This window comes from Streptomyces fuscichromogenes (assembly GCF_014645815.1).
Classification (GTDB): domain Bacteria; phylum Actinomycetota; class Actinomycetes; order Streptomycetales; family Streptomycetaceae; genus Streptomyces; species Streptomyces fuscichromogenes.
Window position 1 is genome coordinate 1 of the sequence record NZ_BMML01000046.1, and the last position, 45,239, is coordinate 45,239.

The 45,239-nt window shown below is 69.2% G+C and carries 46 protein-coding genes and 3 pseudogenes; 18 read left to right on the plus strand and 31 right to left on the minus strand.

The window, feature by feature from the left end:
- Positions 1-197 (minus strand): annotated as a pseudogene (locus IEZ11_RS47740) (pyridoxal-phosphate dependent enzyme); the annotation flags it as partial.
- Positions 198-280: 83 nt separating this feature from the next.
- On the opposite strand from IEZ11_RS47740, the gene IEZ11_RS47745 reads away from it, so the two are divergent.
- Positions 281-610 (plus strand): WhiB family transcriptional regulator, encoded by a 330-nt coding sequence (locus IEZ11_RS47745; protein WP_189269377.1) that lies wholly within the window; start codon positions 281-283, stop codon positions 608-610.
- A 118-nt stretch (positions 611-728) separates the two neighbouring features.
- Here the strand turns inward: IEZ11_RS47745 and IEZ11_RS47750 are convergent, their stop codons facing one another.
- From IEZ11_RS47750 to IEZ11_RS52130, 4 genes and pseudogenes are all read right to left on the minus strand, one after another.
- Entirely contained in the window at positions 729-1,061 is a 333-nt protein-coding gene (locus IEZ11_RS47750) for a hypothetical protein (RefSeq protein ID WP_189269378.1), read from the minus strand.
- 179 nt (positions 1,062-1,240) lie between these two features.
- Complete coding sequence (locus tag IEZ11_RS51645) at positions 1,241-1,441, minus strand: hypothetical protein (protein ID WP_229713890.1); 201 nt, start codon at positions 1,439-1,441, stop codon at positions 1,241-1,243.
- 431 nt (positions 1,442-1,872) lie between these two features.
- Positions 1,873-2,460: pseudogene (locus tag IEZ11_RS51650) on the minus strand (NB-ARC domain-containing protein); the annotation flags it as partial.
- A 392-nt stretch (positions 2,461-2,852) separates the two neighbouring features.
- Positions 2,853-2,987 carry a hypothetical protein gene (locus tag IEZ11_RS52130; RefSeq protein ID WP_268239971.1) on the minus strand — a complete coding sequence of 45 codons (135 nt, stop codon included), beginning with the start codon at positions 2,985-2,987 and terminating at the stop codon, positions 2,853-2,855.
- 886 nt (positions 2,988-3,873) lie between these two features.
- Between IEZ11_RS52130 and IEZ11_RS47760 the strand changes: the two genes are divergently transcribed.
- Positions 3,874-5,556 carry a coiled-coil domain-containing protein gene (locus IEZ11_RS47760; RefSeq protein WP_189269380.1) on the plus strand — a complete coding sequence of 561 codons (1,683 nt, stop codon included), beginning with the start codon at positions 3,874-3,876 and terminating at the stop codon, positions 5,554-5,556.
- Between the two features lie 23 nt (positions 5,557-5,579).
- Here IEZ11_RS47760 and IEZ11_RS52870 read toward each other — a convergent pair whose 3' ends face one another.
- The 7 genes from IEZ11_RS52870 to IEZ11_RS47795 all read right to left on the minus strand — a co-directional run bounded on the left by IEZ11_RS52870 (position 5,580) and on the right by IEZ11_RS47795 (position 12,257).
- Entirely contained in the window at positions 5,580-5,702 is a 123-nt protein-coding gene (locus IEZ11_RS52870; RefSeq protein ID WP_505997485.1) for a DUF8636 domain-containing protein, read from the minus strand.
- A gap of 219 nt (positions 5,703-5,921) precedes the next feature.
- Positions 5,922-8,012: a M56 family metallopeptidase gene (locus IEZ11_RS47765; RefSeq protein WP_189269381.1), complete on the minus strand. Its 2,091-nt coding sequence runs from the start codon at positions 8,010-8,012 to the stop codon at positions 5,922-5,924.
- Positions 8,009-8,479: a hypothetical protein gene (locus tag IEZ11_RS47770; RefSeq protein WP_189269382.1), complete on the minus strand. Its 471-nt coding sequence runs from the start codon at positions 8,477-8,479 to the stop codon at positions 8,009-8,011. Before IEZ11_RS47770 ends, IEZ11_RS47765 begins: the two co-directional genes overlap by 4 nt.
- Positions 8,480-8,900: 421 nt before the next feature.
- On the minus strand, positions 8,901-9,440 hold the full coding sequence (locus tag IEZ11_RS47775; protein WP_189269383.1) for an NUDIX domain-containing protein: 540 nt from the start codon (positions 9,438-9,440) through the stop codon (positions 8,901-8,903).
- A 185-nt stretch (positions 9,441-9,625) separates the two neighbouring features.
- Positions 9,626-10,390, minus strand: coding sequence for a YunG family protein (locus tag IEZ11_RS52805; RefSeq protein ID WP_444544947.1), 765 nt, complete (start codon positions 10,388-10,390; stop codon positions 9,626-9,628).
- Entirely contained in the window at positions 10,387-11,658 is a 1,272-nt protein-coding gene (locus tag IEZ11_RS47790; protein ID WP_189269384.1) for an MFS transporter, read from the minus strand. The genes IEZ11_RS52805 and IEZ11_RS47790 overlap by 4 nt, the downstream gene beginning before the upstream one ends.
- Positions 11,655-12,257 carry a winged helix-turn-helix domain-containing protein gene (locus tag IEZ11_RS47795; protein ID WP_189269385.1) on the minus strand — a complete coding sequence of 201 codons (603 nt, stop codon included), beginning with the start codon at positions 12,255-12,257 and terminating at the stop codon, positions 11,655-11,657. Before IEZ11_RS47795 ends, IEZ11_RS47790 begins: the two co-directional genes overlap by 4 nt.
- 115 nt (positions 12,258-12,372) lie before the next feature.
- Here IEZ11_RS47795 and IEZ11_RS47800 point away from each other — a divergent pair, with 115 nt between their 5' ends.
- Positions 12,373-13,173 (plus strand): inositol monophosphatase family protein, encoded by an 801-nt coding sequence (locus tag IEZ11_RS47800; protein WP_189269386.1) that lies wholly within the window; start codon positions 12,373-12,375, stop codon positions 13,171-13,173.
- A gap of 10 nt (positions 13,174-13,183) precedes the next feature.
- On the opposite strand, the gene IEZ11_RS47805 is transcribed toward IEZ11_RS47800, so the two are convergent.
- Positions 13,184-14,101: an IS5 family transposase gene (locus IEZ11_RS47805; RefSeq protein ID WP_189269387.1), complete on the minus strand. Its 918-nt coding sequence runs from the start codon at positions 14,099-14,101 to the stop codon at positions 13,184-13,186.
- Positions 14,098-14,949: a methyltransferase domain-containing protein gene (locus tag IEZ11_RS47810; protein WP_189269388.1), complete on the minus strand. Its 852-nt coding sequence runs from the start codon at positions 14,947-14,949 to the stop codon at positions 14,098-14,100. The genes IEZ11_RS47805 and IEZ11_RS47810 overlap by 4 nt, the downstream gene beginning before the upstream one ends.
- Positions 14,950-15,304: 355 nt before the next feature.
- Here IEZ11_RS47810 and IEZ11_RS47815 point away from each other — a divergent pair, with 355 nt between their 5' ends.
- The gene (locus IEZ11_RS47815; RefSeq protein ID WP_189269389.1) at positions 15,305-15,643 is read left to right on the plus strand and encodes a hypothetical protein; all 339 of its coding nucleotides are present in this window, start codon (positions 15,305-15,307) and stop codon (positions 15,641-15,643) included.
- Between the two features lie 190 nt (positions 15,644-15,833).
- Positions 15,834-17,906 (plus strand): ATP-binding protein, encoded by a 2,073-nt coding sequence (locus IEZ11_RS47820; protein WP_229713878.1) that lies wholly within the window; start codon positions 15,834-15,836, stop codon positions 17,904-17,906.
- Between the two features lie 103 nt (positions 17,907-18,009).
- Here the strand turns inward: IEZ11_RS47820 and IEZ11_RS47825 are convergent, their stop codons facing one another.
- The gene (locus tag IEZ11_RS47825) at positions 18,010-19,506 is read right to left on the minus strand and encodes a hypothetical protein (protein WP_189269390.1); all 1,497 of its coding nucleotides are present in this window, start codon (positions 19,504-19,506) and stop codon (positions 18,010-18,012) included.
- Between the two features lie 169 nt (positions 19,507-19,675).
- Here IEZ11_RS47825 and IEZ11_RS47830 point away from each other — a divergent pair, with 169 nt between their 5' ends.
- The gene (locus tag IEZ11_RS47830; protein ID WP_189269391.1) at positions 19,676-20,173 is read left to right on the plus strand and encodes a hypothetical protein; all 498 of its coding nucleotides are present in this window, start codon (positions 19,676-19,678) and stop codon (positions 20,171-20,173) included.
- Positions 20,174-20,634: 461 nt separating this feature from the next.
- Here the strand turns inward: IEZ11_RS47830 and IEZ11_RS47835 are convergent, their stop codons facing one another.
- The 3 genes from IEZ11_RS47835 to IEZ11_RS52135 form a co-directional block, all read right to left on the minus strand.
- Complete coding sequence (locus IEZ11_RS47835; RefSeq protein ID WP_189269392.1) at positions 20,635-20,808, minus strand: hypothetical protein; 174 nt, start codon at positions 20,806-20,808, stop codon at positions 20,635-20,637.
- Positions 20,809-21,136: 328 nt separating this feature from the next.
- Positions 21,137-21,709: a hypothetical protein gene (locus tag IEZ11_RS47840; protein WP_189269393.1), complete on the minus strand. Its 573-nt coding sequence runs from the start codon at positions 21,707-21,709 to the stop codon at positions 21,137-21,139.
- 263 nt (positions 21,710-21,972) lie between these two features.
- Positions 21,973-22,488, minus strand: a complete 516-nt coding sequence (locus IEZ11_RS52135) for a hypothetical protein (protein ID WP_189269394.1) — start codon at positions 22,486-22,488, stop codon at positions 21,973-21,975.
- A gap of 15 nt (positions 22,489-22,503) precedes the next feature.
- Here IEZ11_RS52135 and IEZ11_RS47850 point away from each other — a divergent pair, with 15 nt between their 5' ends.
- On the plus strand, positions 22,504-22,683 hold the full coding sequence (locus tag IEZ11_RS47850) for a hypothetical protein (RefSeq protein ID WP_189269395.1): 180 nt from the start codon (positions 22,504-22,506) through the stop codon (positions 22,681-22,683).
- A gap of 98 nt (positions 22,684-22,781) precedes the next feature.
- Here IEZ11_RS47850 and IEZ11_RS47855 read toward each other — a convergent pair whose 3' ends face one another.
- The 5 genes from IEZ11_RS47855 to IEZ11_RS47875 all read right to left on the minus strand — a co-directional run bounded on the left by IEZ11_RS47855 (position 22,782) and on the right by IEZ11_RS47875 (position 26,192).
- Positions 22,782-23,588 carry a hypothetical protein gene (locus IEZ11_RS47855; protein ID WP_189269396.1) on the minus strand — a complete coding sequence of 269 codons (807 nt, stop codon included), beginning with the start codon at positions 23,586-23,588 and terminating at the stop codon, positions 22,782-22,784.
- Between the two features lie 321 nt (positions 23,589-23,909).
- Entirely contained in the window at positions 23,910-24,137 is a 228-nt protein-coding gene (locus IEZ11_RS47860; protein ID WP_189269397.1) for a hypothetical protein, read from the minus strand.
- Entirely contained in the window at positions 24,134-24,817 is a 684-nt protein-coding gene (locus IEZ11_RS47865) for a hypothetical protein (RefSeq protein WP_189269398.1), read from the minus strand. Before IEZ11_RS47865 ends, IEZ11_RS47860 begins: the two co-directional genes overlap by 4 nt.
- 247 nt (positions 24,818-25,064) lie before the next feature.
- Positions 25,065-25,382 (minus strand): hypothetical protein, encoded by a 318-nt coding sequence (locus IEZ11_RS47870; RefSeq protein ID WP_189269399.1) that lies wholly within the window; start codon positions 25,380-25,382, stop codon positions 25,065-25,067.
- A gap of 102 nt (positions 25,383-25,484) precedes the next feature.
- Positions 25,485-26,192, minus strand: coding sequence for a hypothetical protein (locus IEZ11_RS47875; protein WP_189269400.1), 708 nt, complete (start codon positions 26,190-26,192; stop codon positions 25,485-25,487).
- A 576-nt stretch (positions 26,193-26,768) separates the two neighbouring features.
- Here IEZ11_RS47875 and IEZ11_RS47880 point away from each other — a divergent pair.
- From IEZ11_RS47880 to IEZ11_RS47890, 3 genes are read left to right on the plus strand one after another with little or no spacing between them, the layout of a single operon-like run.
- Complete coding sequence (locus tag IEZ11_RS47880; RefSeq protein ID WP_189269401.1) at positions 26,769-27,887, plus strand: bifunctional DNA primase/polymerase; 1,119 nt, start codon at positions 26,769-26,771, stop codon at positions 27,885-27,887.
- Positions 27,884-29,407, plus strand: a complete 1,524-nt coding sequence (locus tag IEZ11_RS47885; protein ID WP_189269402.1) for a DNA primase family protein — start codon at positions 27,884-27,886, stop codon at positions 29,405-29,407. Before IEZ11_RS47880 ends, IEZ11_RS47885 begins: the two co-directional genes overlap by 4 nt.
- Positions 29,404-29,805 (plus strand): DUF6009 family protein, encoded by a 402-nt coding sequence (locus IEZ11_RS47890; RefSeq protein ID WP_189269403.1) that lies wholly within the window; start codon positions 29,404-29,406, stop codon positions 29,803-29,805. The genes IEZ11_RS47885 and IEZ11_RS47890 overlap by 4 nt, the downstream gene beginning before the upstream one ends.
- A gap of 34 nt (positions 29,806-29,839) precedes the next feature.
- Here the strand turns inward: IEZ11_RS47890 and IEZ11_RS47895 are convergent, their stop codons facing one another.
- The 6 genes from IEZ11_RS47895 to IEZ11_RS47920 all read right to left on the minus strand — a co-directional run bounded on the left by IEZ11_RS47895 (position 29,840) and on the right by IEZ11_RS47920 (position 34,502).
- Positions 29,840-30,292 carry a DDE-type integrase/transposase/recombinase gene (locus tag IEZ11_RS47895; RefSeq protein WP_189269418.1) on the minus strand — a complete coding sequence of 151 codons (453 nt, stop codon included), beginning with the start codon at positions 30,290-30,292 and terminating at the stop codon, positions 29,840-29,842.
- Complete coding sequence (locus IEZ11_RS47900; RefSeq protein ID WP_229713880.1) at positions 30,228-32,111, minus strand: tyrosine-type recombinase/integrase; 1,884 nt, start codon at positions 32,109-32,111, stop codon at positions 30,228-30,230. The genes IEZ11_RS47895 and IEZ11_RS47900 overlap by 65 nt, the downstream gene beginning before the upstream one ends.
- Positions 32,112-32,221: 110 nt before the next feature.
- Positions 32,222-32,596: a hypothetical protein gene (locus IEZ11_RS47905; protein ID WP_189269404.1), complete on the minus strand. Its 375-nt coding sequence runs from the start codon at positions 32,594-32,596 to the stop codon at positions 32,222-32,224.
- Entirely contained in the window at positions 32,596-33,648 is a 1,053-nt protein-coding gene (locus tag IEZ11_RS47910; protein ID WP_189269419.1) for a tyrosine-type recombinase/integrase, read from the minus strand. The genes IEZ11_RS47905 and IEZ11_RS47910 overlap by 1 nt, the downstream gene beginning before the upstream one ends.
- 72 nt (positions 33,649-33,720) lie before the next feature.
- A complete protein-coding gene (locus tag IEZ11_RS47915) occupies positions 33,721-34,185 on the minus strand; it encodes an IS3 family transposase (protein ID WP_189269405.1) in 465 nt (154 codons plus the stop codon).
- Positions 34,182-34,502, minus strand: a complete 321-nt coding sequence (locus IEZ11_RS47920) for a transposase (RefSeq protein ID WP_189269406.1) — start codon at positions 34,500-34,502, stop codon at positions 34,182-34,184. Before IEZ11_RS47920 ends, IEZ11_RS47915 begins: the two co-directional genes overlap by 4 nt.
- Before the next feature lie 373 nt (positions 34,503-34,875).
- Here IEZ11_RS47920 and IEZ11_RS47925 point away from each other — a divergent pair, with 373 nt between their 5' ends.
- From IEZ11_RS47925 to IEZ11_RS47950, 6 genes and pseudogenes are all read left to right on the plus strand, one after another.
- Positions 34,876-35,403 carry a hypothetical protein gene (locus IEZ11_RS47925; protein WP_189269407.1) on the plus strand — a complete coding sequence of 176 codons (528 nt, stop codon included), beginning with the start codon at positions 34,876-34,878 and terminating at the stop codon, positions 35,401-35,403.
- A gap of 394 nt (positions 35,404-35,797) precedes the next feature.
- Positions 35,798-37,060, plus strand: coding sequence for a ParA family protein (locus tag IEZ11_RS47930; protein ID WP_189269408.1), 1,263 nt, complete (start codon positions 35,798-35,800; stop codon positions 37,058-37,060).
- Complete coding sequence (locus tag IEZ11_RS47935) at positions 37,057-38,208, plus strand: ParB/RepB/Spo0J family partition protein (protein WP_189269409.1); 1,152 nt, start codon at positions 37,057-37,059, stop codon at positions 38,206-38,208. The genes IEZ11_RS47930 and IEZ11_RS47935 overlap by 4 nt, the downstream gene beginning before the upstream one ends.
- 219 nt (positions 38,209-38,427) lie before the next feature.
- Entirely contained in the window at positions 38,428-38,961 is a 534-nt protein-coding gene (locus IEZ11_RS47940) for an MFS transporter (protein WP_189269410.1), read from the plus strand.
- A gap of 579 nt (positions 38,962-39,540) precedes the next feature.
- A pseudogene (mobF, locus tag IEZ11_RS47945) lies at positions 39,541-41,310 on the plus strand (MobF family relaxase).
- Positions 41,307-41,627 (plus strand): hypothetical protein, encoded by a 321-nt coding sequence (locus tag IEZ11_RS47950; protein ID WP_189269411.1) that lies wholly within the window; start codon positions 41,307-41,309, stop codon positions 41,625-41,627. Before mobF ends, IEZ11_RS47950 begins: the two are co-directional and overlap by 4 nt.
- Positions 41,628-41,908: 281 nt before the next feature.
- On the opposite strand, the gene IEZ11_RS51665 is transcribed toward IEZ11_RS47950, so the two are convergent.
- The gene (locus IEZ11_RS51665) at positions 41,909-42,295 is read right to left on the minus strand and encodes a hypothetical protein (protein ID WP_229713884.1); all 387 of its coding nucleotides are present in this window, start codon (positions 42,293-42,295) and stop codon (positions 41,909-41,911) included.
- Positions 42,296-42,939: 644 nt separating this feature from the next.
- Entirely contained in the window at positions 42,940-43,104 is a 165-nt protein-coding gene (locus IEZ11_RS47960; RefSeq protein ID WP_189269412.1) for a hypothetical protein, read from the minus strand.
- A gap of 157 nt (positions 43,105-43,261) precedes the next feature.
- Here IEZ11_RS47960 and IEZ11_RS47965 point away from each other — a divergent pair, with 157 nt between their 5' ends.
- Positions 43,262-44,185 carry a hypothetical protein gene (locus IEZ11_RS47965; RefSeq protein ID WP_189269413.1) on the plus strand — a complete coding sequence of 308 codons (924 nt, stop codon included), beginning with the start codon at positions 43,262-43,264 and terminating at the stop codon, positions 44,183-44,185.
- A 252-nt stretch (positions 44,186-44,437) separates the two neighbouring features.
- Complete coding sequence (locus IEZ11_RS47970) at positions 44,438-45,133, plus strand: SMI1/KNR4 family protein (RefSeq protein WP_189269414.1); 696 nt, start codon at positions 44,438-44,440, stop codon at positions 45,131-45,133.
- The last annotated feature ends 106 nt before the right edge of the window (positions 45,134-45,239 follow it).

Sequence of the window (45,239 nt, forward strand, 5' to 3'; positions counted from 1 at the left end):
ACCTCGGTGAAGGCGTCGTAGTCCACGTTGGAGGGGTGGATGCTGGAGCCCAGCCCCCGCATCAGGCGCGGCCGCGCGGGCTGACCGAAGATCGTCGAGCCGGTCGCGTCCAGGCCGATGAGCCGCAGTTCGGGGAAGGACTCGCGCAGTCCCGCCGCGACCCCGGCCGAATGGCCGCCCGTCCCGACAGCAGCCACCGTACCGCGTTGCCGTAGCGTTCTCGCACTGCGCCTGCCCGGGGGAGTAGGGCGGGCGGTGCCGGGGAGAGGACGGCGTCGGGGTGGCCGGGGATGATCAGGAGTGGGGTGCGCGGGCGGTCTGCCGGAGTGCTGATCCGGACGAGTTGTTCGTCGAGGGAGCGGCCCAGAATCGGGCCACGGCCGTGTGCCGTGGCTGTACTGTGCGCACCGAATGCCTTGCGTACGCCCTGGACAACCGCATCGAGCACGGGATCTGGGGAGGCATGACAGAGCGGGAGCGGCGCAGTCTGCTGCGTCGGCGCCCGATGGTGACGTCCTGGCGGATTCTCCTGGACACCGCACGCACCGAGCACGAACGGGCTGACGGAGGGTCTGACGACAGCACCGAAGACGGGTCCCGGACCGGCTGATCAAGGCTGCCTTCGCAGGACCGAGTCGGCCCAGCCGGTGAGGACCGGCGACAGTGCGCACGGGAAGTCCCTGCCAGGGTCTGCTTGGCGACAGGGACTTCCGGTCGTGCGGGACCGACTACTTACCGGAGGGCGTCAGGGCAGCGAGGGCGCATGCTGCACCGGCGAGTGCGAAGAAGACCATGGGGTCGTCTGTGTCCGCCATCATCAGCATGAGACCGGTCGCGAAGGCCACGATCGCGATGAACATCAGCCCGCTCCGCAGTACCGGCATGCTGGCACGTACGCGGACGCGGAGCCGCTGGGCGCGGCGGGCACGACGGAGGCGTCGCCGCTCCCGCTTGGCCGTGCGTGTCTGCTCGGCGAGGCTGGTCAGCTGGTGCTCGACCTTGGCGAGCAGCACGGCGGTGTCGCTGTGGTCGTAGCCGGGCTGTTCAGGCATGCTCGACATGCGGTCCCTTTCTTGGAGGACCCGTACGCCAGCCGCCCGGAGGTTCCTAGGCCAGGTGGGCGGCGGCGCCGGTGCCGCTCTTTGCGTGTACCGGATGTGAATGGGCCGGGCCTCAGAAGGAAAGTGGGGTCCGGCCTGTTCATTGGTCTTCGCTTCGTCTGTCGGATCTTCAGATGCGGTCAGGCGTGGTCGGCAGTGTGCCGGTTTACGTATTCGATGGCGATCCGGGATTTGCCGATCCCGCCCATGCCGTGGAGGGTGTGCGGCAGCAGTTGCTGGTAGCGCGGCCACAGTTCCCTGGAGCCGGGGCTGTTGGGGTTGGCGTCGGCGAGGAGCAGGTGCGCGCCGTGCCGCATGTCCGCCTGCTGCTGCGGGGACATGCGGTTGACCAGGACCGCCTGGACCAGACGGTACAGCTGGATGGTGTCGTGCCGGTGCTCGATGCGGGCCAGGGCGTAGACATCGATCTCCCGGATGGCCCGGCCGAGCCTGATCGGGTGGCGCAGGGCCTCGTCGAGCTCGGGGGTGATGGTGCTGCGCGTTGAAGAGTGTGCGCGAGATCGGTTCGGGGGCGAAGAGCGAGCAGACCTGAAGGAGTTGGAGCGCCGCGGGGTTGCGCTGTTCGAGCTGGCGCAGGGAGACGTCCCAGGCGGCGGCCACCGACATGGGGTAGTCGGGCGACGGGACGAGTTCGAGCATCAGGTCGGCGATCTTGTCCCGGATCAGCCCGAGGTACTCGTCCACGGCCATGCCGGTGACGGCCTGCCAGTTCCTGGTTCCGGGAGGTGATGAGGATCTTGCCGGTGCCGCCGGTCGGGAAGTAGGGGCGTACGGCCTTGACGTCCTCGGCGTTGTCGAACACCAGGAGCCAGCGGTCGTAGGGCTCGCCCCGGCGCAGGGCCTCGCGGACCGCCGGGACCGCCTGGTTGGCCTCCGTGCCCACGTTCAGGTCGAGCCGGTGGGCGAGTTCGGTGAGCGCGGTCAGGATCACCGTCGGCTGTTCGGAGGGGATCCACCAGATCACGTCGTACTCGGCGGCGTGCCGGTACACGTATTCGATGGCGATCTGGGATTTCCCGACACCGCCCATGCCGTGCAGGGTGTGCGGCAGCACCGCCGAGATATCGCCCGTCAGCACCTGCTCGTGCACCTGCTCAAGGAGTTCCTCCCGCCCGGTGAAAATGGGGGTGCTCGATGGCACGTTGCCCCAGACCATCGGTACGGAGACGCGCTGCGGGCCCTGCCATGACGGCGGTGCGGACGGTCCTGGGGCCGTCCTGCCGGGTGGCGGCAGGTCGGTGCCCGTCTGCCTGTCGGTGCTGGAAACGGGAGTCTCCTGCATTGGAGTCCCTCTCGCGGGCGGTGCGTGTTCGTACTCGCTGGCAGTGGTCTCGGTCATGTCCGGGCCCCCAAATCTGAATCGACTTCATTACGGATATCGTGGCCTAATTGCCGCGAATTTTTGTTGATCGCGGTACCCGGAGGGGCCCCTTCCAGGGCCGCGCTGACCCGGCGGGCGCGCCGAAGGTAGGGTCCCGACAGGGCGCGCAGCACGGCCAGTTCGACACGTGCGAACGGCTGGCTCTCCGCCGTCACCTGTGGAACCGGCTCCTCCTACGGGGCGAGCAGCGCACCGTGCAGTCCGCGGGCCGCCTCGAGCCGGTCGCCGGTCCGCCAGAGCGGCCCCTGTCTGTCAGTCAGGACCAAGACGATCCGGCGGCCGGTGCGGTCCACCAGCTCGCTGGGGACACCTTGGACGCGTACTCGGGGTACGGCCCGTGCATCACCGCCTCAGGGGCCCCTCGGGGTCTCGCGCAGGCCGAGCCGACGCACTCGTACATCGCGGAAGGCGTCCGGCCGCTCGGCCACGGCGATGAGCTCGGCGGCCATCTGCTCCCAGATCACGATGGTCGGGTGGTCGTCCACGACCAGTACCGGTCGAAGCGGCGTTCGTGTCGCCGCGAACGAGGCCGCCGCGGTCCTGGCCGGCGGCGGGGATGCCGCGGGGGCCGAGGCGGTGGTCGCGGCCGCGGTCGCCGAGGAGGAGATAGCAAGGTCTTCCGCTGAGGAAAGATGTCCGACGTCCGTCCTACGCCGCTCAGGGCTGCGTCATTCGATCATCCGCCCCCGATGCCTCCCCTTCCCGTTCCCCCGCCGGGGCCAGGCGAAGACGGCCGCAGGTCGGCCATAAGCAGGTGGCTGCGCAGAAGAGCCGACCTCGTTGACCCCGAGCGGTTCAACTTGCCGGGACGCGCCTGTCTTATCCCACCACACCGGGAACCCGTCACCCACGAGGAGAGCCCCGACGGATGCCGGGCCGACCTGAGCAGCCGCGGCCGCCGTACGGCATGTCGGAGCGCAGGCCGCTCGCGCCCTGGTTGTTCGACAGGGCGAGAAGGCCGGAGGTTCTCTTCGACCGGGCGTATGAATACCGAACGGAAGCGGTGCACACGGATCACGAATTCATTGGCCGTCGGAAGGCGGTACCCCCTTCGTCGACTCCTCCACCCGGTGGCGTCGGCGGGCACGCCACATGGCGGCCGCCGCAGCAGCAACGGCAGTGGTAAGCAACTGAGCGGGTAGTTCGGTCAGAAGTCCGTTCAGCATCACGCGAACGGCATGCTGAAGAAGATCGGGCATCGGTAGGGTCTCCAGGTGTGTCGGATGGGCACGCCTGGCGCTCGGTTCCCCGACAGCGCTGGGCGTGGAATCACGGTGCGGTGGCTGACTGCGGCGAGTCGACTTGTCCGGTCGCGTAGCCGGACAGGATCGGACGAGATGCAGTTGTCCGTGGCAGTTAGGGAGCAGAAGGTTGGCTGACCGAAGCCGACGCACCCGGCCCTGGGGGCCGTTGAAGGGTTCTACCGAGCAGGCCAACCAGATGGCCCACTTGCTGCGGACGTGGATGGATGCCGCCAACCTGACCTTCGACGATCTCGCGACTCACCTCACGGCTGAGCACTTCCGCGACGGACGGGTCCCGGGACGATCAACCATTGGTGAGCGGTTGGCCGGCGTGAAACTCGAGGACGACTTCGTCGAGGCGGTCGCGGACGTGTGCTCACGGGACGTCGCCGAGCGAGATCGCATGCTTCTGGAGGCTCGGGCCCTCAGGGCCATGCTGCTCAGCCCGCCATTTGGTACCGAGCCAGTACCGCTCCGCTCGGTACGAGAGGCTTCGGCGGAACTCGCAGCGGAACTGGTTCAGGTCCAGCGGCGGTCCATCGAGGTGCAGGACAAGCTTCTGCGGGCCTTGGAACGGGCTGCAGAACTGGAACGCGAGCGAGGCAGCGCCAACCGCATGGTGATGGTGCTGCTGCACATGGTCGACAAACTCCACCGCGACATCGCAACCCTGAACGCCGAGCGCGACCGGCTGCGAATTCAGGCCCGCCGCCCCGATCTTCTGGCGAAGGTCCGTGAGCGTTTGGCCCGCAGCGAGATCCAACGGAAACGAGCGGAAGACGAGCTCCAGCGGGCGCAAGCTGAACGGTGCCGGGCCGACCGATTGGCAGAGGAAGCTGCCGAACAGATCAAGGCTCTCACTGAGGAACTCGAACGGCTGCGCGCTGGCGGACAACCGGACAACTCGTCTCTCCACCGCGGCCCTGTCCTTCGCTCCGAGACGTGGGACGAGGCGGCCGACACGGATGCCGACGACGTCGACGCTGCGCTCACCAAGGCCGCCCGACACCTCGATGACGGGGCCGAACGCCTCGAACGTCTGGCGCAGGATCTTCACCAGGACAATCCGCCGGGCAGCCACGGGGCTCTCGTTACGCAGGCGTCGCCGGTGCAGGGCGAAGGCAGCGACGCTCAGGCCGTGGACGAGCGCATCGAGAACCTGACGCGAGAGGTACTCGTACTGTTCCGCCGTATTCGGCAGCAGCCCAGTCGTCTTGAGGCCGTAGCTCTCAACGATCCGATCTTCGTAGTCGAAGCCATGGGTGTCCTCCTCAAGTCCGAGGAGGACGACGAACTCGTCTTCGAGCTGCTGGGGATCGTGGCGGCGCAGGGCACCGCGAGTCATGTGGCGGCTGTGGCGGCCAGATTGAACGACAAAGGCGGCAGCGACTACGTGTACCACCTGCTTATCCGGGTCGCGCAGGGCCGACCAGCGGATGATATTGCCGCCATAGTGGACATGCTGCGTGTGGTCGGCCTGGACGAATCCGCCTACCGGTTACTCACGGCGGTTGGACGTTTCCATCCGGTCAGCGCCATGGCGTCTGTCGTCAGGACCCTCGCCGGAATCAAACCCCCGGATGCGAGGTGGGTACTCAGAGCAGTGGAGGCTGAACGCCAAGAAGAGGTAGGCCTCGTGCTCCTGGCCCTGAACAGAGAACAGGATTCCGAAGATCTGCTTCGCTACTGGCCTCGGTCACGCCGCGCCGGCGCCCTGCCTCCGGCGGGTTACTGGTCAGAAGACACGCTCGAACTTGGATTGCCATGGGCTGAGCCGCGGGCATGGCACGAGGCCGTCAGCTGGCGGTGAGGCCCGGATCCGTCGTAGCGACGTCACTCCTGCGGATCGAGGTCAGGGAGTTCTCCTGGACGGACCGGCACGATCTTGATCTGAGTGGCGCCTACTTCGTCGAGTTGCGCTTTGCGTTGGTCGGCACTGCGTCTGTTGTAGGCCACGGCTTCCCTAGAGAACTGCTCGCGGCTGGAGGTCTCGTTTCCTTCCCACCCGGTGGCCTGCGACCAGACCTTCTCCGCGATGTCTTCTCCGAGCTGGGCCTGCAGGCGGGGGAAGACGTCCTGGTCCTCCTCGTCGATGAGTTGGCCCAGGGTCCAGGGGTCGGTGAGCAGCCGCGGGCCGGGCGCGTCGGTCCAGCGGCTCGGCGCGTCGGCGTCGGTTCAGCGCAACAGCACGGCGTCCCCGAAGTGTTCGAGCGCCACGACGGCAGCGATCGCCGCGAGCGCGGCGACGGCCGCCGCGCCGCCGGTCACGGTCCGGCGCCCGGCGCCCCACGCGGGCAGCAGCCCGGCCGGCGCGGCCAGGGCCACGACCACGACGACGAGACCGGACAGCGAGCCCTCGACCAGGACCGTGGCCCATACGTCGAAGGGATGCCGCCAGGAACCGAAGCGCGCCGCCCACAGCACGGTGGCCGTGAGGACAGACGCCGCCGGAGCCGCGTACAGGGCGGGGCCGAGACCGTCCGAACCCCGGCAGGCGACCAGCGTGACGGCGCAGACCGCCCCCGCGCACAGCGCGGTCAGTACGTCGAGCTGCCAGGTCGCGGTCCAGTCGCGCGGCATCGCCGACGGCCGGTACCCCAGCCGGGTCACCGCCGAGGCGACGACGGCACCGGCCATGCCCAGCGCCGGGAGCCAGTGACTGTCCAGCGGCCGGGCCCGGCGGAGGGCCGCCCACAGGGCCGTCACGGCGACCGCCGCCAACCCGACGGCACGGGTACCGCTCGATGCCGAGTAGGGGCCGGTGAGCAGCACCGCGTACAGCACCGGCTCGGCGAACGCCACCTTCAGCATCGTGCAGAAGTCCATCGCCAGCCACAACGCGCCGCCGAAGAGCAGCGCGTTGACGGTGACAACGGCCAACTGGTCCCGGAAGTCGATGCATTCGGCACCGAGCCTGCTGCTCCACAGACGGGCGAACGCGGCACCGAGCGACGCCGCCCCCATGACGGCGAGCGGCAGCACGATCAGCAGGGGCCATCCCCGCATCGGCCCGCTCGCCGTGGTCCCCGTGCTCTGCAACCGGACCAGCAGCCCGGCCCCGGCACTCATACCCAGGGCTGGGTGGAGCCACCGTAGGGCCCCGCTGTTCGCGCCGCCGCGGGCCTGGGTGTCGCGCCACACCGCGACGCCCCAGCCGACGGCCAGGAACAGCCCGGCGGACAGGGCGCCGACCGGTGCCGAACTCCACGAGGTGCCGCTGAGGGCGAGGTTGCCGAGGCCGTCCATGGAGTCCAGGAGGACGGCCGCGAGCAGCCCGACCACAAGGGTGTCCAGGAGGCTGGGGCGCAGCAGCGTCAGCGGCGCGCGCAGTACGGCGAGTCGGCGGTCGTGGGTGGGGTGGTTGGCGCGCGCCCGGTCGAGCCAGCTGCGCCTCCCGGCCGGCTGCGCCCCGCCGAGCAAGGACTCCCACAGCGCGACCGACTGCCCTCGTACGGCGGCCAGATCCGCCTCGTGCTCCCGCGACCGCATGATCAGCTGAGTGACGAGCGCGGCGACCACCAGCAGGATCAGGGCCCTCGCGCCGTACTCGGCCCAGAACGGGTGGGACAGCATCCTCAGCGGGCTCGTCTCCGGCAGCCGCCAGCCCTGGACGGCGGCGACGAGGGGCGCGGCGAGCAGCACCGGCGGCAGGGCCCACCACAGGCCGCGGGTGAGCCAGACCAGAACGGTGTCGCCCGCCGCGAGGTGCCCCACCTCATGGCGGACGATCGCCTCCGCCTCCGCCTCGGGGAGCAGCCGGATGCCGCGCGGCAGGACGACGCGGGAGCGCCCGCCCCGGCCGAGCACGAACGCCTCCCGGACGGGGGCGGCGCCCCAGACCAGTCGCGGCGGACGCCGTACCCCCATCTCGGCGGCGACCCGGTCGGCGAGCTCCTGCCAGCGCGCCGGTACGGCCTTCAGCGGACCCGCCCGGCGCAGCAGCCGGCGCGGCAGGACCCACAGACCGGCCAGTCCGAACAGCAGTACCGCCGCCGAGCCCACCAGGGAGACCTCGGCCTCGCGGCGCTGCACCGGTCCCGTGCAGCGGGACACGTACAGCGCCCGGTCGAAGGCGGAGTCGGGGAACAGGGCGGCGCCCCTGCCCGCACACTTCAGTACGGCCGCGGCCCACGACGGGCCGAGCACCAGATTGTGGATCACCTGCCCCGCGAACGCGCCCGCGAGGGTCAGCGTGACGATCAGCAGTACATAGCGGGCGCCGGTGGGCGACAGGACCCCGCGCTGCCGGTCGTCACCGGCCGTCAACCGGCACCTCCGGCACGCAGGACGGCGATGACGGCCCTGGCCACGGTGCCCGCCTGCTCGGCGTCGGCGCCGACGCTGCGGGCCCAGGCCGCCAGCGCGGCGAGGGCCACCTGCTCCTCGTCCGGGTCCAGGGCGGGCGCCGCCCCGCCGCGGCGGTCTTCCAGCAGGCGTCCGATCTTCGCCCGGACGGTCTGGCTGAGGGTGTCCACGGCCTGCCCCGCGAGGCCCTCGGCGACCACCTTCACCAGCCAGGCCGCCACGGGGAGCACGTACAGGAGGGCCGAGGTGACGGTCACTCCGGAGCCGACGGCCGGAGTGAGCGCGGGTTTCACCACTCCCTGCGGATCCTCCCTGAACTCCTCGAACCACTCCGCGTAGTCGGCGCGGCTGTCGGTGTCCAGCACCGCGAACACGGCACGCCCCAGGGACTCCACGGCCGCCCACCCGCCGGGCCCGGGCACCGGCACCGCCGACTCCGGCTCTGGCAGCGGGTCTTGAGCTGTGCGGGTTCCGCGTGACAGAAACATGGTTCCCCCATGGATCACCTGCCGCGGATCACCTGCCGCGGGGGAGTCACCGTAGAATCCGGAGGCCCGTTTCCGAATGGCATTTTCCTTTCTGTCGCAGATGTGATCATCCATGACTCTTTGAGGGCTGGATCGGCGACGGCGTACGGCGCCGGCCCGCCGAAGTGTTCTTCGCCGACCAGGCGCTGTTCGACCTGCTCACTTTCATGTGGCGTAGTGCAGTTCCCGGATCGGGCTGCTGTGCTGCTGCTCGGTGAGTACGCAGGTACCGAGGACGATCACTCGTTCTCCTGGGAGCGAAGTCAGGGGTGAAGCACCGTGGCGTGCGGCGGGTGGCACGGTTCCGAGCGGCGGTCGGTGGTCACACCCAGGTGTAGTTCTCGTCGGTGACGGCCGCCAGGGCGGCGTCCGGCACAGAGGTCCGGGGATCGGCGAGAGCGGCGAGAGCGGGGCCGATGGGCGGGAAGACGGGAAGGTCCGCGGTCTTGCGGTAGTCGATCCACTCGATCACGCCGACTTCGTGGCTCCCGTCGGGGAGTTCGTCCAGCTCCTGCTCGGCGAGGGTGGCGCGGACGGCATCGGTGACGTGCAGGCGGTAGATCAGGTGGAGCTTGCGGGGTGGAGGGGTAGGTCCGGGGCGGGTGAGGCACTGGTCGACCACCCACAGGAGCTCGCCCCCTTCGGCCTGCCCGACGTCCAGGCCGAGTTCTTCATGGAGTTCGCGGGCGAGGGCCTGGTCGAGGTCTTCGCCGGGTTCGACGTTGCCGCCGGGCGGGGTGTAGTGGGTGGAGCCGGCTCGGTCGCGGCGGATGAGGGCGACCTGGTCGCCGCAGAACACGAGGGCTCCGGTGCGTATCTTGATCCGGGAGAACTTGGCGGTGGGCTGCTCGGTGCTCGTCATGGCGGCCAGTGTCACGGCCGCGTCTGGCGCCCGGGCGGGGTTTGTGCCTCGTTCACCCCTCTCGGGCCGGGGAGCTGCGGCAGTGCTCAGGCGGCGGGCAGGCCGGGCAGGGCGTACGCCGCGCGGCCGCCGGCCATGGTGGTGCTCTCGATCCAGCCGTCCGGCAGGGTCAGGGTCTCCGCGGGTCAGGCAGGCTCGGGGAGGTGACCGAGGTGCTCGATGACGCGCTCGCGCAGAAGGAGATACTCCTGCCAGCGCCGAGGAAGAGGCCCAGGTGGACGTTTCACGACCCGAGCTGCGGTGACGGTCTGGCCATCCCGGAACTGCTCGTGCGTCAGGTCGAGGTCCACACCGCTGGGCAACCGATTCCACCAGTGAAATCCGTGCTGTTCCCCGCCGCAGTGGACCTCCCCGACCATGAGGTCGCCACCGAAGATGTCGTTCACTATCAAAGCGGTGATGTCACAGTGACCCCACGCCGGGTTGCCGGGCTGCCATCCGGCGCGGGCGAGGTCGTCCGGGGAACAGGTGTCAGTGGCCCAACTGGCCCGCAGAGCCTTGTCGATGACCAGCAGGTTCCAAGGGATCATGCCGACAGCATCGCAGTCGCCACTGACATCGGCGGATCGCCGGGGAGACGCCTCTTCGGCTGCCGGCCCGGACTCGGACTGCAGGTATCGACGCAGAGCTTTCCGTCCTCCCGGAACGACGAGCTGCTGATCGACGACCTTGCACAATTCGGCCTCTGTCAGCCATGCCTGCCAGGCGATCCCGCCCGGGTCCGGGATCAGGGGTTCAGTCACGACAGCCTCATGCACCCCAAACCACACGGGGCTGATCCCCTCCCGGCAAAGGAACCTGAACATGAAGCGCACAGGCACACGAACGCCCAGCTCTTCGGACAGTTCCCGGGCCGAGGGCGGCACTGTTGCCGTGGTGTCCAGCGTCAAGGCGCCCTGTGCGGCTGGGTTTCGCCGTGAGACGGCACGGACGTGATGGTGCGCAGGAGTATCCGGGAGGGCAGTACCCACGCCAGGCCGAGTAGCGCGCCCAGGGTTGCGATCCAGAGGGTGGGGCGCAGGCCGATCGTTGCACCGAGCCAGCCGCCCGCCAGTGCGCCGATTGGGCGGATGCCGTAGTTGCACAGGCGGCTGGCTCCTGCGACGCGGGATCGCAGTGCGTCGGGTATCAGCGACGCAGTGAGTGATCCACCTGCGATGTCCAGGAGCATCACGCCGAACCCGGAGCCGAACTCCGCCAGGAACAGGCACGTTGCGGCAAGAAGGACGGAGCCCTGGGCCAGGGGGACCAGCACCAGCGGCGCGGGGAACGCGAAGAGGCCGAGGAGTGTGGCCCGTCCGATTCCGATCCGGCGCACGATCCGGCCGGTCAGCAGGGATCCGATCACTGAGCCGGCGGCGCCGCTGCCGAGCACGACACCCAGGAGGCCAGGGCTGAGCCCGAGGCCGGTGGTGGAGTAGAGGACGAAGACGGCCTGGAAGGCGAAGTTGAACAGGTTGAGGGTGGTCACCGCGCCATAGAAGCTGCGCAGGATCCGGGAACGGATGAGGTAGCGGAAGCCGGCCGTAAGATCACCCCTGGCGCGAGCGGCGGCCGGTGGTTCGGTGGGACGGATCCGCGACAGCTGCCAGGCCGATGCCAGGTAGGAGGCGGTGTCGGCAAGCAGTGCCACCGGGGCCGACAGGAGCTGTACGAGCGCTCCTCCGGCGCTGGTGCCGGCCATGAAGGACATGGCCCTGCTGCCGTTGAGCAGCGAGATGCCCTCCACGTAGCGCTCGGCGGGAACCAGGGAGATGAACAGCGCGGCGTTGCACACGTCGAATAGCACGCTCAGCGTGCCGACCATGAACGCGACCGCGTAGAGCTGGCCGAGGCCGAGCCAGCCGAGGGCCCAGGCGGCCGGGAGCGAGACAAGAGCCAGCGCCCGCCCGAGGTCGGTGGTGATCATCATGTGGCGCCGTCGGCCGCGGCGGTCCGCCCAGACGCCGGCGTGCACCGAGAACAGCAGGCTCGGCAGGAGTCCGGCGGCCGTGAGCCACCCCATCTGCGCGGCACCCGCGTCCAGAGCCAGGACGGCGAGCAGTGGCAGGGCGATCTGTGTGATCTGGTCTCCGAAGAGCGAGACGGTATGTCCGGTCCAGTACCGGCGAAAGGACGGCTCGCGCAGCAGGGCGGGTAACCGCCCGGCCGGACTCACGAGCGCGGCTCTTCCGTCGCATCCTGCGTCTTCCCGTCGAACTCCCGCGCCGGGTGCCCGAAGTGCACATACGACACCCGGCGCGCGGTGGCGGGACGCTGTTCTGGATCGTCAGCGCGGCGGATGTACGGCTGGAGCAGCTCCCATATCTTCTCGTCGAGTTCCTTGAGCTCAGCGGCGGTGACGAAGATGGTCGCGTCTCCCAGAGGCGCCGCCTCCTGCCAGTCCGCTGGTTCGGTGTGCCGGTTCTCCAGCCAGCGGGTCGCCTCGGTGAAGTAGCGCTCGACGACCGCGAGGCTGAGCGCGGTCGCGGCCTCCTGCACCTCGGGGTCTGCGGTATAGCCGGGCCAGGAGGTGAACGCTGACGTCGCCCGCCAGGGCTTCTCCCGGCCGTGGCCTTCCCCCGTCTGCTCTGCGAGCCCGTACTTGGCCAGCATCCGCAGGTGGTATGAGCAGCTGGCCACCGATTCCCCGGTCAGCTCAGCAGCCCTGGTGGCCGTCATCGCGCCTTCCCTGCGCAGCAGCCCGATGAGCGTCAGGCGGAACGGATGGGCGTAGGCCCGCAGCGCGCGCGGGTCGGTGAGCTGTCGCCGGTTCATGATGTAAAGATATCTTTCTAAAGATTCCTTTACAAGGCTCCGCTCCTCGTCTCCCTAGTGCTCTGACCGGGAAGGTTCGCCGGGGCGGCAGCTTCGCCTCGATAGTCTGCACGGCGTGATCGACTCATACGCGAGCTCCGACGATGCTGCGGTCGCGATAGCCGGGGCGCGGGCTGGCGCGGACGTGGTCCGCAGCATGTATGGCCAGCGGCTCAGCCGCATCGACAAGGGTGCCGGGGACTTTGCCACCGCCGCCGATGTGGAGGCAGAGAAGACGATCCTCGGCGTCATCCGTGCCGCACGGCCCGATGACGCGGTGCTCGGCGAGGAAGGCGGGCAGCAGGGCGCCGCCGACGCTGTGCGGCAGTGGTTGGTGGATCCCCTGTGCGGCACGCTGAACTACGCCGTCGGCAACATGTTGGTGGCCGTCAACGTGGCGCTGCGCGATGGGGCGGCGGCGGTGGCCGACCCGTTCAGCGGCGAGGTTTTCTTCACCGACGGCGAGACCGCCTGGGTGCGGCGTGACGGGGCCGATGACGTACTGCTGACGCCCACGCCCGCTACCCGATTGGTGGACGTCAACCTGGATCCGCCGTTCCCGAGTGCGCCGGGATTCCAGGCCGTGGATCTGCTGGCCCATCCTGGGTTCGTTGCACGTTTCCGGCCGCGCGTCGTGTCCACGACGCTGGCGCTGGCATGGGTGGCTGCCGGCAAGCGCGCCGCGTATGTCACCGATGGCGGCGACCTCTCCAGGAGCGTGCATTTCGCGGCCGGTATCGCTGTGTGCCGGGCTGCCGGCTGCGTTGTCACCGGCATCGACGGTGCCCCGATCGGTGAGGCAGGTCGTGGGCTTGTGGTCGCCGCCGACGATGAGACCCACGGGCTGCTGCTGTCGATGATGCGCAGCCGGAGCTAGACCGTGTCTCTCAACTTCGTAGCCAGGTGATGACCGCCGCCAGTACGGCTGCTGAGCGATAGACGATCGCGAGCTTGTCATAACGCGTGGCCAGTCCCCGCCACTGCTTGAGCAGGCTAAAAGATCGTTCCACGACGTTCCTGCGCTTGTAGGTCTCGGCGTCCAGAGTGCGGGGTCGTCCGCCGCTGCGGCCCTTTCTCTTGCGGTTGGCCTGCTGATCGGCGCGTTCGGGGATCACCGCGCGGATCCCGCGGGACGCGAGGTCCGCGCGGATCTGCTGGGAGGCGTACGCCTTGTCTGCGAGCAGAGCGTCCGGTGTAGTGCGCGGCCTGCCGCGGCCGAGTCGTGGGACCCGGATGTCGCCCAGCACGAGGGGGAAGACCTGTGCGTCGTGGACCTGGCCCGGAGTGACGACGACGGCCAGCGGACGGCCGTGGCCGTCCACGGCGTGATGGATCTTGGTCGTCAGGCCGCCGCGTGACCGGCCTATCGCGTGGCCCTCCGGCTCACACAGGGTCGCAGGGGCTTCGCTCTTGCTTCGGCGGGTGACGGCGCCGGTGTCCTTCTCCGGCCGGGCCGTGTTCGTGGCGTGCTGGTGGGCCCGGTTGATCGTCGAGTCCACCGAGACCGTCCAGTCGATCCCGCCGATCGAGTCCGCCTGGGCGGTCAGCTGCGCCAGAACCGTGTCCCAGGTGCCGTCCGCTGCCCACCTGCGATGACGCTTCCACACCGTCTGCCAGGGACCGAACGCTTCGCGGGGCAGGTCTCTCCAGGGGATTCCAGTGCGGTACCGGTAGATGATCCCTTCGATGATGCGGCGGTGATCGGCGAACGGACGCCCTGCCTTCCCTGCGTTGCGGGGAAGGCAGGGCGACAGACGCGCCCAATGCTCGTCGGTCAGCAGGCGTATGCGCCCGCACGTGGTCACCGAGGCTGGTAGGCGGTGGCCAGCACGGAGACGGTGACCTCATCGGGCAGGAGGCCGTCATCGTTCAGGTCTGCACGGCTCACGTGGCGTGCGCTCGGTGTCATCGCCACCAGATCCAGGGCATCCAGCCTGGTCAAGGGTGCGGTGTACTCCACTTGTTCGGTGACGGCGCCCTCGAAGAATGGGGCCAGTGCCCAGTGCAGGCGCTGTTCCTTGGCCGGGTCAATCGTGACCATCGCAGGCAGCCGGTCACGCAGCTCGGCCAGGTGCCGCCCGGTGGGACGGACCACGATCAACCGGCCGGTCGGGCGCAGTACGCGGTGGAACTCGGCCGGGTTGCGCGGGGCGAAAACGTCCAGGACGACATCGGCCACCCCGTCGGCCAGGGGGAAGGGACGGAAGACGTCCCAGGCCACCGCCGCGGCTCGGTCGTGGGCTCGGGCTGCCGAGCGCAGCGCGCGCACCGACGTGTCCAGACCCAGTCCACGGGCGCCGGGCAGTCGGTCGAGTACGCCGGCCAGGTAGTAGCCCGTGCCGCACCCCACGTCCACGACCGTGGCCTGCTCAGCGGCGGCGTCGGCCGCCAGGCGGGCCCCGACGTTGCGGATGGGCGCGTAGATGCCGGTGGACAGGAACCGGCTCCGGGCCTGGACCATGGCCGCGTCGTCGCCGCTGGTGGCACGGGTGCCCGTCAGCAGGCCGGCGTAGCCGTGGCGGGCGATGTCGAAGGTGTGGCCCACCGAGCAGCGCAGTGCGCCGCGGCCGGGGTGCAGCTGGCGGGTGCGGCACGTGGGGCAGCGCAACAGGCCGAGGGAGAGTTCGAGGGCAGGGGGAAGCGACACGGGCACGAGGCACTCCTGGCAACGGTGAAAGGGAAGAGACCGTGCCTGCTCGTGCTCAGAGCGTCACTGCCTCAGGAACGACCGGGCAGCGTCGGGAGCGTGGTTCATGCGGCAGGCACACCAAGGAGGGCGACGCCGTCCGGCATCGCCCTCAATGTCTTCCGATCACAGGAAGCAGCAGTGCGGGGTGCTCATGAATGCCACGTCATGAGTCTACGAGCACCGGCGAAACCCCTCATGCCCCAACGAAGTTGAGAGACACGTCCTAGAGACCAGAACGGTCGTCGACACCCCGCAGGGGATCGACGACCTCCGCCGGGCCCGCGAGCAACTGAAGCGCGACGGGGTAGAACGCCTGGGAGTGGACGCTGCCCTCCGCGCGGTCCGCCGCTTGCCCGTCCCCGAACAGCCGCCCCTGCTCCGCGCGATCGCTGAGGAGGCATTCGTCATCGACGGACAGAACGTGAGGGCACTCGGTCGGCATATCCTCGCCGACCTCGCCGAGCACCTCGCCGGCCACCATCTGCCGTCGACCGTCGACGAGATCCTGGACGTCCTCCTGCCCCGTCTGGCCACGCAACGCCGGAGCGACTTCCTCACTGACCTCGGCACGCTGCTGCCGTGCCTGGTAGGCCAAGACACGGCCGCCACAGACCGGCTCGCCATCAGCATGACCGAGGCGGGCCGGTGGTGGCATTAGGCGGGATCGACGTCCGCCTGCAGGCATGAGCTCCACGGCACGGCCGGGGAGCGGCTGCTCGGCCTCAACCGCGCGCTCAGCGCCACCATCGTCATCCTCATCGCGGTGCGCTGAGGCGGCGCGATCGCTCACGGCAGCCGGAACGGGACGCGATATGTAACTTAACGTGCGTAACAGGTACCGTCAGGCCATGTCTATGGGGGATCACGACGCAGTGGTAGGGGCCTCTCCTGCGGGAGTTGGGCTGGCGAGTGTCGCCGTGCCGTCGCAAGCCGGGCCATACACCGCAGAGTTCCAGCTGTCGGTCGGCGAGGCGAAAATCCTTCAGTTCACCAAGAAACCCCAGATCGCCGCCGTCGCGGAGCTGGTGTGGAACGCGTTGGACGCGAACGCGACCGAGGTCGAGGTGGAGCTGCGCCGTGACTGGGACGCCATCACCCAGATTGTGGTGACCGACAACGGTGACGGGATGACCCTGAAACGGGCGCGCGCGGCATTCGAGGGATATGGCGAGACCTGGAAGACGGGCAAAACGCACACCGAAGGCAACACGCGCATCCTGCACGGCCGTAATGGCGAGGGGCGCCTGTACGCGTTCGCCCTGGGGAACCGGTTCACGTGGGAGTCGGTTGCTGAAGTCGACGAAGAGCTGGTCGGAGTTCGAGCCGATGGCGACGCAGACCATGCCACCATCTGGCGGGTTGTCCCCACGGCACCCACCCGCGACACGACGGGTACGAAAGTCCGGATCGACATTCCCCAGGGGAAGACGCTGCGCGGCCTGGAACGCCAGGACGCTGCCGCCAACCTCACCGCGAAGCTGGCGTTCTATCTCAGGGCCTATCCCGACGTCCGTGTGACGTTCGACGGCAAGCGGCTGGACCCCAGCGACATCATCGTCGGCGAACCCGTCGACCTGCCGCTGGAACTGCCCGAGGAGTACGCCCACGAGGACCCGGCCCCAGTCGTGACCTTCGTGGAGTGGAACCAGCGGATGAGCGACCGCAGGATGCTCATCTGCAACGCTGACGGCATCGCCCTGTACGAGCAGGGCCGGGAGTGGACCGACAGCATCGTCAGCTTCACGCCCTACCTACGGTCCAACTTGTTCAACAACATCTCCGTCGATGACCTCCATGGCCTGCCCATGTCCCACGGTGGACTGCTGGACGCGGCCGCGAAGGCCGTCCAGGAGTACCTGGCCCTCCGCGGTGCGCAGATCTCCGCGGAGGTAGTGCGGCAGCTCAAGGAGGAGGGCATCTATCCCTATGAGGGACAGCCCACGAGCCGCACGCAGGTGATCGAACGCCAGACCTTCGACGTGGTGGTCACCGTCGCCCGTGACGCTCTGCCGGCCAGGGGCGCAGCCCGCCGACTTTCCGTCAGTCTCATTCAGACTGCGCTGGAGAGCAGTCCGGGAGACCTTCACACCATCCTGGAAAAGGTCCTCGCCCTCAGCGACGACGACCGCCGGCACTTGAAGAACCTCTTGGACAGCACCGATCTGACCCATGTCATCGGTGCCGCCACGACCGTCACGAACCGCCTGAACTTCATCGGCATATTGCGGAAGATCCTTGCTGACCCCCACCTGCGCAAGGACCTCCGTGAAGTCGACCAACTGCATCCCATGATCTCCCAGAACCTCTGGCTGTTCGGCGAGGACTGGAACATGGCCATGCCCGAGGTTGGTCTCACCAACGTGCTCCAAGCTCACCTTGTGGAACAGCTCGGTGAGGATGTGGTCCTGGAGAACCGGCTCGACACCGTCACACAGCCAGACGGGCGCACCGGCCGGGTGGACATCCTGCTGTTCCGCAGCCGACGCGACGAAAGCTCTACAGAACGCCTTGTCGTCGAACTCAAGCGCCCCACCGTCAAGGTCGGAAAGAAGGAACTCGACCAGGTCACGGGCTACGCCCGAGCCATCGTCGACGACCCCCAGTACAAGGGCACCAATTGCAAGTGGCGCTTCTACCTTGTCACCTACGAGTACTCGGACAAGATCCACCGCGACATCCGGCAGAAGGACAAGCCAGAGGGCCTCGCCGACGACCATCACGAGTACGAGGTCTGGGTCAAGAACTGGGGCGAGATCCTGGACGCGGCGGAGAAGAAGCTGCTGTTCTTCCAGCGACAGCTGAACTACGAGGCCACCGACGACCGGGTCACGCAACACCTACGCGAGAGCTACTCCCGCTTCATCCCGGAGTCCCTGGCTTCGGAAGACCAGTCCGACACCGCGTCCGCAGACGGCGTGTGAGACCTGGCCGCGTTCGGCCCGGCAGCACCAGCAACCTGTGGCCCGAGCCGTCCTCGGCACGCCGAAGATCCCCCTAACCCCCACCCGCGGCCAGGGGCGAGGGTCACATCTGGGCGGTGACCGAGGGCAGGGTCTCGGGCTTCGCGAGCGGTGTTGCTTCCCAGGCCTGGGCGAGGATCGGGTTCTCCGCCGGGGTACGGTCACCGAGCGCGGCGCGCAGGGACCAGCCGCCCGGGGCCTGCGCGCTGGTGATGAGAATCGTGGACAGCGAGGTGTCCGTGACGGTGACGGCGTCTTCCACCTCGCCGATCGACGCGATCGTCGTGGGCACGGTGCCCGCAGGGAGCACGGAGCGGAACATCGACTCGTTGATCATGTGGTAGGGCTCCATGGTGACGGCCATGCCGAGGACCGGCCGGTCGGCGGGGATGTGCGCGAACTCCGTCGTGCGGGCCGTGATGTGCGCGGCGGTCTTGTCGATCTGGCTGACCGCCTTCGCGAGCTTGGTGGTGAGTTCGGTGGCGAAGTCCTTCGGGCCGAGCCGCATCTGCATGGTCGGCCGCACGGACTTCACTTCGACGAGGAGCACCAGGTCGTCGAAGACGACGATCCAGTCGACGCTCTTCTTCACGTTCCTCTGCTCGGTGTAGACGACCTCGGAATGCACGGTGGCGTCGGGCAGCAGACGCAGCTGGCGGCCCACGTACTGCTCGAACAGCTCGCCCAGGTCGTCGGCGAAGTACTGGCCGAGGCCTTCGAGACCGGTGAAGTAGAGGCCCAGCGGGCTGGCCTTCGCGATGGCGGCCGCGGGGACCGGTATGAGGTATCCGGGGCCGTATCCGGTGACGACGGGGCGGCCGCGCAGCGGATTGTAGGAGAAGCGGCGCAGGGCCGGGTCCAGGGCGGGAGTTCCGGCCGCCCGGGCCTGGGCGGCGGCCACGGCCTCCTCGTCCTTCAAGGTCTGGGCGTTGGTGGCGAAGTGGCGGTCGATGATGGCGGCGAGGGCGCCGGGGGTGGTGAGGCCGTCGAAGGCGTCCAGGTCGCCCTCCAGCCACGCGGGGTCGAAGCGCCCGTTCATCTGTGTGGCGGCGGCGAAGAGCAGCTGGGCGACGCCGACGTAGTCCGTGAGAGAGCAGCCCAGCAGCTTCGAGTCCCAGCCGGGTTCCACCACCTTGAGCGCCTTCGTGGGCGTGGTCTGCTTCAGCAGGGCGATGGAGCGGGAGATCTCGTAGAACTCCGGCTCCTGCCAGACGAGTTGTTGGCCGGCCAGGCGGAGCAGGAAGCCCTCCAGCCGCTGCCCGGCCGGTTCGCGCCGCATCGGCTCGCCCAGCGCGAAGTAGTAGTCGAGGATCTCGTCCAGATCCGCCTCGGTGGCCGGCTTGCCCCGGTGCTCGTTGCCGCGGGTCAGGGAAACCCAGGCGACGTCGGCGAGGGCCCAGGGCCCGTGGGTGCTCGCCTTCGAGTGTCCGCGCATCTCCCGCGGCGTCGGAAGGTTCCCGCTCGTCGCGGCGATCAGGGGGAGCAGCGAGCTCGGCGGGTGCCGGCGCACCCGCTGGACGTACTCGCGGTCGGACATGGGGTACGGGCGGAGCGGACTCATGACAGAACATTCTGCGCCGCTTGCCCGGGGCCCGGCCACGGGCTTTTCCGCGCCCGGACCGACTCACAGGACAGCCTCGCCTGTTGGCCCTCGCCCGTCGCGCGAAGGCCCCTGGGCGCGGCGCGCCCGCCGCGCGCGAGGACCAGGACGCGGGGCCACCGTGATCGGGGTGCGCCTGCAGGCCCTGTCCGCTACGCCCCCCTTCGCCGCCGCTTGCCGGGCCGCGTTGTACGGTCTCGTTCCCGGCCGGCCGTCGCCAGCCGCCTCCTGGCTGCGGTGGGGACCCTTCGACCGCGAGGTGCTTGCCGCCCTGGACCGCGCCGAGCTCTTCGCCGCGCTGGGCGGCGCCGATCCCGCAGCGGCGCCCGGCGCCGCCGTCCATACGGCGGCCGCGCTCCTGGCCGGCCCCGCCGCCCTGGGCGATCCAGCCGCCCTGAGGGCCGAGTTGGCCACCGGCAGCGGGAGAGCGGAGGCAGCCGGCCAGCTGCTGGCCGCGATCGCCTTCCTCACCCCGCGCGCCGACGGTCCCGTCCCACCCGACGCCGGCGCACGGCCGGCCGCGGCGGCCGGGTTGTGGCGCGCCGCGCTCGCGGCCGGCCTGCCGCCCTGGCCGGCGCAGGCGGCTTCGCGGACGCTGGCTTCGACGAGGACCTGTGGCTGTCCCTGATGCGGGCGAGCGCCGAGCACATCCCGGGCGCGGGCGCCCGGCCACCTCGCCGAGTTCGCCCGTGCCCGCGCTCCTGGCCGCCTTCCACTGGCGGGAGTTCGGCGCGTCTCACCTCGCCGCGGCCGCCGTCCTCGCGGACCGCCCCGGCGCCTTCCCCTCGGCGCGCTCGCGGACGCTGCCACCGCGGCGCAAGGCCTGCGCTACCGCCTCGGCGAGACCTCCCCACCACCGCTCCCGCGGCCGCTTGCCGGCCCGACGTGGTGTCCTTCGCCAACGAGGCGCAGTTCGACCTGCTCACCCTCGCGTGGCGCACCGACACCGCCCTCCCCGTCGACCAGGAGAAGGCCGTCCTGGCCCACTGCGCACCCCGGCCGCCCTGCTGTCCTCGATGTCGCGGTGGCCGCCCGAGTGGTCACTGGCGTCGCCGGCGAGAAGGTGAGCGGAGGTGGCCCAGCGCGGGCTCAGTGCAGGGCGATCGGGATGACGATCGCGGCCAGGGCGGCCACGGCGGCGATGCCGATGCCGAGCGGGCCGCGGGCGGCGGGGTGCCGGTACGCCAGGTACGCGAGGGCGCTGGGGACGAGGACGAAGGCCAGGCCGAGCAGGACGGCGACGAGCAGGGCGAGCGTGGACACGACGGATCTCTCCCGTGGGTTCGGGCATGCGCGTCTCGCATGCGAGGTGGAGGGTGCTCACCCCTCTTCGCGCGGGGTGAGACTCCGACAGGGCCCGGAGTGTGTGGGATCGGGGGGTAAGCCGCGCAAGTCCGTGCGATCGCACGGGTGATGGCGGCAGCCATCGGCCCCTCGGCCGGGCGCTGGTCTGCACGTTCACTGCGTCCGGGTGCGAGGGACCGGCCCGCTGGCCGGTGCCGGGCCTAGCTGCGCAACCCGCCCGCACGTGGCAGGAGTCACAGGGGCGGCTCGGGTGATTAGGCCCGGCAGAAGGAGGTGTGAGCCTGTGTCAGGCCATCGGAGGAGCCGGGCGGCGCTGCGTTGTCCGGCGGCGCTGTTCAGCGACGAGCCGGTTGACCTTACGCCGGACCCGATCGCCGAAGGCCTTCGGGTCGGTGGCGCCAGTGTGCGCGGCGGCCTCGGTCCAGGTGGTTCCCTCGCGCGCGGCGTACGCGACCACCACCCGCTGCTCGGCCGGATGCAGGCGGCGCAGCACGCGGTTGAGCCGATCGTCCGCGAACACGCCGTCCGTCGTGCGAGCGAGCAGGTCAAGGTCGGGGGCGACTAGGTCGTACAGTGACACCCCGCCGAGGTCGGCGTCCAGCGACAGCACCCGCCCGGCTCGGGTCCCGTGCCGCCAGACCGGCACCAGTTGGTGGTGCAGCGCGCGGGCCTCCGCCTTCAGGGCGCCGAGTGCTGTGGTCGGCAGGTACCCGGTCTGCCACAGCGGATCGCACCAGGGGCCCAGCAGGGCGGTGGACACCGCCTCCCGCCACCGCTCACTGCGCGGGAGCACCAACACCCTGGCGGTGACGCGATCGGAGGAGTCCGTCATGACGTCCTCGTAGGTGTCGGCAGTCACGACAAGGCCGTTGGGCGGCCACGCACCACAGGTCATACCGCGGGCCCCGAGGGCCGCAACGAGGTCTGGAGGGCCGTCGGGACTCAGGTGGGCCCCCTTCCCGTACCAGTGCTGTACCTGCGTGTTGCGGTCGCGGCGCACTTCGCTTCGCTTTGTCAGACGGACGCCGTCAGTCGTAGCGACGACGAACGCCTCCTCGGTTCCGGCGCGCGGTCCGGGGAAGCCGTGGTAACTGGCTTGGGCTGATGCGGAATTCTGGGAGGTCACGGCCTGGCTGCTCCTTGCGGGAGGGGATGCTTCACCTCTCGGTCCCGGGAAGCGGCGCCACCGGCAATGAATCTCCGGGACGCGGTGTGATCCGGGTCACGGTGCGGGGCGGGGGTGTCCTGCCGGGCGAGGAGGGCCGCGAACTCGCGGTCGTGGGCGGCGTGGTCGCGGGCCTGGGCAGCGGCGGTGCGGTGGGCCTCGGCGTGGTCGGGTTCGAGGACGGCGAGCTCGTCGTACCGCTCGGCGCTCTCCTCGCGTAGGTCGGCCAGGCTCCGCAGGGCCGCGGCGCGTTCGCCGGGCTCGGCGCCGTCGCGGGCGAGGCGGTGCAGGTGGTCCTGGCGGCGGCGGGTCTCGGCGTAGGCGAGACCGGCCCGCACGGTGACGGCCCGTTCGCGGCGGGCGCGTTCGGCGGCCTCGGCGCCGGGGAAGCGGACCGCGTCCAGGGCGCGGCTGAACGCGTCGGCGATCCCGGCCTCGGCCTGGGGGGTGAGGGAGTCCAGGCGAGCGCGCACCTGGTGATCCGGTCCATGGCCGATACGTTCCAGAGCAGCACTCTCGTACGTGACCAGCACAATCGCCACGCGGTATGCCATGAGGCGTTCTACGACTCCTTCCGGGAGGAGTACCTGCTGCCGGCGTTGCTGAACATGCATGCGCTGCTGTGTGGCCTCGACGAGAAGATGGCGGAAGAGAGCGTCCCCAGTTGAGGGCCCGGCCGGACGCGGCTCGCCGGCCGGGGACCGGTCGCCGTCCGAAGCTGGGGCCTGGGTCAGCACGGGCTGCGATGCCCTGGGCGGGCCCTGGATCAGCGGTCGGCGGCTGTTCGTGCGTTCGAGTCCGCTGGTGTGGGGCTGCTTGAGGCGCTGAGCAGGCCGATGGCGCTGATCACGTCGCGTGGTGAGGTGGCGAGTTGGGGGCGGTGGTCCAGGGTCGCCTGTTGGGCTGCGGTGAGCTGGAGGACGTGGACCTGCCAGTCGACCTTGACGACGAGGACGGCGCCGATGCGTACGACCGCGTCCTTGGTCGGTTGCAGGGAGGTGAGGAGCGGTCCGACGTTCTGCATCATGGTCGCGGTGTTCGCCGCGTCCAGGGGCAGGAGCAGGCGTGCGTCGGCGATGTGTGCGGCGGTCAGGGCGCCCTCGCGGACGGCTCGGGACCGTGCGGCGCGGGAGAGGGTGGCCCGCATGCGGCGGAACCAGGATCCGAGGATGGGGTCTTCGCGGTCGAGGACCTCAAGGCCGACGGTGGCGAGGAGGGTTTCCACGGCGGCCTGGACGTCGGCGTGCGGAGCCTCGTCGGACAGGTAGATCGTGACCGGGACCGAAGCCGGCTCCGGCTCGGGTGCCCTGGCCGCGGGCGCCTGAGAACGGTCGGGCCCGGCAGCCGCGTACTCGAACATGTCCCGGAGGGTGCGCTCAAGCTCTTGCACAGCCACGACCAGCGGTGGCGCTTCCTGGATCCGCACGTACAGGCGTGCGATGAGGGGTCGCAGCAATTCCGGCGACGGGTCTGGCTGGTCGATCTCCACGCGTATGCGGTGAAGCATCTCGCCGACCAGCTCGGGTTCGGCGAGTTCCCAGCGGTGCATCTCCACCATCTGCTGAAGGCGCACGATCACTTCCAGCAGGCGGACGGTATCCGACCGGAATGAGTTGGCCGGCGGGACGAACTGGTGGACTTGGGAGCCCGCTCCTACGGCTTGGTTGCCCACCTGGGCGGTGCCACCGTTGATCACGATGCCGTTGTTGCCCGCAGAGCTCTGTCGCCTGTCGTCGTCGCCCAACACAATCGCCCCCACTCACTCAATCCGACGGTGCGCACGGCGGGCAGGAGGCTCCAGCGCCCGACCCGCCAGACCTCCAGGTTATGCCTGCGGAGCCACCCAACACCGTGACATCTCTGCAGAGTTCGGCACAATCCCGGGCTCCGGGGGCTACTTCTGGTCGGGTGTGCTTCCCTGATTCTCTGGCGTCTGTTGCGTTTCGTTTTTGGCAGTTTCGGACGTGTTGATGGCTGCTTGGATGAAGCCGTCAACGACGCCTGCGAGCGCGGCGGTGTGTTCGGGCTTGTCGAGGTTCTTGGCGAGGTGTTCGGCGGCCAGGAGGTAGCCGGGGACGTCGTCAACGTTGCGAGTGTTCAGCCACGCCCCCGGCTCGGTCACGGTGCGGGCGGTGCGACCCGCAGCAGGCCGCGGCGGCGTTGTTCGGCGGCCAGTCGCTTGACCTTGCGGCGCACGCTTTCCCCGAAGGCCTTCGGGTCGGTGGCGCCGGCGACTGAAGCCGCCTCGGTCCAGGTGGATCCCTCGCCCTCGGCATACGCGAACACGACCGCGCGCTCCGAGGAAGTAAGTGCGCGCAGCACGGCGTTGAGGCGCTCGTCCTCGAACACCCCGCCCGCCGTGCGGCTGAGAAGGTTCATGTCGGCGACGACCAGGTCGTGGAGCGACAGCCCGCCGAGGTCGGCGTCCAGGGACAGCACCCGCCCGTGCCGGGTGCGTCGCCGCCAGATCGGTACCAACTCCCGGTGGGCAGAACGTGCCTCCGCCCTCAGCGCGCCCAGCGCGGACAGGGGAAGGAACCCGGTGTCCCACAGAGGGTCGCTCCAGGTCCCGATCAGCGCGGACTCCACCGCCTTCGTCCACCGCTGGCTGCGGGGCAGGAGGAGAGCCCGCGCAGCAACGAGCTCTGCCAGATCCGGGCGCGGACTGTTGAGTGTGTCCTGACGGGCGCTGAGTACCCCCACCAACTCGGCCGCCGGCTCCGAACCGGGTCCCGTGAACACCAGGTCGGAGACGAGCTCGTGCAGCAGGCACACTCCGTCAGGGGCACTCCCAGCCAGCACCGCCCCGTTCCTCGCGGTCACTACCGGGGGACGAGGTGTTGTGCACTCGCCGGCCCTCCAGGCGACCATGGCCGTCGAAAGGCGGTCGGGGAGGGAAGCAGGGACTGGGACGCTCGTGGCGGTCATGGCGGTGTACTCCTTCGAGGTTCGCGGTTTTCACCTCTAATCCCGAGAACTGGTCCGATCGGCAATGAATCTTGGCGAGAGGAATGTGGCGTCAGTCACACTGTGTAGGGCAAGGAGGTCCTCACCGTTTGATGCGTCCGCGTACGGCGAGGACGGCGAGGGCGAGGGGGCCGGGTTCGAGGAGGCGGGAGGCCATCTGGGTGTAGGCGCCGGTGGTGATGAGGTTTTGTCCGCTGGAGCGGAAGATGACGGAGTTGAGGGTGACGTTGAGCGCCTGGTCGAAGCGCTCGCGGGGGGAGTTCGGGAGAGCGTCCTTGTCGATGGTGAAGGTGACTCGGCCACCGGCAGGGACTCGCCCGTACCCCATGGTGGGGCATGTCTCGACGGTGCGCTTGGTCCAGCTGTGACCACGAACGATGCCGCTGTTGGAGACGGGCAACGACTTGGCTGTCCTCTCGTTCTCCGCAGGTTGCGGTCGGCCCTGGGGACTCGGCCCCGGCAGGGGCCGTCGGAGTCGCGTTGCCCAAACAGACCCCTGTCGTCAGTCGCTTGGGTCGCTGACGAGCGATTGGGCGGCGGCCTGGAGGCGGGTGTGCCGGTGAGTGGCGAGGTCTGGCATGGAGGCTGGAGGCTGAACGAAGCGGCGGATCAGCTCTTCCAGCAGTGGATCTGTTTCCCGGGGGAGGGAAGTGGGTGATGGCTCTGCGCGTCTGAGGAAACGCGTGCGGTGGCTTCCCTGGGCAAAGCGGTAACGCAGCCGCTGCTCAGCTTCCTGCGGAGTTGGGGCAAGGAGGCGCCGGACGTGGGCGGGAAGCGGCTCGTGAAGTCCTGCTACTGGGGTGGTGGGCATGGCGCGCGGTCTGTCGTGGAAGCCGAGGACGGCTTTGATCGTTTCGCGACGTGCTCTTTCGAAGGTGAGATGCGGGAAGTACTCGCCGCGTGGCGTGGCTGCGGAGGAATGCGCCCGGCAGGCCCGTAGGGCATGGGCTTCGGTGCTGTGGTGTGCAGGGTGCGCGGGGGAGAGCCACGCCCGGGTCACGGCCGAGCCGAGTCGGTGGGCGTCGGAGCCCAGCGCCTCGAAGCGGCTCCGTGGCTGGCTGGTTGCGCCGACCTTGACGTACGACGTGGGGCCGGTGACCTCGAGTACGTAGACGTACCCCGTGCCTTTTGGTGCCCCGGCGGGGATGGGCGTCTGGTTGAGGTAGTGCTGTAACCAGCTTCGCGGACTGTTGTGCACGAGCTTGAGCATGATCGATCTCCTGGTGGTGTCCGTGCCAGTCAACCGTTGGGGTCTGACAACGCCAGCAGGACGCTGGGCGGACGACACTTCAACCGCCCGCCAGCAGGGCGGGCTCGCCGTGTCCGACACTCAGTCGCTTCCGTCGCTTGGGTCGCTTGTCGATCCGAGCAGCGACTGAAGGGGCCAGCGACGCAGCGACTCTTCGGTCGCTGCTGTGTGGCTGAAGGAAAACCGCAGTTCAGAAGGCTGTTCATCCGGTGGAAGCGACCGAAGCGACTTGAGTTGCGCATATATGGCCGCAGACACTGTGTGCGCGTGTGCGTTGCATATGTCGAGCTTCAGTCGCTTCAGTCGCTGTTTTGGTTTGAAGACTGCTCTGAACTGGCCCTTTGCTGTGTTGCAGAGGGCAGCGACCGAAATCTCCTTGGTCGCTGAGCTGCTTGCTGAGTCGCTCCGGCGTGGTTCGGTGGGCGCAGGGCCAGCGCGGCACCACCGTTGTTCCGCATGTGCTGCACAAACACACCGGCTCGGTTCGCTAGTCTGTGTCCGTCGTTGAGTCGCTTCGGTCGCTGGTAGGGAGTGCAGATGTCTGCTGAGCTGCAGTTTCCCCGCAGCGACTCGCAGGCCCATGTCCTTCGCAAGCCTTCGGTCGCTGCATCGCTGGCGACCGCTATGGAGTGCGCCCGCCGGGGCTGGCCTGTTCACCCCCTGGCCGCGGGCCGGAAAACTCCAGCCGCGAACTGCACCACCTGCCGAGACAACGCCCACTCCCCGGCGGACTGCCCCTGCCTGCGCGCAGGCCGCTGGTGCCACTCCTTCCACGCGGCAACCCTCAATGGCGACCGCATCCACCAGTGGTGGGGGCAGCACCCCGAGTTCGGCATCGGCGTGTCCTGCGGGCCCGCCGGACTCGTCGTCATCGACATCGACGCTCACGGCGCCGAGCCGCCCGTGCGTGACCGGATCCTGCCTGGCATCCCCATCGGCGACCAGGTCGACCTCACCGGCCTCGCCACTGGCTTCCACACCCTCGCCGTCCTCGCTGCCTTGCGTGGTCAGCGGAGCCCCGCCGACGACACCACCACCCTGCGGGTGCGCACTCCCTCCGGCGGCCTGCACGTGTGGTACCGGGCCACCGGCAACCGCCCCTGGAAGTCCTCCGCCGGCTCCAGCCCCGGCCGCGCGCTGGCCTGGCAGGTCGACATCCGCGCGCACGGCAGCTACATCATCGCCCCCGGCACCACCACCCAGCACGGCACCTACGCCCCGGTCGACGACGTCCGCGAACCTGCCGCGCTCCCGCTGTGGCTCGCCCAGGAACTCGCCCGCACCGGGCACCTGCCCGCACCGGCAATCCCCGCTCCCCGCCCCGTGCCGCCGCGCGCCCGGCAGGCCGTCCTGGCCGCTGGCGGCGGCGCCCACGGATCAGCCGAGCGTGCCCTCGCTGCGGTTCTGGCGCCCGTCGAGGCCTGCGGGCAAGTCAGCGAAGGGGCTGGTTTCTCCGACGCCCTCAACCGGGCCGCTTTCACCCTCGGCGGTCTCATCGCGGCAGGCCGCCTCGCTGAGCCGGATGCCGTGCAAGCACTCAAGGAAGCCGCAGCCGCCGCCCGCCCCGGCCAGGACCTGCGCAGCGAACAGATCATCCGCAGCGGCCTCGCCGCAGGCCGGCAAAAGCCCCTCCACGCCACGGGGAGGCGCTCGTGACGTCCCCCGGTAACGAGACGCTCTTCGAGTTCGACCCCGAAGCCGTCGCTGCTCAGATCCGTGACCAGGCCGCGGCCGCCGTTTCCCTCCCCACGCAGGCCGTTACCGAGCGTCCCGCTGGACAGGCGACCGCGAACGGCCTGCTGCCGGACACACTGACCGACCGCGGCATGGCCAAGCTCTTCGTCAGGCTCTACGCCAACGACTACCGGCACGTCCCCAAGATCGGCTGGTTCCGGTGGGACACCACCCGCTGGCAGATCGACGAGGACGACACCATCCAGTGGGCCGCCGGCGACCTCGCCGAGAACATCGCAACCCACGACCCCCGTGGCCTGTTCACCACCACCGCCCTGCACAAGCACCGCACCCGGGCCATGTCCACCAGCGGCATCAATGCCATGCTCACCCAGGCCCGTTCCGCCCCCGGCATGGTGCTCGCAGCCGACCGCCTCGACGCCGACCCCTACGCGCTGTGCACCCCCAAGGGAGTCGTCGACCTGCGCAGCGGACTACTGACGGCTCCCGACCCGAACAAGGACTTCCACTCCCGCTCCACCACCGTCGGCCCCCAGCAGACCCCCGTCCCCCGCTGGATGCGCTTCCTGGCCGACACCTTCGGCGACGACGCCGAAGGCCAGGAAATGATCGACTACCTGCACCTGCTGCTCGGCTACTCGATCACCGGCGACGTCGGCGCCCAGATCCTGCCCTTTTTGTGGGGCACCGGCAAGAATGGCAAGTCCGTTCTGCTGGACGTCATGATGAAGCTGCTCGGCGACTACGCGGACGCGGCCCCGCCCGGATTCCTGATGGCCAAGCCGTTCGAAGGCCACCCCACCGACCTCGCCGAGCTCCACGGCCGCCGCGTCTACGTCTGCTCGGAGATCAAACCCGGCGACAAGTTCGACGAGGCCCGCGTCAAACTCCTCACCGGCGGCGACCGCATCAAAGCCCGCCGTATGCGCCAGGACCCCTTCAGCTTCAGCCCCACCCACAAACTCTGGCTGCTGGGCAACCACAAACCCGAAGTCGGCACCGGAGGCTTCGCGTTCTGGCGCCGCATGCGCCTGATCCCGTTCGCGCGCGTCGTCCCCGACGACCGCAAGATCGACAACCTGGCCGACCTCCTCGTCATAGAGGAAGGCCCCGGGATCCTCGGCTGGCTCATCGACGGCGCCCGCCGCTACCTCGCCGGCGGCCGCGACCTCACCGGCCCCGAACGCGTCCGCATCGCGACGACCGCGTACGCGGAGACCGAGGACCACACCGGCCGCTTCTACGAGGAGTGCTGCCGCCTGAGCCCCGACCTGCGGGCCGAGCAGACGGCGCTCTACGCCGCCTACACCACCTGGTGCCAGAATGAAGGCGCGCAGGTCATGTCCTCGCGTGCGTTCGCCGCCCGCACCAGGGAGCTGGTCGGGCTGGTCTCGCCCAAGGGTATGAAAGTGTCCAACCAGCGCAAGTACTACCCGGGCATCGGACTGCTCACCGACGAAGAGAGGGAAGCCGGCGCATGAGTTCCCTGATCAGCGCGGACGAGATCAGCCACGAGACCGACATCGTGTGGCTGGAGGACATCGACGAACTCGACTACGTCCGCCAGAGCATCGACCGCCTGCCCACCCGCAAGGGCAAGCCCCCCTACCGCCGCGACGGCCGCATGATCGGCTACGCCAACCTCGGCCCCGACGCCAAGTCCTCGCGCGCGTCGGGTACCTTCCGCCGCCGCGTCTTCTGGCTCCTGCCCCACGACCGCAACAGCGACCCCGACGGCCTGTACGCCAAGAGTGCCCCCGCCGAAGCCGTCGACCCGCGCACCCTCGAACCCCGCGTCAAGGGCTACAAGACCGAACGCTCCGAAGGCGGCCCGCCCTCGGCCGCGATGCAGGAACTCGGCATACAGCTCCCGCTGTAGTGGATTGTCAATCCCCTCGAACTGTGGAGATCTTCTAAGCGGCCAGCTCCAAGGCGGAGTTGGCTCGTGGTTGTACTCGTAGTCGATCGGACTCTGATATTCGCACACGCTGGTGTAGTCGGTGCGTGTTGTAGAAGCCGGTGATCCAGGTCGTGATCCGGAGCCGGGCCGAGGTGCGGATCGTGAACGTGTGCCGGTGGACGTACTCGACCTTGAGCACGCTGTTGAACGCCTCGCTGATGGCGTTGTCGAAACACGACCTGACGCGGCCCAAGGACTGGGTCACGCCCAGGCGGCGACAGGCCCGGCGAAAGCGCGAGGACCCGTATTCGCTGCCGCGGTCGCTGTGGAAGATCACGCCCTTCACGTCACCGCCACGGGTGGCCGCGGCCATGTTCAAGGACGCCACGACCAGCTCGGCGTCATGGCGTGTTCCCGTCGCGTAGCCGAGCAGGCAGCGCGAGAACAGGTCGATGACGGTGGCGATTCTGTGGAATCTGTGAGCTGGGGTTTCGACAGCGGGTGCCTTGTCGGACCTCGACGATCGGCAGCAGTGCGGAGGCGGTCGGCCGGTTCAGGTCGCGAGGGCTGGGGTCGGCGGGAGTGGGTACCTCGGAGAGTCGGTCGAGGAGTGCGTCGAGGGCGACCTGGCCGTCATCGACGGCGGCGCGTTCGTCGTCGGTCAACGGGATGGAGATGAGCATCCGCTGCAAGTTGGCCTTGGCTTCGAGGAGTTGGGCCTGGGTGGAGTCCTTCGGGGTGTAGAAGTCGCAGCGTGCGCAGGCCATGCGGTGCTGGCACTGTTCGAAGAAGCTGTAGGTGCAGTAGCCGTGGCCGAGGTCGTAGTGCTGCCAGGGCTCGCCGCCCGCGGCGGCGCCGGAGGCGACGGCGTCCCGGTCGACGAGCACTTCGATGGTCCGCAGGTTGCGGGAGAAGTACCCGGCTTCGGTGTAGGCCCTGGTCAGCGTGTTCGGGGTGATCTTCGCGTAGTGCTGGGTGCTGGTCGGGCTGCGGTGTCCGAGCCATGCCTGCAGCTCGAAGAGCGTCATCGGCTCCTTGGCGTTGTAGAGCTGGCTGGCGATGGTGGATCGGGCCCGGTGGCTGGTGATGTTCCCGCGGACATCGGAGGTGGGCACTCCGGCCTTCTCGCAGAGCGCGGGGATCAGGGTGCGGTTGATGTAGTTCTTCGCGACCGGGTGGGCCCGGACGGAGAAGAGCAGGTCAACGCGCTCATTGGTCTTGGCGTCGAGGCGTTCGGGCTGGGTGGGCCGCAGGGCCTGCCAGGCTTCGACGGCCTGGCCGACGATCGGGTCGACGGGCTTGGTGAAGGCCGTACTGGTCTTGTTCACCGGGATGTCGAGGAGGCAGACGGCCTGCTCGGCCAGAACCTCGCGGGAGGCGCCGTCGATGGGCTGGCCCTCGTGCTGCCAGCGGACGCAGCCGACCCGGAGCCGGGAGATCTCGTCACTGCGCAGGCCGGAGAACAGCCAGGTCAGAGCGAGAGCGCGGATCAGTTCCAGGGGGTAGTAGCTGCCGGCGGAAGTGCCGGGAAGGTCTGGGGCTTGAAGGTTGAGTCCGGCCCACAGCAGTTTGGCCCAGATCTCGTCCGCGATGACGCGAGGGTCGGTGGAGATCAGGGCGGCGACCGTGCGGGGCACCGCCAGGGCCCGGTTCGTGTCGAAGCGCCTGGGGATCCATTCCCATTCCTGCAGGTCCCGCAGGAACGTGCGGGTGCCCATCAGGATGTGGGACTTGGTCCGTGGGGCGATCGGATCGCCAAGACGCCCGTGGAGGTGGTCGACGCGCTGGACGTAGTCCCCGACGGCCATCTTGTCGACTGCGGCGACCCAGTTCGCGCAGGTCGACCGCGTCCAGTGGGCCGGATCGACGGCGTCGGGATGCTCGGCGGCCAGCCAGCGGCCGGTCTTGGCCATGTTCGTGCGGATGTTGTTGCGGACAGCCGTGGTGAGCGTGGAGGTGTCGTGCCAGCGCTGCAGACAGGTGGACCACGGTTCGGGGACTCCGGCCAGGACCGGAGCGTGGTTGAAGCCGGGCCGGACCGGGGCCCGGCAGTGCCCGAGATCGGCCATGACCTTCTGCAGTGCGTAGAACCCGGACGCATAGCGGGTGCCGGTGGCCGGGTGGGCCTGCAGACGGGCGAACGCCTCGGTGGTCAGGTCCTCGAGGCGGGGGCTGCGGTTGATCAGCAGGGCCTGGGCCAGCACCCCTGGCAGCCGGTAGCGGCCGTCCTCACGGTTCTGGCTGCGGTAGCCCCAGCGGTCCGAGACCACCGCGACCTCAGCCATCGCCGTCTCCATCGCCTCCCGTCCGAACAGCAGCCCGGCCAGGTAGAACCGGTTGAAGTAGCCCAGGTGCTGGTAGTCGGTGAAGCCGCCGAGGAGATGGGCCAGGGCGATCAGGAACGGGCGGGTCGCGGCGGAGGGCGAAGCGCAGCAAGGTGCCGGTGCCGGCAGTTGTCCAACACGATCGCCACTGCCTGGGCCCCGGCCCGGCAGTGGCTCACCTCACTGCCGTGGTGAAGGACGCCGCAGGCCTGGTCGAGGGGGTCGACCAGACGGGCCAGGGCCTTCCAGTGCACGGCGGTCCGGCGCGGAATCCCGCCGTGGGCCCGCTGCCGGCGCAGAGCCCGCAGGTCCATGGAGGCCAGCGCGTCCCGTTCCCTGCCGAGCAGCTGCGGGCGGCGGTCGAAGCCGTCCAGCGCGAACAGACACGGCCTCTCCGCCCCCGCGCCGGGTGCCGAAAGCAGCGGCCTGACCTGGGACGGCATCATCACGAGGACCTTTCCGTGGTGGTGAGCGTCTCGACCCGCCAGGCGTGCAGATGCGACATCGAGGCGTTCAGCCGCGCGGAGAGCTCCCGGCCCGAGATGTGGATGTAACGCAGAGTCGACTCGGTGCTGCGGTGCCCCGCGAACGAGGCGATCGCGTGCACCTCCCAGCCCATCCGGGCCAGATCCGTCAGACACAAGTGCCGCGTGGTGTGCGTGGAGAACCGCGTCACCTCCGCATCCAACGCGATCCGGCGCACGACCTTGGACCAGGTCCACAACGTCAGCGGCTGGGCCGCGTTGCGCCGCGACTCCGACAGGAACAACGGCCCCCGCACCCGCGACAACGAGGCGCGGTGCCGCAGATACTCGCCCAGCAGCACCCCGGTCGACGCCGAGTAGGGCACCACCCGTTCCTGACGCGTCTTGGTCGTCTCCGCCCGCACCCGCAGCGTGCGGTGGGCCGGATCGATGTCGTCGGTCCGCAGCGAACACAACTCCTCACGGCGGAGCGCTGAATCGTAGGCGAGAGCCAGCATCAGCCGGTTGCGCACCGGCTCGGCCCGGAAGACCTCCAAGATCTGCAACCACTCGTCCTCCGCCGGGATCCACGGCAGCTTCACCATCCGCGGCACCAGTCCCCGCGCCGTCCCGCCACCTGCCCGGCCGGGGGTGTAACGGCCGCGGCCCACCGGATTCGACTCCCGCACGCCCTCCTCGACGAGGAAGTCGAAGAACAACCGCACCGGCACGAGCCGCTGCTGCAACGTGGCATTGGACAGCCCCGCCCCCGAGTCCAAGGCCAGTACATTCGCCCCGCTCCGACTCGGCCGCGTCCTCAACTCCCGCACAAATGCAGCGACATGAGCGCGACTGGCCGCCTCCGGGGCGACCCCGTCCCGCTCACACGCCAGCAGGAACTCACCCAAACCCCGGGCATAGGCATCGATCGTCCGCGGCGCCCGCCCCAGATCCGACCAGATCTGCAGCCACTCGGCCGCCCGCTCATGCCGCGCCAGGACCGGCCACTTCTCCGACAACACCGTCACGAACACGCTCAACGCGAGACCGGCGCCGCCGTACCGCCCCGGCCGGAAGGTCCATCCGTCAGCGTGATTCCACGTAACTTATAGGTAGACCTTGCCCTCACCGGTGGTGATCTCGGTCATGTCGCCGCACCACACCTGGTCCGGAGTGTCCGCGGTGAAGTCCCGGCGCACGAAGTCCGGGAACGCGGGTCGTCTGCCGCGCCGGGTCAGCCCGCGCCGCCTGCGGATCTTCCGTCCGGCCAGGCCGAGCCCGGCCATCAGGCGTGCCACGGTATTCACAGAGACGCGCCAGCCCTCGCGGACCAGGACGAGCCAGACCTTCGGGGAACCGTAGGTGCCGCCGGAGCCCTCGAAGATCTGCCGGATCGCGTCGGACAGCTGTCCGCGCCGGACCTCACGCGCGGTGGTGGGCCTGTCGCGCCACTTGTAGAACCAGGACTCCGATACTCCCAGGACACCGCAGGCCAGACGGTACGGGATGCGGTGGTCGGTCCTCTGGTTACCGATGAACTCGGCCACGGCGGCCGGATCCGTCTCGGTCACTTCACCCAGAGGACCATGCATCGCTTGAGGACATCACGTTCCATTTCCAGCTCGCGTATCCGCTTGTTCTTCTCGCTCATCTCACGCCGCAGCCGCTCCAGCTCGGCCTCGCGCATCCGTCCTCCCGCCGCGGGCTCGGCCGGCCAGTCGGAAAACGCCGACCCGTTGCGCTGCCACCGCGACACCCAGCTGTGCAGCGTGCCGGAGTGCACGCCGAGCTCCTCGGCAACCTCCGGGATCGGTCTGCCCGTCTCGATCACGATGCGTACAGCACCCTCACGAAACTTAGGCGTATACGTCCGTTGCTTGGACCCCATGAACTCCAACTTCCCCTGCAACCATGGACTCCACGCTACGAGGGGAGGGACACCCTACTCACCCACGCCACAGAGGGCCTCCCCCTCCCCGACGACGTCGGCATGGCCCGCGCCCACTACGGCGTCCACGTGGAAGCCCGCCGCAGCGACAACACCGGCCACACGCTCCTCCGCCTCGGCCCAAACCCAGACCCGGCTCGCCTCGCGCGACGCCAACCGTCTCAACACCGAGCTGGCAGGCCGGGCGACCCCCGGCTTCACGGTCACGGCGAAGGACGCCCCCGTTCCACGTCAGCGACCACCAGAGTTACACCGACCCGCAAAGCGCCGACATCACCGTGCTCCTGGCCGACGCCATCGCGGGGGCGACCGCATGACCACGACCCTGTACGAGATCGAGACCAGCGAATCCGACGACGGCACCCTCCGCCCCGACGAAGCCCTCTGGACGCCCGCTGGCAAGGACGCGGTGGACCACGGGTTCGTCGTCCACCGCGGGCTGTACGTCGCCGGCATCAGCTCCCCGGCCGACGACCGCCTCCACCCCCAGTCGTTCGTCGCGCTCGGACACCACAAGTGGAGCGACCTCATCGAGGCCGCCGCCACATACATGGACCGCGTCCACGGCTGGCGCACCCTCCACAGCTACCCCGACGACGACCCGTCGGAGACCATCCACCGCATCCCGCGCGCCGTCCTGACCTGGTGCGTGCTCTTACTGCACCCCCACCCAGATCACCCCTGCGGCTGTGAGTGGGAAGGGAGCTGGCGCATGATCTGGGCACCTCCCGACGAGCCCGGCGCCATCCCGATCACCGCCATGCGGCACCCTGCTGCCCCCGCAGCCGCGGCCGGCCTCCCCGACCCGGACCAAGGCGGACTCGCGACCTGGGCAGGCTGACACGGACGACTGAAATACGAAGGCCCACACCCCGCGAACTCCGCCGGAGTGCGGGCCTTTCGTGTTTTCAGAGGCCTTCCAGCGCAGTGCATGCCCACCTGTCTCGCGTCCTGGAGGGCCACCGGCCGACGACCGCCCCCCCCAGTGGGCCGTCGTGCTCCCAGACCATCTGGCTGTTGGCGTCCGTCTTGTTCGTGCCGGAGCTTGTGCCCGAGTCCGCCGCGGCGAGAGCCACTGCTCGCCTATTACCGGGCAATAGCGTGCGTGCCTCGCGGCTCGGCCAGCTGGAGCTATTACCCGGTAATGGCTCAGGCGGCTCGCTGACGTCCCGATAGGTCATGTAAACTAACGCGTCGATCGCGCAATCGATCAAGGACGTTAGTAAGGTGTCCCCATGAGTTCGCCAGCCACCTCCAGCGACCGCGAGAAGGTCGTCTCCAAGCTGCCGGGATGGCTCCGGCAGAACCTCAAGATCAGAGCCGCCCAGCACGGCATCGAGATCCAGGCCGCCGTCGAACAGGGCATCAACGCCTGGTGCAGCCTGGCCTCCACCACAGCAACCGTCGACACCGCGGGAGCCGACTCCTTCTCCACCTTCCTGCCACCCGGGCAGTGGGATGAGTTCCGCCAAGTCGTCGCAGACCGCCGCGTCTCCCTCATCCAGGGACTCGCCCAGGCCGTACAGCTCTGGCTCGACTCCAACCCCGCCCCCGACGTCGAACGCCCCGAAGCCACCCGCCGCATCGTCGTGTGCAATCAGAAGGGCGGCGTCGGCAAGACCGCCATCACCGCAGGCCTCGGTGAAGCACTCGCCGAAGACCCCAACACGCTGCACTCCGTCCGCGTCGCGAAGGCACTGGCGAAGGCACTCCGGGCGAGCGACGACCAGTCCGGCAGCGAACCGGCAAGCGATCCGCTCGACATCGAGAGCCTGCCCGGCCTCGGTCTGCGCGTCCTGCTCGTCGACTTCGACCCGCAGTGTCACCTCACCAACCAACTCGGCGGCGCCCCACTGCCGATGGACGGCGACAGCCTCACCAATCACATGGCGGGCTCCCCCAAGGGCGAGATCCGTGACCTCATCATCCCCGTCGACGACGACACCTTCGGCGGCCGGCTCCACCTCCTGCCCGCCTGCAACGACGCCTTCCTCCTCGACGTACGTCTGTCCGCCGTACGGGCACGAGAAGCCGCCCTCGAGCGCGCACTCGCCCCCCTCGAGGCCGACTACGACGTGATCCTCGTCGACTGCCCGCCGAGCCTCGGCCTCAGCATGGACGCCGCCGCCTACTACGGCCGCCGCCGGGACGGAGAAAACCCCGGTCAGTCCGGCGCCCTCATCGTCGTACAGGCCGAAGACAGCTCCGCCGACGCCTACGAACTGCTCACCAACCAGATCGACGACCTGCGCAGCGACCTTCAGGTCGACATCGACTACCTCGGCATCGTCGTCAACCTCTACGACTCCCGCCGCGGCTTCATCGCCACCTCCTCACTGCAGGGGTGGGTCGACATAAAGGATCCACGCGTCGTCGGCCTCATCGGCGACCTCAAGGAACAGAAGGAGGCAGTCCGCATGAAGCAGCCCCTGCTGTCATACGCCCCCAAATCACAGCAGGCGATCGGGATGCGCGCGCTGGCCAGGGAGATCGCATGAGCAAGGCCGACCAGCTGGGCGCAGGCCGCTTCGGCGGGGGAGTGCGGGGCGTCAGCGCACGACGACAAGCCGTAGCCGCCGCCACAGGAGTCCCCACCGACGGCATCGCCCCGCCCACCGAGCTCTCCCCGCACCGCATCAGCCTCAACCCCGACAACCCCCGATCCAGCCTCGGCGACCTCACGGACCTCGCCGGCAGCCTCAAGACCCACGGTCAGAAGGTGGCGATCACGGTGATGAACCGCGACGCCTACCTCACCGCCAACCCCGAGCGCGAAGCCGATCTCGAAGCCGACACCACCCACGTCGTCATCGACGGCAGCAGCCGCCTGGCCGCCGCCCGCGAAGCACAGCTCGCCAGCATCAAGATCATGGTCAGCGACGACCAGGGCACCAACTCCGAGGAACTCCTTGAGTCCGCTCTCGTCGCCAACATCCACCGCCAAGACCTCGAAGAACTCGACGAAGCACGTGCCCTCGACCGGCTCCTGAAGATCTACGGCAGCCAGACCGAACTGGCCAAACGGCTGCACCGATCCCAAGGCTGGGTGTCGCAGCGCCTGGCTCTGCTCAACCTCACACCCGAACTCCAGGCCAGGATCGGCGAAGAACCCATCAAGCTGCTGCGCGCGGTGGGCAACAAGCCCGCTGCCGAGCAGGAAACAGCCCTCCAGGAGCTCAAGGACGAACAGGCCCGTCAGGAAGCGGAGAGGCAGCAACGCCGCCAGAAGAAGCCAGCGAAGAGCACCACGGCTGACGTTCAGGACTCTGAGAAGCCCGGCAGCCATTACCGGGTAATAGAGGACGACGCGACCAACGCATCGCCCTCCTCTGCCCCGGCCGCTCGCGACAGCGGGGAGGACGACGCCCGACCGTCAGCTGGCGATGGCCTTGGTCCGACTGCGCGGCACAAGGACGAACCGCACCAGGAGGAGGGGACACCGCAACCTGTTCCCGAACCGCGATCCCACAACGACGAACCAGTCGAGGGTGACCAGGTCGCAGAACAGCAGCTGAAGCGGTTTCCCTACGGCGACGGTGCGTCGGCCGCGGTGTACCTGATTCATAAGATGCCGCCCGACGAGTTCAACACGATGCTGGACCTGCTCATCAAGCACAGAGACGGCCAACTCGCCACCTCTGGCTGAGAGTCCTGCCAGCACGCGGAGGGCCAGTTTCCCAAGTGCGGGAAGCGGGCCCTCCGCCGTTTCGGGGCTCGACGAGGACGCCAGCAGCGAGCAGCCTGGGCCGGTCCCGATCGGCACTGGATATGTCACCGGTGTTAGACGCAGTGGTCGATCATCCGCTCGCGAGACGGGCGCGGCATCATCCTGCCCATCCTCTCTTTGGGACTGTGCGCCGGCGGCTTGAAAGTCATCATCGTGCAAGCCTCCGCAGACTTCTCCAACGTCACCGCCTCCGGATACTCCTTCGCCGCCTTCTCCGTTGGCGGACTGGTTGGTGGACTTGCCTACGGCCGCCGTACATGGAAGGCCCCACTACGCATCCGCTACACACTGGCAACCCTCGCCCTGAAGGTTGGCGCGCTGATCCTGGCCTTCCTGGCCGCATCCCCTCTGATGATCGTGGCCGCCTTTTGCGTGAGACTCCCCATGACACCGCTCATCGTGATCGCTCACCTCTTGGTGGACGAACGGATCTCCGCAGCACGCCATGCGGAGGCCAACGCCTTGCTCGGCTCTGGCTACAACCTGGGTTCGGCCGCCGGAGCGGCGCTGGGCGGCCAGCTCATCGGAATCACCGGACCGGGCATCACTGCTGTCGCACTCGCCGCGGCAACGGCCCTGGCCGCAGCAGCCAGCTACCGTCTGCCCACCTGCACCCAGCAGACCATCACGGTGGATGCCAGTGCCGAACGGGCAGCAGCGCCCAAGACCTGAGAACTGCCGCAGCAGTACCACGAGCAGCACGCCCGTCGGAACGTGACCACTCTTGAACTGGTGGCGGTCGTTGTCCACTACGGCTGTTGAAGGACCGAGCTCGGACGTCTCCGGGTGAGGTGAGGTCCAAGCCGTTTGTTCGGTGCAGTATTCGCACGGTCAGGTCTTGTAGAGGGCGCGCATCGTGTCGGCCCACTGTTGGGGCCGAACGGACTCGCAGTCGGCGCAGCGGTACGCGGTGATCCATACGCGGGCCGGGTGGTTCTGTTGGGCGGAGGGATGGGTGAGGCCGTACTCGATCCGGGGCGGTAGGCGGCACAGAGGTCAAGGGTCTCCGTAGTAGAGCGATTCGTGGTTCATACAGCGGGCAGTGCACACGTCGGTGGCTTACCGTCGCGGGCGGCTGTGACGGCCCGCCTGGCGGGCTCTACGGAAAAGATCTGGTGATGGCCTCCCGCCCGGCGGGATGGACCCCGGATCACGCTTTTACGCAGGTCGCAGGCGGGTTTCCATGGCCGGGTGACAGTCAGCAGAGCGCATATCGGTCCGGGCGGGTGGCCGTGCTACTGCAACGGTGTGATGGTCGGTGACGGCCACCGCCCGGCGGGCAAGCCGCTGCGTGACGCCCAGGACGAAGCGGGTGTCCCGCCCGGGTTCTGGACGGGTCGGGGCCTGGTCGCGCTCGGTCTCGCGGCCGGGGACGTGGTGACCGAGCGGCAGGCCGAACTGCTCCTGGGGGAAGGCCGGCACCCGGACGCAGGCCGGATCGAGCGGGACCTTCTGGAGGAGGGCAAGAGCCCGGCGGAAGCGCGGCGGTCGACGGTGCTGGGCAGGCCCATCGAGCACAACAAGTCGCCCAAGACGGAGAAGGCGAAGGAGCGGTCGCCCTGGCTGGCCATGGACCTGGCGTTCCGGATGTCGTCGACCGTTCAGATCGCGTGAGCGCTGGGGGATGACCTGATCCGCCGGCTACTGGAGCTGTGCCAGGACATCGCCCGGGACAAGGCACTGGCGTGGCTGGAGGAATCGGTCGCGGAGATCCGCTGGCGGAGCGGCGGCAAGCACCGCAAGCCGGTGAAGGACGGGCTGATCATCGCGGTGCTCCGGCACTACGAGTCCAGGGCTGGAAAGCCGCTGCTTCACGATCACGCGGTGATTTCCATCCGTGCCCGGAGGCCGGACGGCAAGGGGACGTGGGGCAACTGGTCCGCGGACTCGATGCTGACCCACATCGTTGTGGCCGACACTCTCTACACCCTCCACTTCATGGAAGAAGTGTCCGCCCGGCTCGGGTGGGCGTGGGAGCCGCGCGAGGTGACGCCCGGCAGGAGACCGGTCCTTGAGATCGCGGGAATCGACCAGCGGCTCATCGGCTGGCAGTCGACCCGCCGTCAGCAGATCGCGGACGCGCTGCCCATCCTCATCGCCGATTACGAAGAGCGGCAGGGGCACCAGCCGGGGGAGCGGGCCGCCAAGGCACTGGACCGGCAGGCCGCCGACCGGACCCGCCCGCCGAAGCGCAAGGAGCCGCGGTCGCTGTCCGAGCTGCGTGACGGCTGGCGGACGTCGGCGATCCGGGCGTTCGGTGCCTGCACCGTGTACCGGCTGGCGAAACGGGCGCGGGCGGCGGCCGCGGCGGTGTGGGCACGGGTGCGGCCGGTCGTCGACATTGCGCTGGCCGCTGTCGACATCACTGCCGTGGCGTACGTGATGCGCGGCGCATTCAAACGCCACCACCTGCTCGCCGAAGCCCGACGCCACCTCGCCCACACCCTGCGCGGCAGGCCCCACGAACCCGGCCTGGACGAACAGATCGTGCAGACGGCCATCGACGGCTACACCCGCCCGGCCGGACAGACGATGACGACCGCCGATCTGCGCGCCCTGTACCCGCACGACCTTGAGGACCAGGCCGTGCTCCGTCCGCTGACCCGAGCCCGGTCGACGTCCCGCTACGACAAGGCCCGCCTCGCCGACGGCGCCCTGACCGCCCGCGTGAACGCGGTGCGCCGCTCGCACCGGCTGGGCTCCCGCTCTCTGCCGCACACCGTCACCGTGCCCGCCGGGCCGCCGCCGCGATCGAGGCGGGACCGGGGCGAGGCCCTTGCCGGGCGCGTGGTCCGCACGGCGGGCCGGGACCAGGAGCAGATGACCGACGTCGCCACGGTGGAGGAGAGCCGCCGCATGATCGAGGCCGCCGCACACATGGCCGCCAAGCTCCAGGACGGCATCCGGGCACGCGCCACCGCACACGGCCCCCGGCCGCAGCCAGCCCCAGTGCCCCACACCCAACAGCCCGGAGCCCAGCCCGGCCCGGGCCCGGACACACCCACTGGAGGAATCAGATGACCATCCCGCCCGACGACCCGAGGATCGAGGCCGCACTCGCCCGCGTACGGCAGGGCGCCCAGGAGCGCGCCGCCGCGCTCGGACCGCCGCCCCTCTGGCAGCCGATCTGGAAGCGGCCTCGCATGCCGCTGACGAAGGCGGAGAAGACGAAGCGGCTGAGCCGGCAGCGCCAGCGGCTCCAGCGGGCGGGGCAGCGGCGCTTCTTCACCGGGCAGTCCCGCCAGCCCCGCCCGAGGCGGAACCGCATCGGCAGCGCGGCCAGCCGCCGCGACGCGCGCGCCCTGTCCCGGATGCGGCACTCCAATGCCTGGCTGTGATGACGATGCCGGGCATCGTCCATCGAGTTGATGCTCTGCATCCGGTGGCGATGCATGACATCGAGTGGGCTCCGCGCCGGTGCGCTGGATGACACCGTGCTACCCGGCGATGCCCGGCACTCGCCCGCGTCCGGTGCGCTGCACCCGATGTCCCGTACCGCACCGGTGCGCCCACTGCCGACCGACCCCTTGACCAGGTGAGGCCGGGCGCGTGCGCGACCCCTTGACCAGGTCCGCAACCGAGGACGTTACTCCTTGACACAGCCCGTTTTGGCTGGTGGTCAGGTTGTGGTCAAGGGTGTGTGTGATAGGGGATCCCGCCCGGCCGTGGCGCGCGTCCGGTGCGGTGCGGCGATGCCGATGGAGCGCACCACGATGGGCGGTGCGGTGCGGTGCGGCGCGCGGCGGTGGCGCGTGCCCGATGCGCGCGTACGCACCACCACCGTCGTCGATCCGCACACGATGGACAGGCGAACCGGCTGGCCACCGGCCGGCGCGGGGTGTGCATCAAGGGCCTGGCCCACGCCGACCGCCTCCAGCTGACGGAGGATGTCCGCCACGTCCTCGTGGTCCTCCGTGAGGAACTGCGCGGCGAAGTCGATGACCGCGCGGGCGATGCCCTCCGCCGCGCCCGGCCCGGATCGCGCCCAGATACACAGCGAGGTCACGAAGACGCGCCCGAGAGCCTCCAGGGCGAAGGTGTCCGCGCACAGCTCGCCCGCGTCCGGGCCGGGCAGCGCGCTGACGGGGACGACGATCCCGTTCGGCGACGTCGACGAGCAGCTCGGGTATCCGCCGCTCGGTGCCGGCGGACTCGCGGGCGGCTTCGACGCTGTCGGCCTGGACGGCGCGGAGGTAGCTGAACGCGCTGATCGCTGCGTCCGGGGTCATCGGGGCGAGCGGCACGGTGGTGGGCATGGTGGCTCCTCACGTACGGGCCGCCTCGCCGATCGAGGCGGCCTCAGAACCGATCTTCAGAGCAGGTACCTGTGGACAGAGCCCACGCACCGACGGTGAGCTGACTCCCCCGGTCGGCGCTCGCGCTGCCCCTTGTCCAGTTCCACTACCTGCGACATTCCGCCCATTTAGGCGGGGAGGAATCTCCGTCCCGCGATGCAGCGCGATGCCCCGGCGGCCGGGCTCCGACTCCGCTTGCCGTCTCGATCGGGTCGACGGCCGCCTTGTCCGCGCGCTGCTCCCGACACCCCGTTGAACGGCGGTCCTCTCAACTCGAAGCTGCAGACCTCTACCTGTAGCCGACGCAGGGGAGATGCCGCGCGCGGCAGGATGAGGCATCTCCCCTGCGCCCAGGTCAGCACGAAGAGACGGACGTGTGGACCAGGTAGAGCAGCTCGCGGACCAGCCCGCTGGCCAACGTGGCGGAAGCGGCGTACAACGCCGCCTGCCCGAGGCCCTGGACAAGACGATGGCGGGCACGTCGCTGCTCCGGGACAGGGCGGTGCGTACGGTGGGACATGACGGTCTCCGTTCAGGGGATGAGTCGGCTGCCCCCGCACCGCGTGTTCCTGGCAGGGATCCGGTGCGGGGCGCAGTTTCTGCTGGCCCCAAGCCTTATGGCTGACGTCCGCTGAATGCAGCTCCCTAGGCTCGAATCTCGATGTAAGTTCGGCGCCATGAACGGGAATCGGGCCACCAAGTGGGCCGAGGGAACTTCGGCGGATCTGGTTGCCGACGCCCACGCTCTGGGCGTGATGAAAGCCAGCCCCAGGATGGTGACCTCTTGGGTCGAGGACGGGATGCTCGCCAACCCTGAGCCGCGCAAGACCAGCGCGCACGGCAGCGATCCGCGAGTCTTCACCCCGGAGCAGCGCGAGTTGTTCACCAGACTCCTGGAAGCCCGCGAGCGCTCCCCGCTGGGGCGCATCCCGCAACGGTCGCTGATCCGTGTCGTGCTGTACCTGTGGCTGATCGACGACACGATCGTGCTCACCCCGCAGGCGCGCCGAGCCTGGCGTACCCACGCGCGCGCCACCGGCCAGACAACCGCCGTCCGGCGCAGCGAGAACGTCCGCGCCATCGTCGAACAACTCGCCCACCCCTCAGCGGCCCACAAGCAACGGCGCGCCGCCCATCTCATCCTCGAGGAAGGCGAGCGGACCGGGAAGATCGACATCAACAGACTGACCGCGGTCCTCACGGAGCTGTACTCACCCTGGCCAGCCCAGCCCGGCATGCCGAGGATCGAACGAGCCCTTCCCGGCCCATACGGGCCCGTCCCCGTCCAACACCACATCGCCATGTGGAAGGCCCGCCAGCAGACGATCAGCCTCCTTAAGCGGGAGCAGGTCGACGAGGCCGAGCTCGATCGGGTGCGCGCCGTCTACCGGCCGATGTGGGCCGACTACCAGGCCCATCGGCCCGCCATGGCGACCATCGGCGCCGGAGAGTTCGCGTCCTACTTCGCAGAGCCCGACACCATGGAGGGCCTCGCCATCGAGGCCGTCGATGCGTTCGTCTCGACGCTCGCTGGCGAACTCGGGCTGATCGAAGCCGCCTCCCATGCCGCAGAGACGGCACGCCTCAGACTGGCGCACTGACGGCCCGAGGCCGGTCACCGACCAGTTTGGCCAACCAGTTTGGCCAACCAGTTTGGCCAACCAGTTGGTCCAACCGCAGCGGCAACGTGTCCAGGTCCCAGCCGCGCCTGCCTGATTGACCTGTGACAGTGAAGCCGGACCGATTGCCACCGAAGTTGGACCGACCGTCTTTTGTGACAGCGAAGATGGACCGCGCTGGTACCCCGCCGCCGCCCCGACCGCCTGTCCGAGGGGCGGACTACGCTCCGCCACATGGATGATCAGTTGTGGGTGGGCGTGCGGGAGCGTGTGCAGGCGCTCGCCGGTGTACCGGTGCAGACGGGATCACGTCCCGTGGTGTTCGGAGCGAACGGCCACCATTTCCGCCTCGAACAGGTCCTGTCCCCGAAGGAGCTCGCAGAACTGGAGGCGCAGATCGGCGTCCGGTTGCCAGAGGAGTACCGGACGTTCCTGCTCCAGGTGGGCGCCGGTGGAGCAGGGCCTGCCTACGGGGTCTTCTCCGTGCAGCTCAAGGACGGCCGATGGCAGTGGGCGGGCGACGGCGCAGACCTGGCAGACGCGTCCCGGCTCGCCGAACCGTTCCCCGTGGCAGGGCCGGATCCGACAATTGTGGAGGCGCTGCTGAAGCGATGCCCTCAAGAGGAAGACTTCGACGACATCGAGGACTTCGACACCGCCTACGAGGCATGGGACGGGCAGTGGCTGGAGGTGATGTGGAACCCGCAGCGCACGGTCGGCGGGATCGCCCTCTGCCACCTGGGCTGCGCCCGCAGGCAGTGGCTGGTGGTCAGCGGCCCTGAGCAGGGGCGGATCTGGTCCGACGACCGAGTCGACGAGGTCGACCTGGCCCCGCTCCTGGACGCGGACGACCAGCCGGTGACCTTCGCCCGCTGGTACCTGGACTGGCTGGACCACGCTGAGCAGCAGACACACAGCCAGCAGAAGTGACAACCCCCACAGGTGCTAGTTGTATTGACCCGCAGCGTTGCTCACACGGGTGATCGGTGGCTGGCCGCCGAGTGCGGTGTGGCAGCGGTGGTGGTTGTAGGTGTGC

What these genes read in the sequence shown, in the direction of transcription:
- IEZ11_RS47905 (WP_189269404.1), bottom strand. Translation starts at nt 32,596, where the DNA reads ATGATGCCGTCCCAGGTCAGGCCGCTGCTTTCGGCACCCGGCGCGGGG.
- IEZ11_RS47925 (WP_189269407.1), top strand. Translation starts at nt 34,876, where the DNA reads ATGACCACGACCCTGTACGAGATCGAGACCAGCGAATCCGACGACGGC.
- IEZ11_RS47775 (WP_189269383.1), bottom strand. Translation starts at nt 9,440, where the DNA reads ATGACGAGCACCGAGCAGCCCACCGCCAAGTTCTCCCGGATCAAGATA.
- IEZ11_RS47795 (WP_189269385.1), bottom strand. Translation starts at nt 12,257, where the DNA reads ATGAACCGGCGACAGCTCACCGACCCGCGCGCGCTGCGGGCCTACGCC.
- IEZ11_RS47950 (WP_189269411.1), top strand. Translation starts at nt 41,307, where the DNA reads ATGACCATCCCGCCCGACGACCCGAGGATCGAGGCCGCACTCGCCCGC.
- IEZ11_RS47750 (WP_189269378.1), bottom strand. Translation starts at nt 1,061, where the DNA reads ATGTCGAGCATGCCTGAACAGCCCGGCTACGACCACAGCGACACCGCC.
- IEZ11_RS47900 (WP_229713880.1), bottom strand. Translation starts at nt 32,111, where the DNA reads ATGGCTGAGGTCGCGGTGGTCTCGGACCGCTGGGGCTACCGCAGCCAG.
- IEZ11_RS47960 (WP_189269412.1), bottom strand. Translation starts at nt 43,104, where the DNA reads ATGTCCCACCGTACGCACCGCCCTGTCCCGGAGCAGCGACGTGCCCGC.
- IEZ11_RS47875 (WP_189269400.1), bottom strand. Translation starts at nt 26,192, where the DNA reads ATGCTCAAGCTCGTGCACAACAGTCCGCGAAGCTGGTTACAGCACTAC.
- IEZ11_RS47920 (WP_189269406.1), bottom strand. Translation starts at nt 34,502, where the DNA reads ATGGGGTCCAAGCAACGGACGTATACGCCTAAGTTTCGTGAGGGTGCT.
- IEZ11_RS47880 (WP_189269401.1), top strand. Translation starts at nt 26,769, where the DNA reads ATGTCTGCTGAGCTGCAGTTTCCCCGCAGCGACTCGCAGGCCCATGTC.
- IEZ11_RS51645 (WP_229713890.1), bottom strand. Translation starts at nt 1,441, where the DNA reads ATGTCCCCGCAGCAGCAGGCGGACATGCGGCACGGCGCGCACCTGCTC.
- IEZ11_RS47890 (WP_189269403.1), top strand. Translation starts at nt 29,404, where the DNA reads ATGAGTTCCCTGATCAGCGCGGACGAGATCAGCCACGAGACCGACATC.
- IEZ11_RS47825 (WP_189269390.1), bottom strand. Translation starts at nt 19,506, where the DNA reads ATGAGTCCGCTCCGCCCGTACCCCATGTCCGACCGCGAGTACGTCCAG.
- IEZ11_RS47965 (WP_189269413.1), top strand. Translation starts at nt 43,262, where the DNA reads ATGAACGGGAATCGGGCCACCAAGTGGGCCGAGGGAACTTCGGCGGAT.
- IEZ11_RS47970 (WP_189269414.1), top strand. Translation starts at nt 44,438, where the DNA reads ATGGATGATCAGTTGTGGGTGGGCGTGCGGGAGCGTGTGCAGGCGCTC.
- IEZ11_RS47820 (WP_229713878.1), top strand. Translation starts at nt 15,834, where the DNA reads ATGTCTATGGGGGATCACGACGCAGTGGTAGGGGCCTCTCCTGCGGGA.
- IEZ11_RS47850 (WP_189269395.1), top strand. Translation starts at nt 22,504, where the DNA reads ATGGCCGATACGTTCCAGAGCAGCACTCTCGTACGTGACCAGCACAAT.
- IEZ11_RS47930 (WP_189269408.1), top strand. Translation starts at nt 35,798, where the DNA reads ATGAGTTCGCCAGCCACCTCCAGCGACCGCGAGAAGGTCGTCTCCAAG.
- IEZ11_RS47935 (WP_189269409.1), top strand. Translation starts at nt 37,057, where the DNA reads ATGAGCAAGGCCGACCAGCTGGGCGCAGGCCGCTTCGGCGGGGGAGTG.